This is a genomic window from Tenacibaculum todarodis, assembly GCF_001889045.1.
Taxonomy (GTDB): Bacteria; Bacteroidota; Bacteroidia; order Flavobacteriales; family Flavobacteriaceae; genus Polaribacter; species Polaribacter todarodis.
Genome location: NZ_CP018155.1, coordinates 2643431 through 2701101, shown reverse-complemented (window position 1 = coordinate 2701101; position 57671 = coordinate 2643431). Strand labels below are relative to the sequence as shown.

Here is a 57671-nt window from a genome sequence, read left to right as displayed (position 1 = left end):
TAACCGATAAAGCAATATTTCCTTTACAAACCTGCGTTATTAAATTACTTGTTGGACCTCCAGGACACGTTGCTAAAATTAGTAAACCAACTGCCATAGTTGGATTTAAACCAAAAACAATTGCCAACGTAAAACCAATTATTGGCAAAAATATAAGCTGATTGGTTAACCCAATTAAAACCGCTTTAGGATTTTTTGCTATTCTAGTAAAATCGGTTGGTATTAACGTCATTCCCATACCTAACATAATAATAGCAAGAGAAACTGGTAAAAAAATGGTACTTATAAGTTCGGCAGCAGACATACGTTTCTTAAATTAATTGATATTCTTATTTTACTTGTGAATATACAACTTTTAGGAAACGTTAACTATCCAACAGAAAGTTTAGCTGCATCTTTCCATAAATAATTTGGCATAGGTTCATTTAATTCCCAATTAATACTCATTGGTTTTGAACCGTAATAGTCTTTTATATTTCCTTCCCCTATAAAAACGTAACCTTTTGTATTACCAAATTCATCTTTTGCTTTTTCGCGAACAAAGAGTAAGATTCTTTTATTTTCTTCTTGATGTTTTATATAAGACAATCCTTTTCCTATATCTGGTCTTGCAGAGTTTTGAGTTTGCCAATGAAATAATAATTCATTTACCGCATAATCATCATACATTGTTGTAGGTGAAAAGTTTTCTTCTGATTTTATAAGATTGATAAATAGAATTTCAGTATTTAAATTTTTATTTAATGCTGTTCCCTCTCTATTAGATGATTTTTTTTCAAAACTACTAAATTTAAAAGCTGCTAAAATTTGGTCTCTCGTGTAACGACTATGCAATTTTAAAGGCTGCTCGTACGGAAGTTGGATAGGTAATTCTTTGAAATCTGTTTTATCAATTAAAAACTCCAAAATCTCCTTTATTTCTTCAATTAAAACAGGATTAACACCAATATGATGTATACTTTTTTCTAAAGAATCAAAATCTCCTTCTTTCTGCCAAACGTCATAATGCAACATTAATAGCATCGCTTTTTCATTTTCATTTAAATCTGAAATTGTTACTTTAAAATTCTGTTTTGCAATTTTTAGAATAAAAGAGAAATAACTTAATGAATTTGTAGATAACCATTTGTTTAAAATAGCGGAAACAATGGATTTTTCATTTTCAGAATTGAAATTTTCTATTTTTCCTGCTAATTGACATAACCGTTTCCAGCTACCTCTTTTGTAGATTGATTGAACAGGAATGTTGTAAAATTCAATAAAATTACTTAATGTTAATGGTAAATTAGTGTCGTTTTGAAATTGTTGTATTCTTTGAATTAATTTATTTTTATTTAAAGATGTTGCTGCTGATATATTTTTAAGAATTGTTTCTTTTGATTTTTTCTCTAAAATAATTGAGCAACCCAAAGGAAGATGTGGGAAATCGTCTTCGATTTCTTTTTTAACGGTTGTATTAGTTTTACCGATTAAAGCTCTAAACTTACTTTCAAAATTATATTCAGGTTTAGAATTTCCGACAAAATCTAAAACTGTTAAGCAGTCTTTATCTTCGTGAAGTCTCAGTCCTCTTCCAAGTTGTTGTAAAAAGACTGTCAAGCTTTCAGTTGGCCTTAAAAATAGAACAGTATCAATTTCAGGAATATCAATACCTTCGTTAAACATATCGACTACAAATAGATAATTAATTTCCTTTTTTTCAAGTTTCTGACGAATTTGAATTCTGTCTGTACTATTTATGCTTGTTAAATAATCGGCTTTTAATCCTGCTAATGTGAATTTTTTAGCCATAAATTTAGCATGTTCCATAGAAACACAGTAACCTAAAGACCTAACTTCATTTATATCTTTTGTGTATTTATCTAATGCGTCAATAATTTCTCTAACTCTTCTGTCATTTTCGGTATATAGACTAGTTAATTCACTTGCGACATATTTACCTCTAGCCCAACTTACATTTGTTAAATCTATACTATCTGTTATTCCGAAATATTGAAAAGGACAAAGTAATTTTCGATTCATTGCTTCAGGTAATCTAATTTCTGCAGCAATTTTATTATCAAAATCTTCTAAAATGTCTCCACCATCCATTCGTTCAGGTGTAGCAGTTAAGCCTAGCAAAATCTTTGGTTTAAAATAGTTAATTATTTCTCTATAACTATTAGCGGTTTGGTGATGACATTCATCGATTATTATATAATCATAATAATCAGGAGTTAAGTTATATTGTTCAAACTTGTTTTTGACAGATTGTACAGAAGCAAATACAAATTCAAAATTATCAGGAACCATTCCGTCAACCCATAATTCACCAATATTATTATTCCTTAAAACGCCTTGAAAAGTAGATAATGATTTTTGGATAATTTCTTTTCTATGTGCAAGGAATAGAAGTTTTGCAGACTTATTATTTTGTTTAAAACGTTTGTAATCAAACGCAGAAATAACTGTTTTTCCAGTTCCAGTTGCTGCAACTACAAGGTTTCTAAATCTATTGTGAACCGTTCTTTCTACTTCTAGTTTTTCTAATACCTCTTTTTGATAAGGAAAAGGTTTAATATCAAACAAAGCTGTAGCGTTTTCATAAGGTTTACTAAATTTACTTTGTTTTAAGGCATTTTGAAGTTTCTCTTTGTGTTTAGAATCATCAAATAATTCAAAATCATCACTCTTCCAATAAGAATCAAATGTCTTGTTGAATTTATCAATTATGTGACTTACTTCTTTGGTTGTAACTTTTAAATTCCACTCTAAACCATCTGTTAAAGCTGACCTAGAAAAGTTAGAAGAGCCAATATATGCAGTATGAAAGCCAGTATTTCTATAAAAAAGATATGCTTTTGCGTGTAACCTTTCATTACTTGTATTGTAAGATATTTTGACTTCTGTATTAGGAAGGTTAGAAAGTAGTTGAATAGCTTTATAATCTGTTGCTCCAATATATGTCGTGGTAATTACTTTTAGTTTTCCACCACGTTCTGTATATTCTCGTAACTCTTTTTCAAGAATAATAATCCCTTTAAATTTTATAAAAGAAACAAGAAGATATATTTCGTTTGAGGAAAGAATCTCTTTTTTTAGTTCACTTTCTAGAGATAAACCACCGTTTCCACCAGTAAATAACTCACTCTGTGTTAATCTTGTGTAAGGAGTTATTTCTTTTAATCTTAAATCTAAATTTGAAAAGTGCGCATCAGTTTTTGAAAATACTGCCTTTAAAATCTCACCTTCGATACTTACTAAATCATCATTAAATTCTTGTTTATTTAACTCGTCCTTTAGTAATTTAATTATTTTGTTAGCAATTTCAATTTGTAATTCAGCTTTACCTTTTATAAGTTGAAAAGCATGTTTTAAAGTTTTTGCTAAATGCTTAGATAAAACATTCGAAGCTTCTTCCTTATCAATTGAAGTTTTCTTTAGAAAGAATTTATCTTTATCAAGTTCATTTAATTTTTCAGATACTAATTGTGTAATTAATTCTTCGTAAATTCCTTGATTCATAATGCTAAAAATTCTTTTAAAATAGGTAAATCCGCTTCTGCCCAATCTAAATTAGTCAATTCTTCTTTATTAACTATAACAAAGTCAGAATGTTCTTTTAAAATTAACTCACCTGAAATATATTTAACTATAAAGGGAATCAGTTTAATTTTAAAATCAGAATATTGATGAATAACAGGTGTTAATTTCTCTTTTACTTCTATTTGAATATTTAATTCCTCAAATATTTCTCTTTTAGTACAATCAATTTCTGTTTCTCCTTTTTCAATTTTTCCTCCTGCAAATTCCCATTTCAAAGGAAGTTTCATTGTTTTACTTCTTTGAACAGCTAAAACTTTATCATCAAAATGAATGATTGCACAAGTAACGGGAATTGTTTTCATTTACCTAATTAACCACCAACGTATTCCAGATTAAATTTATCAATTTTTCACCTGAAGAGTTTTTTAAATCGTCCATTTTCATGGTCATTATTAAGACACCAGAATCTTTACCTCCAACGGAAGCTATTTCGTAAATATTAGTATCGCCATTATAAGTTAACACAGCTTTATTTACTTTAAGTTTTAATCCAGAAGCTAACGTTCTTTCATAATCTTCTCTCTTCAATTCAAAACCATAATTAACGCTTTCTTTTGTAACTTCACTAAGCATTAATTCATTAAGCATACTAGGATTAATGGTTGTGTACTTTTGAATCATAAAACCAGAACCTTCTGCTGTCATTAACATTAATTGCTCGATACCTTCAGCCAAATCAGATTTTACAACTTTATATTCTTTTGGGTATTTAAAGTTAAACGCCTTATCATAATACAATAACGTATCTTTCTGTTTTACATTAACTTTTAATACTTTATTATCTACTTTTAACTCATAATCTTTGTCTAATTTTATTTCGAATTTCTCTCCATTTATTACTATTTCAAAATTCTCTTGAGCATAAATAAAATTGGTTAAAAGTAAAAATAGAATAAATATTGCCTTTTTCATGTTGTGCATTTTTTAATGTATTAGTTTTTTAAAATTTGATTAATTATCTTCTTCTCCACGCTCTATCTCAGGAATATCCATTTCTCCATCTTCTTTAATGATAGAAGGAAAAATCATTGGAGCAATTTTTTTAACAGGTTTGTACAAAACAGATTCGTTTAAGGTTTCTTGTTTTACAAACGGAATAGTATCGTTCATTTTTCCGAAGAAAATAAAAACAACACTTAAAATTAATCCGATTTTTAAAGCGCCGAAAACGCCTCCTAATAATTTATTAAGAAAACCAAGCGAAGCAAAATCGGCTATTTTGGTTAGTAATTTTCCGGCTAAAGAAATTATAACCAAGATTACTACAAAAGTTCCTGCAAAGGCAGCTAACGAAATGTATTTTTCATCCCATTCTACACTGTCTTTTAACCAGTCTGAAATAAAATACGAAAAGTGAATTGCGCCATAAACTCCCGCAACCAAAGCTACTAAAGAAGCTACTTCTACAAACAAACCTTTCATTAATCCGCGTACAAATCCAAAAAGTAAGAGCGCGGCAATTATTATATCAAATGTATTCATGGTAATAAAAAGTGTTAAAAGTGAGATAACGCACTAAATATATTAATTATCTGTGCAGTTTCGGCATCAAATATAACGAACTCATTCGTATCTTTGAAGCCTTAAACTTTTTGTATGCAAAAAAATACCGACTTAAAAGAAAAATGGGATGTTGTTGTTACCAAACTTACGGAACAATTTTCTGAAGGCGACACTTTAAATTTAGACGGAATTATCTACTTAATTGGCGTACAAGAATTAGGACAAGGACAACGTGAGTTTAAAAAAGACGAAAAACTAAACCTAATGCACATTGCTATTTGCAAGTTGTTAGAACCTTATGGTTATTACGAATTCGATTTTTTTGATGAAGATGGTTGGCCGCATTATAAAACACTTACAGAGTTACCAAACCTAAAACCTGGAGAACAATCGGTTTTAATAAAAGAGGCAATTGTTAATTATTTTGAACCGTTGGGTTTCTTTTAATTGATTGAAATTGACAGTTTACAAAAAAGTAAACTTCGGAATGACAGAAACTTCATAAATACGCTTAGCCCCGATTGAAGCATTTGTTTGAGCTCTTTTTTGGTTGTTGAGCGTAGCCGAAATACCAAAAAAAGCGAGTGCGAAAAGCGGGAAATAGCTTCAAAAAAAACAGTGAAATGAGATTCTGAAACGAGTTCAGAATGACAAAATTAAGATTTTTTCAATGCAAACTGGAACTGCAACTGTCAACTGAACACTGAACACTGAATCCTAAGTAACCTTCCACTTTCTAATTAAACGCGAAACTAATTTTGGGTAATATCGTTTTACATAGACACTAAAACGCTCTTTTGCGCCACCAATATAGGCTTCTTCCTTTTTATTTTTAATGGCTTTTAACATCAGTTTTGCAAAACGATCTGGATGAATTCCGTTTGCGGTAGATTCGTCCATTTTATTCTGTTTACTTCCGTCTCCAGTTAGAGCATTTTTAGAAACATCGGTTGCAACAAAACCAGGACAAATAAGTGTTACAGAGATATTATCGTTATAATGTTCTGCTCTTAAAGCGTCAAAAAAACCATGCAAAGCGTGTTTACTTGCGGAGTAACTTGAGCGCATTGGCGTGGCAACTTTACCAACAATACTTGTGGTTACCACAAAATGTCCGCTTTTATTTTCTATAAAATGAGGCAATAAAGCTTTTGTAAGCGCAACGGTTCCAAGGTAATTTACATCCATCAGTTTTTTATCTACTGCAATTGACGTATCTTTTGCTAATGAACGCTGACTAACGCCGCCATTATTTACCAAAACGTCAATTTTTCCGAAGAAAGAAAGTGCTTCTGTTACTTTTGGCTGTAAATTTTCGTAATCTTCTAAATCGAGCGATAAAATTTGTACTTCGGACGGATTTTTACATGCTGCTTTAACAGCTTCCAAAGCCGTTGTATTTCTTGAAGATAAAATTAATTTAACTCCCTGATTTGCATATTCTAAAGCTAGTGATTTACCAATTCCGGAGGATGCTCCAGTTATCCAAACTACTTCTTTTTTTAAACTCATTTGTAAGAAAATTTGATGCAATGTACCTAATTTACGTAAGAAATAGTAATTTTGGTACGCTTCTTGAAAAAAGATTAGCGATTTACATTTTTTTGGTGTGACAAAAAGCTAAAAAAAGTGTCAAAATAATGAGATTAAAAAACAGTAAAAAAGAATATATTCTGATGAAAAAAATACTTCTATTATTAGTACTTATAACTTCTATAGCACAAGCGCAATACAGTGTAAAAGGTACAATGTTACCTCCAAACAATACCGATTGGGTTATTTTATATAAGGTAGAAGGCGCTAAGCAAAAATTTATTGCCAACACAAATACTAAAATTGAAACGCTAACTATTGAAGGAAAAGAGCAACAAGTTGGTACTTTTGAGTTTACTCTTCCTGCAGAAACCAAAACGGGTTCTTACAGATTAACGTATAGACAAGACGGAAGCGGATTTTTAGACTTCCTTTTTAATAAAGAGAATGTAGAACTATCTTTTCATCCAGATTATCCTGAGCAATCGGTAGTTTTTATGGAATCTAAGGAAAATCAGGTTTTTAACGAGTTTTTACAAGCAACACAAATAACACAAAAAACGGTAGATTCTTTACAAGTTGTGTATTTAAGAGATGCTTCAGAAAGCGTTGCTAAACAATTTCCAGAAGCAGTTAAAAAACTGCAAGATGTTTATACTATTTATGATGATAGATCTAAAGGTTTATTAGCAAATCATTTTATAAAAGCATTAAAAAGAGATGTAGATTCAAAACCAGTTGCAAGTCCGCAAGAATATTTTAGTTCTATAGTAGATAATTATTTTAATAATATAGATTTTAGTAGCAAAGAATTATACAATTCGTCTTTCTTAATAGATAGAGTTTCAGACTATATTTTCTACTTAAATTATTCTGCTGAACCAGAATTACAACAAAAACTTTTTAAAGAATCTATAGGAAATGTTATGTCTAAAATAACGGACGTAAAACTTAAAAAGGAAACTTTAGAATATTTAGTAACTCAGTTTGCGAAACAACAAAACGGAGAAACAGTAGATGTACTTTTTAACGATTATTACAGTAAATTACCAGCAAGTTTTCAAGACAACGCTTTTAAAGCTAAGAAATTAGCTTTAGTACAAGCTGCAATTGGACGAATTGCTCCAGATTTCTCTTGGAAAGAAGAAGGAAAAACTAAAAGATTATCAACTTTAAAAGGTGGTAAAAACTACTTACTTATTTTTTGGAGCACAAGCTGTTCTCACTGTGTAAAAGAGGTGCCAGAATTGTATAAATTTATGCAAACGCAAAAAGATACTGAAGTAGTTGCGTACGCTTTAGAAAAAGAAGATTTTGAGTGGAACGAATTCACAAAGCAACTATACGGTTGGCACCATGTAATTGGTTTAAATCCTAAAGATAAATGGGATAATAAATTGGTTACTGAAACGTACCAAGTACACGCAACGCCATCTTATTTTGTGTTAGACGCTAACAAAAAAATCATTTCGAAACCATACGATTTAAAAGAAATTAAAAAGGTAATTTCTGCAATTAACGCACCAAAAAAAGACGCTAAAAAAGCAACAACTCCAGAGAAAAAATAAACATGAAACGTCTCTTTTTACTTTTTTGTTTTCTTTGGTTATCAGTAACATTAGTTGCCCAAGAAGAGAACTTTAAAGTTGGCGATTCTATACCAAATTTTAAACTTTGGTTAACCGACGGAACGCGTCTAACACAAGAAGACATTAAAGACAAAGTAGTAGTTTTTAAGTTTTGGTTTACCTCTTGTTTACCTTGCGTTATTGATATTCCGCCATTAAACGAGTTGGTTGTAGAAATGGAAAACAGAAACGATATTTTATTCGTTGCGCCAGCTTTAGACCGTAAAGAACCAATTTTCGAATTCTTAAACAAGCATCCTTTTGTGTTTAAAATCGCCTATTCAGCAATGGATGTCAGCGAAGTTTTCAACAAAAAACAAGTGTATCCGTCTTATTTTGTCATTGATAAAAATGGCAAGTTTGCTTATGTGGACAGCGGTTCTAAACAATCGCATTTTATGCCACTTAAAAAAGCAATTTTAAAAGCGTTGGAAGAGTAGTTTTTTTTAGAAGCTATTTCCTGCTTTTCGCTATATCTTTTTATTTATGCTGAATTTATTTCAGCATCTGTTACAAGGAAAAAGAATTGATTTTAAAAAAAAGATACTGAAACGAGTTCAGCATAAAAAGGATGCCGCTGCAATCAGGGCTAAACTTGTTTGCTAACTTCTGTCATTCTGTACCGAAACTTCGGAATTTCAGAATCTCAATAAACATTCTGTCATTCCTGCGTAGGCAGGAATCCAAACAACCTTTTAGACACACTTTTAAATAACAAAAAAAGAAACCCTTCAGGTTTTTAAAACCTGAAAGGTTAAAACTATGTGCTCTATGTAACTATGTGGTGAAAAAATTAAAAATACAAAAAAGCATCTTCAATATGCTCAATTTTAAAGTCGTTTTGGTGTTTTATAACCGTAATAATATCAAACCTTACCTCAACATCTAAATCATATTCTTCCACATAATTATTCATTGCGGAAACCAATAATTTAATTTTCTTCGGATTTACAGCATCTTGCGGATTCTCAAAAAAAGTAGAAGAGCGTGTTTTAACCTCAACACAAATTAGCAGATTTCCTTTTTGAACAATAACATCAACTTCAGCTTTTAAGTAGCGATAATTCTGCTTGATTATTTTATAGTCTTTTTTTAGCAGGTATTTTACCGCTAACTCCTCACCTAATTTACCAAGTTCATTGTGTTGTGCCATTTTGTTAAATTACAATTTTATTCAGTATTTTTACTCTTATGACTGAGGAAACATTATTTAAATATTTAAATTTCTTAAAAGCAGAATGCTCAAGACATTCTTTTGATAAAATTATAAATGAAGATGAGGTTAATCAATTAGAAATTGAAATCCGAAAGTTTAAAGGCCTACTCAAAGAAAGCAAACTCTCCTATTATATTATAAACACTGTTTTTTCATTAAATTTTGATTTAAATGAGAACAATCATAATAAACCAAAGTTTTCCTGGTTAAAAATTTTTGGGGGATTTTATGGTAAAGAATATAGTGAACAAATAAACAGAAAAAACAGACTAGAAAAACTATCGAATGATATTGATAATTTAATTATTGATTTAAAGCTTAATTCTTAATTAAAAACTACTGAAGACTGCTTACTGCCAACTGCCAACTCAACATTTCTTCCCATAATCAATGCTCTATTATCAGGTTCGTGACCCGCAGGAAAATTAAACAAAACAGGAATATCATTAGGTACAACATCTAAAATAAGTTGCTCAATGGAACTTCCCCAAGGCGTCGAATTCTTCTTCACCTTTGTCATATCACCAACAATAATCCCTTTTACTTTGGTAAAATAATTGGCACGTTTTAAACTTTGCAACATTCTATCAATGGAGTATTTGTACTCACCAATTTCTTCAATAAATAAAATTTTTCCTTCCGTAGAAATTTCGCTTTCAGAACCTAACATAGAAGCCAAAATAGCAATATTTCCACCAACTAATTCACCTGAAACGGTTCCGTTTTGATTGTATTTAGAAGGTGTAATTTTATAATTTAATTCCTCTCCAAAAAGTGCTTTTCGTAAACTTTCAACGCTTTTTGCAATAACTTCTGGTGTGTCTTGAAAACTAGTTCCCATAATTCCGTGAACCGTTTCTACGCCTAAATTATGAACGTGATTGTGAAATGCCGTAATATCTGAATACCCAATTATCCACTTAGGATTTTCTTTAAAATTAGAAAAATCTAACATATCTAAAATCCTAACCGAACCATAACCGCCACGAGCTGCCCAAATTGCTTTAATATTCGGATTGTCTAACGCATCTTGAAAATCTTGACAACGTTCTTCATCCGTTCCAGCAAAATGATTATCAGTTTTAAACATGTTTTTACCAAAAACAACTTTTAAACCCCAAACCTCAGCTTGTTTTTTAGCTAAGTTAATAACTGCTTTTCGGTTTTTTAAAATTCCAGCAGGCGCAACAATAGCAATTGTATCTCCTTTTTGTAAAAATGGTGGAGTTATTAATTTCATAGGATTGGTTTGAGCGTTTGCTAAGGAATTCATCAGCAAAAAAATCAATAAAAAGTGAATTTTATTCTTCAAAATAATGTCTTTTTTTCTTAATTCAAATAGATTAAAAATCTATTGCAATGTAAATGTAACAAAATCAACCGTGTTTTGTACTTTTGTGGGGCAAAAATCAAAAGAAATGAAATCACCAAAAAGATATACCATAACCGCAGCTTTACCATATACAAATGGACCAATCCATATTGGGCATTTAGCTGGTGTTTATGTTCCAGGAGATATTTACGCACGTTACTTGCGTTTAACAGATAATGATGTAATATACATTTGTGGTTCAGATGAACACGGTGCAGCAATACCAATGCGTGCAAAAAAAGAAGGTATTTCTCCACAAGATATTATTGATAAATACCACGGAATTATCAAAAAATCGTTTGTAGATTTTGGTATTTCTTTTGATAATTACTCACGTACATCGGCAGAAATTCATCATGAAACAGCATCAGATTTTTTCACAAAACTGTATAACGATGGAGAGTTTATAGAAGAAGTTTCTGCGCAATTGTATGATGCAGAAGCAAATCAGTTTTTAGCAGATAGATTTGTAATTGGAACGTGTCCTAAATGCGGTTTCGAAGAAAGTTATGGAGATCAATGTGAAAACTGTGGAACTTCTCATAACGCAACAGATTTAATCAACCCAAAATCGGCAATTACAGGAAATGTACCAACCATAAAAGAAACAAAACACTGGTTTTTACCATTAGACAAACACGAAGCTTTTTTACGCAAGTGGATTTTAGAAGATCATAAAAAGGACTGGAAAACAAACGTTTTAGGGCAATGTAAATCTTGGTTAGACGATGGTTTACGTCCAAGAGCGGTAACTAGAGATTTAGATTGGGGAATTCCAGTTCCGTTAAAAGATGCCGAAGGAAAAGTATTGTATGTTTGGTTTGATGCGCCAATCGGTTATATTTCTGCTACCAAAGAATGGGCAGCACGTGAAGGTAAAAACTGGGAAGATTATTGGAAAAAAGATGACACCAAAATGGTTCACTTTATTGGGAAAGACAATATTGTTTTTCACTGTCTTATTTTTCCTGCAATGTTAAAAGCACACGGAGATTATATTCTACCTGAAAACGTACCAGCAAACGAGTTCTTAAATTTAGAAGGAAACAAATTATCTACTTCTAAAAACTGGGCAGTTTGGTTACACGAATATTTAGAAGAATTTCCAAATCAACAAGATGTATTGCGTTATACCTTAACAGCAAATGCACCAGAAAATAAAGACAACGATTTTACTTGGAAAGATTTTCAAGCAAAAAACAACAACGAATTGGTTGCCATTTTTGGGAACTTTATAAATCGTGTAGTTGTTTTAACTAACAAGTATTACAACGGAATTGTTCCAACTCCAAACGATTTTACAGAAATTGACGAAGAAACTTTAGAAAGTTTACAGCAATTTCCAGATGTTATTGCAAAATCTATTGAAAGATATAGATTTAGAGAAGCTTCTCAAGAATTAATGAATTTAGCAAGACTTGGAAACAAGTATTTAGCAGATGAAGAGCCTTGGAAAGTTATAAAAGTTGATGAAGAACGTGTTAAAACCATTATGTATGTTGCCTTACAAATTGCAACAGCATTATCGGTTTTAAGTGAACCTTTTTTACCGTTTACTTCAACTAAATTGAAATCTATGCTTAATGTCATTCAGAGCGAAAGCGAAGAATCTCTATCTTGGAAAGATGTTGCTAAAAAAGAAACGCTATTAGCAGCAAATCATCAAATTAATAAAGCGGAATTATTATTCTCTAAAATTGAAGACAAAACTATTGAAGCACAAGTTGAAAAACTACAAGCTACTAAATTAGCAAACGAACAAGAAAATAAAGTTGTGGAACCTCAAAAAGAAACGATAGATTTTGAAGATTTCACTAAATTAGATATTAGAATTGGTACTATATTAGAAGCTGAAAAAGTAGCGAAAACTAAAAAGCTTTTAAAATTAAAAGTAGATGTTGGTATTGATGTTAGAACTATCGTTTCTGGTATTGCTGAAACGTTTTCACCCGAAGATATTATTGGGCAACAAGTTTCTGTTTTATGCAACTTAGCGCCAAGAAAAATACGCGGTGTAGAAAGCCAAGGAATGATCTTAATGACGGATACTCAAGATGGTAAACTCGCATTTGTAGAACCACAACAAGAAGTGAAAAACGGAAATGAAGTTTGTTAATCAACTTTTATAAATCAATATTAAAAACCGCAATGACTTGCGGTTTTTTTATGCGTAAAAAACGCCTAATCAGCAGGTAAGCAAGTAATAAAATTTACCTATATTGCATAACACAAAAAGAATTTGAAAAGATTCTTTTTTTTATGTAGAATAAACACTGTTTAAAAGTAAAATAGCAAGCATGACAAAAAAAGTAATTAAAGATTTATTGGATGATGCTTTAGACAGCTCTATAAAACAAGTTACTGGGCAAGATGCTGCATTTTTATATGCAGAAAGCGCACTTAATCCAATGCATATTGGAACTTTAATTATTGTAGAAGATTCTTTAAAATTTGATGACTTTAAAGACACCATTGCTTCTAAATTACATTTAATGCCAAAGTTTAGACAACGGTTATTAAATGTTCCGTTCGATTTAGATTATCCATATTGGGTAGACGATCCAAATTTTGAGCTCGATTTACATTTAAACAGAATAAAATTACCCGATCCAGCAGATTGGAAAACATTAAGAGACACAACAGCAACCGTTTTTAGTGCTTCCTTAGATTTAAGAAGACCACTTTGGTCTATTACATTTATAGAAGGTTTGGATACTATTTCTCAAATCCCAAAAGGCTCTGTTGCTATACTTACAAAAGTACACCATGTTATGATTGATGGTGCCTCTGGAGTTGGATTAATGGGAATGTTGTTTGATAAAAACAAAGCCGACAGTACAAAACCAATTCCAAAACCAAAACCTTTTGAACCAGAACCGCTTCCAGAAGAATTAAGTTTATTATTAAAAAGCTCCTATAAGTTTTTTAAAGCCCCACTTAAAATACCAAAACTGGTAGGAGAAGCTGCTGTATCAGTTATGCAACAGAAAGCAAAAAAAGCAGTGGTTGGAAATAAGCCTTTTGATAAAAAATCCTTTTCAGTTCCAAAAACCATCTTTAATGGTTCAATTTCTCCAAAGAGAACTTGGGGAACCGCAATTTTATCTTTTGATAGAATAAACTCGCTTCGTAAAATTATGGGCGTAACCATTAACGATGTTATAGTAAATATTTGCGCCGGAGCTATTAGAAGATATTTAATTGAAAAAGATCAATTACCATCTTTACCATTGGTTGCAAATGTTCCTATTTCAATCCGAGTAAAAGGCGAAAAACAAAATTATGGAAATAAGATTTCTAATATGTTGGTTCAAATAGGAACACACATAGAAGACCCAATTGAGCGATTAGAATACATACAAGAACAAACAGAAGTGGGAAAATCTCGCCATAAAGCTGTTGGTGCAAAAAGTTTAATGAAAATGGCTGAAAGTGTTCCTTTTGGCTTGGCAAATTTAGCTTCAGGAATCTATAGCAAATACAATATTAAAGAATTACACAGACCACCTTTTAATGTAACAATTACTAATGTTCCTGGACCACAAACAGCCTTATATTTAAAAGGACATAAAACAGTTGGGGTTTTTGGTTTAACACCCGTTGTAGATGGTTTTGGTTTAATTATAGCTGCTTTTAGCTATAACGGAACTGTAAGTATAACAACAACTTCCGATGCTAAAACAATGCCTGATGCTGGTAAATTTTCTCGTTTCATTAGAGAAGAAGCCAATAAGTTAGAAAAAATTATTCAGAAAAGAGGAAAGCAAAAGGAGAAAGAAATTGCGAAAGCAACCTTAGCAAGTTCAGCATTTTTCTCTGCATTTAAACGCTTTATAAAAAATAATGCTGAAATTGTAAAAAAACACAAAGGTTTGTATCAATTTGAAGTAACTTCTAAAGAAGAATCTCATTTTTGGAGTTTAGATTTTACGCAAGATGAAGGTGTTTTAAAAAAGAAGAAAGAAAGAAAAGCAAAAGCATCATTTAGTATTGATGATACAAATTTAATTGCTTTACATCAGCAAAAATTCTTACTACAAGAATTAGTTATACAAGGAAGAATGAAGTTTGAAGGAGATAAAAAACACCAAGATAAATTGATTTCAATTTTATCAGAATTTTTAAATAGATAATGAGTTTTAGCACACATACATTTACTGCAAAAGACGGTGAAAAAATATTTTATTACCGCTGGAAAGTAGCTTATCCAAAAGGTATTGTGCAAATAGCACATGGAGTTGGTGAACATGCTGGAAGATATAAACGTATTGCAGAAATTTTACAACAACAAGGTTTTGATGTTTATGCAAATGATCATCGTATTCATGGAAATTCAACTAAATCAAAAGAATATTTAGGTGTTTATGAAGGTGAAAATTATTTTGAAGATGCAGTTAATGATATGTATGATTTAACTAAAATTATTCAGAAAGAATATCCGAAGGAAAAAATCATCCTTTTTGGCCACAGTATGGGTTCTTTATTAAGTAGACAATATATAACAGAACACGGTGACAATATAAAAGCGTTGATACTTTCTGGAACTGGAAGTTACATTAAAAGTTTAGGTTCTATTGGACTTGCTGGCGCTAATATGGTAAAGTTTTTTAAAGGTAGAAAAAGAAGCAGTAACACCTTAAAATCTGTCTTTTTCTCTGAATTTAATAAAAAATTTAAACCCAACAGAACACAAGTAGATTGGATTAGTAGAGATGAAAAAGAAGTAGATTTATTTGCAAAAGATCCTTTAAGAATTGAAGATTTTTCAATCAGTATGTTTATTGACATTTTAAAAGGAAGTAAAAAAATTAACGATTTAGAAACGTTTAAAGCTACTCCAAAAAATATTCCTATTTATATATTTTCGGGTGATAAAGATCCCGTTGGAGAAATGGGAAAAGGAGTGCAAAAAGTGGCAAGTCAATACATTAAAGCAGGTATTAACGACCTAACTTTAAAATTATATGAAGGTGGAAGACATGAAATGTTGAATGAAACCAACAAGAAAGAAGTAGAACAAGATTTTTTAAATTGGTTGAATTCCCACATTCAATCAAAAGAATACTCAGAATAACAAATGGAAAATAATAAAACCCTATATACTACATTTACTAAAATGGCAATTAAAGTTGCTATGATAAATGAGTATTCCCTTACAAAAGCGAAAGAACTAGTTACTAAAAAATTTGAAGACCATCCTTTTGAAAAATTCATCTTAAAATCTATTAAGAATGATGAATTTAATAAGGAAACATTAATAAAACTAACTAATAATTGCATAAATATTTGTGAGGAATTTGGGCCAGATAGAGATTATATAACACTTGTTTTAGTTTTAGAAAGCATTAATTTAGAAACGCTTCCGAAGAACTTAAAAAAAGATATTTCTTCTCCAATTGTTGCACATTTTAGAGAAGAAATTATAAAAATAAATAAAACAATTCCTGCTCCTCCACCTTTCAACATGTTTTTAGAAACACGTTCTTTAGTAGAATGGAGTACCATGTTTGGTTTGTACTATTTAATTCCCAAGAAAAAACAAGGAAACAACAAACCCGTTTTATTAATGCCTCCATATTTAGGAAACGATAGCTCTACTAAATTTGTTCGTAAATACTTAAAATCAGTAGGTTTTAAAACTTATAAATGGGAATTAGGTGTAAATATGATTAACTCTAAATACTTGCCAAAACTGGTAGAACGTTTAGATGAAATCTATGAAAAGCATGGAGAAAAGGTTAGTTTAGTAGGTTGGTCTGGCGGAGGAATATTTGCTAAAATAATTGCCAATCGTTACCCAGATAAAGTAGAGCAACTAGTTACAATTGGTTCTCCTGTTTGGGGAGTAAACAATATGCAAACTCCTTTAGTACGCGTATTAGAATTTTTACGAGGAAAAACTTTGCGTGAACGTAACGACAAGTTTTTAAAAGAACTAGAAGAAATACCCAAAGTACCAGTAACTTGTATTTACACTAAAACAGATGGATTAGTACCGTGGAAACATTGTTTAGAGGCAGAAACAATGCGAAAAAACATTAAAAACGTAGAGGTTTACGGAAGTCATATGGGAATGGGAGCAAATGCATCAGTTTTAGTAACTGTAGCAAATGCTTTAATTGAAAACACACAAGGAAGAAAACCAAAAGGTTTTATTACTAAATTAGAAAATATGTTTTTCCCAAAATTTTGGGAACGAAAAAAAGGTGATATCCTAAAAGATTTAATATCAATACCTAATTATAATTAGTCAAACAAACGTCTAAATGTCTATAGAAAAAATCTTTAACCAACCAAAGTTTCAAGACGAACTTAAAGGAATTGCTTTACAACGTAAACAATCTTTAGAAGAAGTTCAAAAAGAAGCAGAACTTTGTATTACGGAAATGTATGCAGAACAAAACCCAATAGCAAATATGGCTACCTTAAAGGGTTTTGAATATATGCTTTCTAAAGCTTATGAAGATAAAATTGATGTAGATCGTCAGGAAATTAAAAAGTTGATGAAATTAATGCGTAAAAATTCTGTCGCATTTATTTTGACTCATAAAACCTATTTAGACACTGTTGTTTTAGTAACAACCTTACACCGCTACGGAATGCCAATTCCCTACTTTTTTGGAGGTATAAATTTGGCAATGCCTGGTGTAAAGCAATTGGGGAAAAATTCTGGTTTAATCTTTTTACGCAGAAGTTTTAAAGATGATGCCGTTTACAAAGCGTCTTTACGCCATTATATTTCTTGTTTTATTGAAAACGGAGATCATTTAACGTGGAATATTGAAGGAACTCGCTCAAGAACAGGTAAAATCGTCTATCCACAAATGGGGATTTTAAAATACATTATGGAAGGAGAAAAAGCAAGTTCTCGTCCAATAAAATACGTTCCTGTTTCTATTGTGTATGACTTAATTCCCGACGTGAAAGAAATGACCGAAGAAGGAAAAGGAACAGACAAAAAATCTGAAAACCTTGCTTTGTTTGGAAAATATTTAAAAAATTTAGGACATCGTTACGGTAGAGCTTCCATTCGTTTTGGAGAACCTGTAGAAAATTCTCAACATACAAATGCTATTATTCCAGATATGGAAGAAGACAGTTATGCTGATAAAAACACGTTACCTCGTTTTGCTTTTGAATTAATTCACAAAGCAAATACAATTACACCAGTAACTACAGTTTCTTTAGTTTGTAACGCCCTTTTAAACAACTTTGCGCTCACTAAAAAAGAAATAGAAATCAACGTAATAAAGTTGATGAATTACATAGAACAACGCAAAGAAGATGTGTTGTTAGACCGAGGAAACAAAATAGATGTTACTGTACAAAAAGCACTGAATTTATTACTTGGCGCACATATAATTCAAAAAAGTAAAGCTGGGAGAAAAACACAATATAGTTTAGCTCCAAATGAATATTTGTCGGCAACCTATTATGCAAACATGTCGGCAAGTCATTTATATCACAGAGCCTTTATTGAAATGGCTTTGATAAAAATTAAAGACGATACATCAACAGATAGAATTCTTCATTTTTGGGAAGAAATTATGCACTTGCGTAACACATTTAAATTTGAATTTTTCTACACAAACAAACCTAAATTTTCAACAGAAATTGAAGACGAATTAAACTTATTCGATAAAAACTGGAGAAAGATAATTACGGACCCAAATGGAGATATAAATACACTTTTAAAGAAGCAAGAATTATTTGTTTCTAAAGGATTATTGTTAATTTATCTTGAAGCAAACAAAGTTGTTTGCCATACTTTAAATAGTTGGGATTTAGAAGATGATTTTATATATTCTGAATTCTTAGACTTGTGTTTATTTAAAGGAAAGGAGTTGCATTGGCAATCTCGTATCTCAAGATTAGATAGTGTTTCTAAACCGTTTTTAACAAACTCATTACGCTTTGCAAAAAATGCAAAGCTAATTCCTGTTGAAGGAAAAATAGATTATGATGGTTTAGAAAGTTGGATGCAAGAATTAGATGAATTCACTAATCATTTAAATGAACTTCAAAAACTTGAGGTAAAATCATTATTGAATATTACAGCAATAGAAACCGAAGAAGAAGTGGTTCCTGGCTCTGATTTGGATACGATATCTAATAGAATTCTAGAACAAGAAGAAGGTGCTCATATTGCAGCATTTTTCGATTTAGACAGAACATTAATCAATGATTTTTCTGCCAAAAAATTTGTACAATCTCGTTTATTAAGTGGTAAAACTACTACTAAAGAATTGCTGTCTCAATTTGCAACAATTTTACTTTACGGAGCAGGAAATAGAGATTTTGAAGTACTCACAAAACTATCGGCTCTTGGTGTAAAAGGAATCAAAGAAAAAGACTTTACAACACTAGGACAAGAAGTATATAAAAAACATTTAGTTGACACAATTTATCCAGAAGCACGTACTTTAATCGCTTCGCATTTAGAAAAAGGACATAAAATAGTAATTATCTCAGCAGCCACTGTTTATCAAATAAAACCAATTGCAGATGAGCTGGGTATTTCTGATATTTATTGTACAGAAATGGAAGTAAATCGTGGTAAATTTACAGGTCAAATTAAAGAAATGTGTTGGGGCGAAGGAAAAGCTAACGCTGGAAAAAAGTTTGCAAAACAAAACGATATAGATTTATCTAAAAGTTTCTTTTATACAGATAGTTTTGATGATTATCCGTTGTTAGAAATTGTTGGGAAACCACATGCTGTTAATCCAGATAGTCGTTTGTCTCAAGTTGCTTTTGAAAGCGGTTGGCCAATTTTACGCTTCGATGAAACAAACGGACAACCAATTGTAAATAGGTTTAGAACTGGTTTAGCAGCCGCAAGTTTATATCCTTCAGCAGTAAAAGGAATTATTCGTGGAGCTTTTACTTTATCTAAAAAAGAAGCTATAAACACAACCATTGCAAGCATTGGAGATTTGGGAACAAAATTTGCCGGATTGGATATTGCAGTTAAAGGAAAAAACAATTTAGAAGATTATAGACCAGCCGTTTTTTGTTTTAATCATCAATCTTCGGCAGACTTTTTTATCATATCAAAATTATTAAGAAAAGATGTGGCTGGAGTTGCAAAAAAAGAGTTAGAAATGACTCCTTTTGGACCTTTATTTAAAGCAATGGGTGCAATTTTTATTGATCGTTCAAATAAAAAAAATGCACTAAAATCTATGAAAGATGCTGCAGAAGTTATTAAAAATGGAACTTCCGTAGTTATTGCTCCTGAAGGTACAAGGAGCGGAAGTAAAGAGTTAGGGAAATTTAAAAAAGGTGCTTTTCATTTAGCAATGGCAGCAGGTGTTCCTATAATTCCTATTGTAATAAAAAACGCATATATGGCAATGCCAAAAGGGAGCTCAGTATTTAAACCAACACACATTGAAGTTGTAATTTTAGATCCTGTTGATACTTCTGAATGGAAAGTAAAACATATAGATACGTATGTAGAAGAAGTGAGAGATTTGTATAAAGTTGCGTTAGAAAACTAATCTTTTTTTATTTCGGTAAAAGTAAAAATCCATAAAAAACAGTACCTTTAATTCGATTTTTATATCGAAAACAATACATTAACACATTCTTTTGTGATAATTAATGTCTTTAAAAATATAACTTATGAAATTAAAAGTAGGCATACTTGGTGGCGGTTCTTGGGGAACAACAGTAGCATCTATTGTTGCAAAAAATGCGGAAGCAACTATTTGGGCGCGTAGAAAAGAAACGGTTGATGAAATAAACGAGCATCACACCAATCAACGGTATTTACCAAATGCAAAACTAACGCGTTCTTTAAAGGCGGTAAATACAATTAAAGAAGCCGTAGAAAATGCCGATGTAATTGTAATGGGAATTCCTTCTCAAAATCTTAGAGCAGTTTTAGAACAAGCAAAACCACATATAAGACCTTGGATTCCTATTGTTAATTTAGCAAAAGGTTTAGAGATTTCTTCAAAAATGCGAATGACAGAAATTATTGAAGAATTATTACCTGGACATCCTGCCGGTGTTTTAACAGGTCCAAATTTAGCAAAGGAAATTCATTCTGGAAAAGCTGCAGCGGCTGTAATTGCAATGGTTGATGACACTATTGCTAAAAATCTACAACCTATTTTTAGTTCAGGATTATTTCGTGTTTATACAAATTCTGATGTTATTGGTTGTGAATTGGGTGGTGCTTTAAAAAATATTATGGCAATTGCAACAGGAATGGGTGATGGCGCAAATGCTGGTGATAACACAAGAGCGGCATTAATTACTCGTGGTTTGGCAGAACTAACACGTTTAGGTGTTGCAATGGGCGGTAAAAAAAGCACGTTTGCTGGTTTGGCTGGAATGGGAGATTTGGTAGCAACATGTTCCAGCGATAAAAGTAGAAATCACCATGTAGGTTTTCAATTAGGAACGGGTAAAAGTTTAGCCCAAATTATTGAAGAAATGAACGAAGTTGCTGAAGGTGTGAAAACCGCAAAAGTGGTTATGGAATTAGCAAAAGATTATAACGTTCCAATGCCAATTTCTGAAGAAGTGTATAAGGTTTTATACGAAGGAAATACTATACAACAAGCTTTTAAAGGTTTATTACAAATTGAAATTGGCTCTGAAAAAGAACCAGGATAAGAATGATAATATACCTAATACTCTTTTTCATAATTTTTATTGGAATCCTAATTTCAATGTCTTTTTTAATTAATCGATATATCAAGAAAAAAGGATATAATTCAAAATGGAAGTTATTGTCTTTGACACCTTTTTTTATAGTTGGATATTTTATTTATATAGGAATTTATCCTTCGGATGAATTTTATCGAGAAGATTTTAAAGAAGTGACAACAATAGAATTACCAAGATATTCAAAAATTAAGTATAAGACGGCAAGTATTCCTGATCATTTTGGAGATTACACTTCTGTTTCAACAATAGAAGTAAGCAAATATTTCTATAAAAAATTACCTATTATTTTAAAAAGTAAAGGTTTTAAAAAAGATATAAAAGAAATTAGTTCAAGAGAACTCGATAAAGCTATTAAACTCTCTAAAGACAACAATCAGGTAATTATAAGCGAATACAACCTGCTTGAAGATAGCAAATCATTTTATGTTGGTTTTTTATCTGATGAAAGAACAATAATAGTTCAACGTTTAAGTTGGTAAATAAATAACATTATGGCAAAAAAACAAGATCAAAATGCGTCTTTTATGGTGCGTTTTAACCAACAGATATACAAAGAAAACGGCGATGCAAAAGTACAGTGGCGCGGTAAAATAAGTCATGTACAAGATGGTGATGAAAAACGATTTTCTGACTTTAATGATGCACTTGTTTTTATGCAAGAAAAATTAGCGTTGTTAACTAATGAAGCTACAAAAGATGAACCCAAAGAAGAACGTGAAAGTATTTTGCAAAAGAGTTTTTCTATGTTTAAAACAGTAAGAGATGTTGCTCCTCAGTTTTTAAAGGAAACTATAAAAAATCCGAAGAAGCAGTTTTCTAATATTCAGGAACAAATCCAAGATCAGATAGAAAATTTAGGGGAAGAAATTAGTGAGAAAGTACAATTTGACCAATGGAAAAAAGCTTCTAGAGCAGATTATCATGAACTTCAAACATCTATAGATTCCCTTTCTAAAGAAATTAAAAAACTGAATTCTAAAGTAGATAAAATCAGTAAAAAATAATTTTTTATGTCTGAATTATCCGACAAACTACAACAGCTCACAGAGTTTTATGAGCAAGCTCCCATCAAAATTAAAACGTTGGGGCAGTTTTCGGTATGGAGAAATGAAGAAAAAATTTCTTCTAAAGAATTTGGACGTGATAAAACAATTCAGCTTTTACAATACTTAATTTCCAACAGACATAGACACGCGCTTCATAAAGAAAAAATTATGGACAATCTTTGGGAAGATTGGAATGATCGTGATTTTAAAGTTGCTTTACACGGAATAAATAAAGCCTTAGAACCTAATAGACCTTCGCGTACGGAACCACAATTTATATTAAGACAAGGTGTAAGTTATCAATTAGCAACAGATAAAGTTTGGATAGATATTGATGCTTTAGAAAAATACATAATTATTGGAAACCAAGCGCTTTCCGAAGAAAAAGAAATTGCCAAAAAAGCCTACAAAAAAGCAATTGAATTGTACCAAGGTGTTTTTTTACCCAATAGAATTTACGAAGATTGGTCTTCTGAAGAACGGGAGAAAAGTCAGTTGTTAATTTTAGGCGCTTATATTACGTTGGCAGAAATTTTATTGGCAGAAAATCCGCTTGAAAGTATCCGTTTAGCACAAGCAGCTTTAGCAATAGACAATACTTGGGAAGATGCTTACAGATTACAAATGCGTGGTTATTTAGCAAAAGGAAATAGACCACAAGCTATTAAAACGTATATGAAGTGCGAAGTAATTTTGGAAGAAGAATATGGCATTTCACCTTTACCAGAAACTAAACAATTATTAAAAGAAATTGAAGCGATTGGGTAATTTATTTTAATTGTCAAAGAAATCTTTCGGGTAAACACCTAAAGCTTGCGTAATTTTTAAAAAACGAAACATATCTAAACGTGTTTTTCCTTTTTCAATTTTTTGATACGCGCTTTGCCCTAAACCAATTCGTTTAGCAAGCTCATATTGTGACAACCCAATTTTTTCTCTTTCTTCTTTAATTCTTTTTAATAAGTTACTTTCTAACTCTTCAGTAGTTTTAAATAAAAACATTAAATAGTAATTTTTGGAATAGTAATTTTTGGAATAGTAATTTTTGGAATAGTAATTTTTGGAATAGTAATTTTTGGAATAGTAATTTTTGGAATAGTAATTTTTTCTTTAAATCAAAGATACAAAAAAGAAGCTTAAATCCATATAGCTTTTTTGGCATCGTAAAAATACCACGCTAAATAAGAATTAAAAATATTTGGAAACTCCAAAATACTTTTTAAACTTTGGAGAACTTAATACTATAAAGATGAGATTGCTATGAAAAAGAAAAATCCTCTGCTTATAAATTTAAGAACAAAAATCTTGCAAATAAATGTTTAACTTAAAAATTAGTGCCAATGAATTGACAAAAAACAAACAGAGGAAAGTGTTGCAAAAGTAACACTTTTTCTACAAGTTTCTTAAGAATTGTAAACTTGTTTACTCAGAAACAATTCTAAAAATTAAATATCAACTAACCTTAAAAAAGGTTATAAATTTTAGAAATTATGAAAAAAATAATTTTAGTACTAGCATTTGTATTTGCTAGCGGGAGTTTAGTGAATGCAGAAACATTAATTAATAATACTAATTTAGAGAGCCCTCCAAAACTAAAAAAGTTTAGAATTAAAGTAGATTGTGATGGAGATGGAATATTCGATTATGACATGACTGGGAATTTCACAGAGGAAAATGCTAACGCAATGGCTGTGCAAATGCAAGAGTCTTGTTAAATAAACACTTTACTAACTATTAATATTAAAAGTTGAGTTTTAAATCTTTATTTTAGAACTCAACTTTACTTAAATTTCTATGATAAAAAAAGCTATAATTATATTTTTCTTATACTTCTCTATTACAATATTTTCTCAAGATAAAAAAGGAGTTGTGTTTTATGGACAAAAAGAAAGTATGGGAATGGGTTCAGATATAGGTATTGATTATACATCTGTTCTAGTATTTAACAAAGATGAATCAATTTATATAACTAGAAACGATTCATTAGAAAAAGGAAATATTCGTGAAGAACAAACCTTTAAGGATAAAAACAATGTTTATATGGTAACTAAAGCCACTAATAAATATGGGTTTAGGTATTATACAGATTTCAACAAAGACAGTTTATATAGTAGGGGTTTAGGTTTTACCTATGTAAAAGAAAAAAAACCTAAAATAAAATGGAAAATTACAAAAGAAACAAAAAAAATAGGAAACTATTTATGCATTAAAGCAATTACTAAGTTTAGAGGAAGAAATTATACTGCTTGGTACACACCAAAAATTGCAATAAAATATGGTCCTTGGAAACTACAAGGTTTACCTGGTTTAATTTTAGAAGCATACGACACAAAAAAAGAGATCTACTTTTATTTTAAAAATTTAAAATACCCAGCAATTACTAGTATTAATATAGCAAAACCTGTAAAACAGCCTAATCAAATTCATAAAAAATGGATTACTTTAAAAGAATATCGAAAATTTTTAATAGACGCTTATTTAAATTCTATTAATAGTGGTAGAGTTTTTGCTGAAAATTTTAATTCTGCAGACACAGAGTCAAATGTAAAACTTCAACTAAAAGATTCATTTATTGAAAACTTTGAAATAACTGAATTTTATGATAAAAAAAGGTAATTTTCTGTTACTATTATTTTTTGTTACACACTACATAATTTCTCAAAACATTAATATTAAAGGAAAGGTTATTGATAAAGAACACAATAACCTTTCTAATATTACAATAATGATTTACGGAAATGGCCAATTAATATCATACGGATATTCTAACGAAAAAGGGGAGTTTCAAATTTCTATAAATCAGAATAAATTAAAAACATTAACTATTGTTGCTAATGGTTTAGGTTTTGAAGAAGAAAAAAATATCATTAACATATTAAAAAGTACAATAAATACTAATTTCTTATTACAAGAGAAAAACGAAATATTAAAGGAAGTTGTGCTTGAAACTTGGGAAAAGATAAAAGTTAAAAAAGATACAATTGTTTACAAAGTATCGGCATTTAAAGATGGTTCAGAAAATGTTGTAGAAGACTTACTTAAAAATATACCCGGAATGGAAATTTCTTTAAATGGTACTATAAAAGTTAATGGTAAAGCTATTGACAAATTACTTGTTGAAGGCGATGATCTTTTTGATGATAAATACAAATTATTAACTAAAAACTTAGATGCAAGCACTATTAAAGAAGTAGAATTACTTACTAACTTTGAAGATAACCCTGTGTTAAAAAGTTTTCAGGAATCAGAAAAAATAGCTTTAAATTTAAAACTTAAAAATGATAAAAAAAATGTTTGGTTTGGAAATTTAGATTTGGGTTTTGGAACAAATAATAGCACTAATACAACTATAAATATTGGTTTACTGAAAAATAAAATAAAATTCTTTAATCTATCAAACATAAATAGTATTGGAAACTCAGCTGTTTCACAAGTGAAAAATGAAAAAACAATAAATTTTACTGGATTTAATGTTAATAAAAAAAATGAAAAAACTAATAACGAACTTATAACTATTGACAATCTATCATCTTCAAATTTCTCTAATGATGAAGATGTTTTTAATAATTCTTTTTTAAACTCACTAAGCTTTGTCACTAATCTCTCTAAGCAAACAAAATTAAGAAATCTGACCTATTTTACTTATGATGATATAGAAAAACAAAATAATAACATCACTAAATATTTTATTGAACCTGAAACAATTTCTTTTATAGAACAAAATAAAATTGAAATTAAGGATATATCATTTGCTACAGAATTTGAGTTAAAATATTTATCAAAGAATGATGAGTATTATACCTATAATTTCATATTTGAAAACAACCCAACTAAAAATAATGGAAATCTTATTTTTAATAATGAAAAAGTGGTTCAAAAATTAAAAGAAAAAAAACAGAATTTTTTCAATCACTTAAATTTCACAAAAAAAATTTCTAACAATACCTTATTGTTAGCATATGCTTATTTAGGCATAAATAACACCAAACAGAATTATAGCATTCTACCAAATACTTTTAGTGACGTTTTTAATAATGATGGAGCTTTAACAATTTATCAAAAAAACAACACACCTCTTACTTATTATGGTTTAAACTCTGAGTTAATTACAAAAAAAAATAAGGCTGAGTATGGATTAGAATTTTCAGCAACAGTAGATAAAGATAAGATTATTAGTAGTTTTAGATTTGACAATATCCATAAAATCGATTCATTATCTAACCATGTTAATTACAGAAATCAGAAAATCTCTTTAAAAGGAAAGTATAACTACAATATTTCAACACTATTCAAAGTAAGAAGCTCTCTATCTATAGAGAAAAATTATATAAATCTAAACAAAAAGAATAATCAATACTTTTTTGTAAACCCTAAGATAAGTTTGCATTCCAATAAAACCAAAATTGGTAATTTTGGTGTGAGTTATGGTTTTCAAAATAATTTACCAAATTCAAAATATTTAACTGAAAGTTATATATTAACAAATTATAGATCATTTAATAAAGGCTTCGATAACATTCAACAATCAAACAATCATAGTTTTGGTTTTTACTATACATTCAATAATTACAAAAAACAATTTTTAATTAATTCTTTTTTGTTACATAGTTTCTCTGATAAAAGTTATGGTGTAAAGAGTTTAATTTCCGACAACGTTAATTTTAACCAATATACTATAGTAAATGGAGGAAAACTAACTAATTACAATTTAAGTGCAACAAAATACTTAAAAGATGTATCTAGTAGCTTAAAGTTAAGTACTCAACAATCATGGTCAAATAATCCTGTAATAATAAACAATATAACAAGTAATGTGGAAAACTACACTTCAATATATAGAATGCAAGGAACCACATATTTTAGATTACCAATAAATTTTAAATTTGGTTTTCAACTTAACTATTCTAAAGGAAAATTTAATGAACAGTTTTCTACTAACAGTTATTTAGAAAGTAGTTTAGACACAAGTATAAAAATATCTAATAATTGGTTGTGTAAGTTTGAAAACAATTATTACTCTATAAATTCTAAAGATTATTTGTTTTCAAATATAAACTTAAATTATAATCCTAAAAAGAGTAAATTATCTTACCGATTTAAAATTAACAACCTCTCTAATATAACAAAATTTAACGATGTATTTCTGTCTGATTTCCAGAGAAATGAAACAAGTTTTAAAATAGTTCCAAGATATTTTTTGTTAAACATTAAGTATGTTTTTTAATAACACACCTTTTATTTTCTACCAAAATCCGCAGGAATTTCTCCCCACGCTTTGGTTTCCCATTTTAAAATAGGGTTTTTATAGGTGTTTTCTTTCAGCCATTTTTCGGCACGCTTTATCAACTCTAATACATCTTTATTAGACGAATCGAAGACAACATTAGTTCTACATTGTTTCCTTTTAACCCAAGACATTGCAATTTTAGAATCAGAATAAATTGGTAAATCGTCCATTTTTTTGCTCTTTAAAAGCGCAATTCCATGAACAAGCGCTAAAAACTCTCCAATATTATTGGTTCCTTTTTTAAAAGGACCTTGAATAAAAACTTGCTTTTTAGACTTGGTTAATACGCCTCTATATTCCATTTTTCCAGGATTTCCAGCACAAGCAGCATCAACAGCTAAACTTTCTAAAATTGGAGAACCGTAGGTTGCTTTTTCAGCAGTTGAAAGTGTTGGTTTTTTTGTGTTTTTCCCTTTGTAATCTTCATACCTTCCTTTGAAAGCCTTTTCGGCTTCGTTCAAATTAGCAAAAGCTTTGTATTGCGCACCTTCAAAACCATCAATTTGTGTTTTACAAACTTTCCAAGAAGTAAAAACACCCGTTTTTTTTCCCTTCCAAACAACGTAGTATTTTTTTTTCTTACTCATGCTGTAAAATAACACTTTCTATAACCTTCGGAAAATGTATTTGTTCTAGTTTATGAATATTATTTGCAATATCTTCTGGAGAATCTTCTCTTGAAACTGACGTTTTTGCCTGAAAAATGATCGCTCCTTCGTCGTAATTTTCGTTTACATAGTGAATTGTGATGCCAGTTTCTGTCTCATTATTCATTTTTACAGCTTTATGAACATTCATTCCGTACATTCCTTTTCCACCATATTTTGGCAATAATGCAGGGTGAATATTTATAATTTTATTTGGAAATGCTTTAACAATCTCTGAAGGAATTCTCCAAAGAAATCCGGCTAAAATGATAAAATCTGCTTCTTGCAATAAAAAATTAAGTACAGTTTTATCTTTTCTAAAGGCATCTTTATCGAACAGGGAAGCCATTATACCAAGGCGTTCAGCCCTTTCAAAGACTTTGGCATGTTCATTGTTAGACAGCACATGAGTAACTTCCGCAGTTTTGTTCAACTGAAAATAATTAATAATATTTTCTGCATTAGTACCAGACCCAGAGGCAAAAATAACGATACGTTTCATTTATTTATAAGATTGTGATGTTACTGCAAAAAAAAGAATAAATATTAACAAATGTGATTTCTATTGGATAAGATTATAATTTTATTTACTTTAGAACTCATTTTTCGAGCAAAAATTAGATTGAATTAATAAAAATAGTATTTTTGCCTCGATTTTAAATTTAAAAAATTAGAACATTATGTCAGACATTGCATCAAGAGTAAAAGCTATTATCGTAGACAAATTAGGAGTAGACGATAACGAAGTAACAACAGAAGCTAGCTTTACTAACGATTTAGGAGCAGATTCTTTAGATACTGTAGAATTAATTATGGAATTCGAAAAAGAATTTGATATTCAAATACCAGACGATCAGGCTGAGAACATCGGTACGGTTGGTCAAGCAGTAAGTTATATAGAAGAAGCAAAAAAGTAATTTTTATATGCAATTAAAACGAGTTGTAGTAACTGGACTTGGCGCATTAACGCCTATTGGTAATAATATTGAAGAATATTGGAACGCATTAGTTAACGGAGTTAGCGGTGCAGCGCCTATCACAAGATTTGATGCTGCCAAGTTCAAAACTCGTTTTGCATGTGAAATTAAAAACTTTGAAGTAACGGACTTTATTAACAGAAAGGACGCACGTAAAATGGATCCATTTACGCAATATGCAATGGTAGCTTCAGACGAAGCAATTGCAGATGCAAATTTTGATCTAGAAAAATTAAACAAATTACGCGTAGGTGTAATTTGGGGAGCAGGAATTGGTGGCTTAGAAACATTTCAAAACGAAGCTATGAATTTTGGTGCTGGAGACGGTACACCAAGATTTAATCCGTTCTTTATTCCAAAAATGATTGCAGATATTGCTCCTGGAAATATTTCCATTAAAAATGGATTTATGGGACCAAATTATACTACAGTTTCTGCATGTGCATCTTCTGCTAACGCAATGATAGATGCTTTAAACTACATTCGCTTAGGCACTTGTGATGTTATTGTAACTGGTGGCTCTGAAGCTGCGGTTGTAATTTCTGGTGTTGGTGGTTTTAACGCCATGCACGCATTATCTACAAGAAACGAAAGTCCAGAAACGGCATCTAGACCTTTTGATGGAACCAGAGATGGTTTTGTTTTAGGTGAAGGAGCTGGCGCACTTGTTTTAGAAGAGTACGAACATGCTAAAGCACGTGGCGCAACTATTTATGCAGAAGTTATTGGAGGCGGAATGTCTTCTGATGCACATCACATGACGGCACCACATCCTGAAGGAATTGGTGTAATTGCTGTGATGAAAAACTGTTTAGAAAATTCAGGAATTAAACCTGAAGATGTAGATCACATTAATACACATGGAACTTCTACTCCACTTGGAGATGTTGCTGAGTTAAAAGCAATTTCTGAAGTGTTTGGAGAGCATGCTAAGAATATTAATATCAATTCTACCAAATCAATGACAGGTCATTTATTAGGAGCTGCAGGTGCTGTTGAATCTATTGCTTCAATTTTAGCAATGAAACACGGTATTGTTCCTCCAACAATAAATCATACAACTGTTGATGAGAACATTAACCCAGAATTAAATCTTACTTTAAACAAATCTCAAAAAAGAGATATAAAAATTGCTTTAAGTAATACTTTTGGTTTTGGAGGTCATAATGCATGTGTTGCGTTTAAAAAATTAGATTAATTATATGAATAACTTCCTTCGTAGAATAGTAAAACCTCAAAACAAAGAAGATGAGGACTTTTATTATGAAATGAAAGAATTACTCAATTTTAAACCAATAAAGCTTTCGCATTATAAAAAAGCATTTACACATCGTTCCATAAAAGAAACGGATAGTAAAGGAAATCCAATTAATTACGAACGCTTGGAGTTTTTAGGTGATTCTATGTTGGGTTCTGTAATTGCTTCTTATTTATACAAAAAAGTTCCGTCTGGAGACGAAGGTTACCTTACACAAATGCGCTCTAAAATTGTAAGTAGAGAGCATTTAAATGAGTTGGGTAAAGACCTAGAACTTATTAATTTTGTAAAAAGCAACATTTCTAACGATCATATAGGAGATAATATTCACGGTAATATCTTTGAAGCATTAATTGGCGCTATTTATTTAGATAGAGGTTACAATTATTGCAATCAATTTATTTACGATAAAGTTATAGAGCCTTATGTAGATATTGAGCGTTTAGAGGGAAAGATTACAAGTTACAAAGGGCTAATTATAGAATGGTGCCAAAAACAAAAGAAAAAGTATTCTTTTGACACCTACGAAGATACTGGCAACCAAAACATAAAGCACTTTAGTGTAAAAATTAGCATTGATGGTAATTTTGTAGCAAAAGGAAGAGCCACTTCTAAAAAGAAAGCAGAAGAGCAAGCTTCAAAAAGAGTATACTACGCTATGCAAGACTTAATTACGGGTTAAACAAGTTACCTATAACGTTTTCGTAAGTTTTACTATAAGCTAACATTACAATGCTTAACTTTGTTTTATGCAAGTACACGCGTTAAATTTTGATGATTTTTGCGAAGATAATTACACGTTAATAGGAATTCATACTACTTTAGAAGATTATAAGTTAGCATATTTGCTTAATAAAGAACTTAAAACTACTTTTTCTAGAGCAGCTTACGATTTAGATTTTGAAGGAAAAAACAGCAACGCTTCTTTTCCTGTTTACAAATTTACAGATTCTAAATACGACTTTGATTGGTTTTTAATTTCCAATATCTTTTCTAACAACACCAATACATCTTCAGAAAACGTATTATTTACAAGTGAAACTAAAAATTATTTAATACCAGAAAAGAAAAAAGTAGATTTTTTCTTAAAAATAACTGGAGATATCAATTATGCTGATGTACAAGACGCATTAACAAAAATAAAAACTATACCAGAAGTTATAACTTCTTACATAATAGATCAAACAACATTAAAATCTAAAGATTCTTTAATTTTTTAACTATGCCACATAATAAAAAAACCAAAATAGTTGCAACACTAGGACCTGCAACCAATACAAAAGAAATAATTGCAGAAATGGCAGCCAAAGGTGTAAATGTTTTTAGAATAAATTTTTCGCATGCACAATATGACGTTGTAAAAGAGCGAATCAAGATGATTCGTGAAATAAATGAAGAACGAGGTTATAACGTAGCCATTTTAGCCGATTTACAAGGTCCAAAACTTCGTGTAGGAGTTATGGAAGAAGGCGTTATGTTAGAAGACGGAGATACCTTTACTTTTACCACAGAAGAATGTATTGGAACCAAAGAAAAAGCTTTTATGACTTATGGACGTTTTCCAAAAGACGTAAAAGTTGGTGAAAAAATCTTAGTAGACGATGGGAAATTATTATTTGAAGTTACAGCTACTGATAAAAAAACTGCAGTAACTACCAAAGTAATTGTAGGAGGTCCTTTAAACTCTAAAAAAGGGGTAAACTTACCAAATACAGCAATTTCACTTCCTGCGTTAACAGAAAAAGATAAAAAAGATGCAATTTTTGCATTAAAATTAGAAGTAGATTGGATTGCATTATCATTTGTTAGAAATCCAGAAGATTTAAGAATGTTACGCGATTTAATTAAGCATAATTCCGACTTTAGAGTTCCCGTAATTGCAAAAATTGAAAAACCAGAAGCTGTAGAAAATATAGACGCTTTAATTCCGTATTGTGACGGATTGATGGTTGCGCGTGGAGATTTAGGTGTAGAAATACCAATGCAAGATGTACCTATTATTCAAAAGAACTTGGTATGTAGAGCAAAATTAGCACGTATTCCAGTAATCATTGCGACACAAATGATGGAAACTATGATTGAAAACGCTGTACCAACACGTGCAGAAGTTAACGATGTTGCTAATTCTATTATGGATGGAGCCGATGCTGTAATGCTTTCTGGAGAAACCTCTGTAGGTAAACACCCAATTAAGGTAATTCAAAAAATGACTGAAATTATTGGAAGTGTAGAGTATTCAGATTTAATTCAAGTTCCCTCTGCGCCACCACATATTAGAACCAACAGATTTATCACAAAATCAGTTTGTCATCATGCCGCATTAATGGCAAATGATATTGAAGCCAAAGCAATTTCAACCTTAACAAATAGTGGTTATACAGCCTTTCAAATTTCAGCTTGGAGGCCAAAATCGCACGTGTTAGTATTTTCATCAGAAAAAAGGATTTTAGCCCGCTTAAACTTACTTTGGGGCGTTAGAGCATTCTTTTATGACAAAAACGGAAGTACAGACGACACTGTAGAAGACATCAACAAAATTTCAAAAGCAAAAGGCTTTGTAAAACAAGGCGATTATATGATTAACTTAACCTCTATGCCAGTTGAAGCTAAAGGAATGGTAAATACCTTACGTGTTTCGGAAATTGAGTAGAAAGCTGTAAAGCTGAACTTGTTTCAGCTTCTCATTTTCTTTACTTTGGGCGTTACCAAAACAAAAAAGTGCAACTATTTCTAGTTGCACTTTTTTGTTTTGGTCGGGCTTTACACTATATCTTTTTTTGGTGAGATTCCTGCCTTCGCAGGAATCTCACCAAAAAAAGGATGCCGTTTCGATCCCTAACGCGGGCTTGTTTATAAAGGTATTTTCTTACTTAAAACTAGTTAATTATCCATTAATGCTGACGCAGGTACATCTAAAGCTTCCGCTATTTTAAAAAAACGAAACATATCTAAACGTGTTTTACCTTTCTCAATTTTATGGTACGCACTTTGCCCTAAACCAATTTTTATGGCAAAATCCCATTGTGATAAACCTGTTTTTTCTCTTTCTTCTCTAATACGTTGTAACAACTTAGTATTTAAAATTTCTGCCTTAGCATCATAACTCATAAATAATATTTTTTAAGGGGGAGTAATTTTTGGAATAGTAATTTTTGGAATAGTAATTTTTGGAATAGTAATTTTTGGAATAGTAATTTTTGGAATAGTAATTTTTGGAATAGTAATTTTTGGAATAGTAATTTTTTTCTTTCAAAACAAAGATACAAAAATTAAAAAAGAACTTCTACGGCTTTTTTAGCTCCGTATTTCTACGAAGGTAGCTTCGTAGAAATACGGAGCCAAATAAGAATTAAAAATATTAGGAAACTCCAAAATACTTTTTAAACTTTGAGGAACTTAAAACAATAAGAATGAGATTGCTATGAAAAAGAAAAATCCTCTGCTTATAAATTTAAGAACACAAATTGACTAAAATAAATGTTTAACTTAAAATTATTGCCAATGAATTGACAAAACACAAACAGAGGAAAGTATTGCAAAAGTAATACACCTCGTAGAAATTAAAAAACATTTTAACAAGTCTTTATAGGAAAGGCTTTAATTAACAATTTAAATTTTTATAGTATGAAAAAAATAATATTAGTACTAGCATTTGTATTTGCTAGTAGCAGTTTAGTGAATGCGGAAAATCTAGAAACAAAAGAAGAAGTGGTAACTGTTAAAAAAGACTGTTTTGATTTCGCAATAGATTTTTTAATAGTTTACGAATTATTAAATGGCCCTACAGATGATGTTACTGGAGCAGAAGTAATGAACAATGGCTTAGGAATTTGTTGGTTAATAGGAGGAGAAATATAATTTAAATTAATAGCCTCTCTTAAATTTCACAAGAGAGGCATAAAAATAAATAAATGAAAATTAAAATATTAATATTAATTTATGTTTTTTATAGTTCTATTGTTTTTTCTCAAAAAAAAGGAGTTGTAATATATAATGTTAAAATAGATACAACAGGTTTTGATAAAAAAACTAAAGATCAAAATAAACAAGCTGTAAAGCTTATTAAAAGTATTACTAATAATTCTAAAAACTACAAATTAAAATTATCTTTTAAAGATGATAATTCTTATTATTCTTTAATTAATAAAGGTCTAAATACGGATTCTGAATCTAACTATAAATTGAATTTGAGTAAAATAATGTTTAAAATAAGAAGCAAATTTTATTATAAAATTAAAGATAATTACATTTTAGAAGAAAAAGAATTTTTGGGAGATATTTTTTTGGTTAAAAAAAATAAAAAAATATCTGATTGGAAGTTATTAAATGTAAAAAAGAAAATAGGAAAATATATCTGTTATAAAGCAGAAAGAGATTATGTTTATGAATCTAGAAAAGGAAAAGTAACTCAAAAGCAAATTGTCTGGTACACGACTGAAATACCACTTCCTTTTGGTCCAAAGGAATTTGTTGGATTTCCTGGATTAGTTCTTAAAGTTCAAGCAGGTAAAATTATTTATACAGCAGAAAAAATCACTTTAAATCCAAAAGGCAAAATTACAATAAAGAAACCTTTGAAAGGAAAAATGATTACAGAAAAAGAATTACAAAACCTTGGAAAAAAAGCTATGGGAGAATTTACTCGTAATTAATTCTCTTGAGGTAAACTAATTTCTATGAAACACTTAAAAATAATACTATTCTTTAGTCTTGTTACTAATTACGTAACAACGTTTTCTCAAGTTAACTTTTCTGGAATTGTACATTATGAATCTACAATAAACAAAAACACACTTACAAATTACTTAAAAAACAGAAGAGATACTATTGATGAGAATTTAGTAAAAACGTTAGACAAAGTATATTTACAATTAAAACCTATACAATCAAAACTTACGTTTAATAATGGTTCAGGTCTTTTTAAAGTACTTGACCAAATGAGTACCAAAGACAATGATCTAGGAATGAATATAGCAAAAGTAAGCGCTGGTGGTTCTAAAGAATATTTTTATGATGATCCAAATAAAAAATACTTAATAAAAGATTGTGAAACTTTAGGAGAATGTTTTGTATACCCAAATAAATATTTAGAGTGGCAACTAACTCAAGAATCTAAAATAGTTAATGGCTATAGAGTTTTTAAAGCAACCCGAAGCAACCGAAAAGTTATTGCTTGGTATACTACTAAAATTCCTGTAAATTTTGGGCCAAAAGGTGAATATGGTTTACCTGGTTTAATTCTTGAAATAGAAATTGGTAAAACTATTTTTAAAGCAAAAAAAATAATTCTAAATCCTAAAGAAAAAATAAAAGTAAAAAAACCAAAGGGAAATTTAGTAACCTTAGAAGAATATTCTAAAATGATAAAAAAAGGAACACAAAGTATTTTTGGTAAAAAATAAAACAATTCTATTTTCTATCAAAACTCACAAACTAGCATGTGAAAATTACAATTACATTCACTTTTATAACTAAAAAATTAGTTTAAACTAATTTTTTAGTTATATTTAAACTTTCAATATTATTGACAAACTAATTTCTTAAAAAAAACACTATGTTTAGCCGTATATTAATCTTTCTATTTACTTTTTCAACAATAGTAATAAACGCACAAATTACTAAAGGGAAAGTACATTATACTATATCAATAGAACCTTTTGATAGTAAAAAAATTGATTCTTTAGCAAATAGTCCTTCAATTAAAAAAGCTAACATGCGTAAATGGATGAAAGACTTCTTAAAAAATAATGAAGATGTTACAAGTATCTTATCTTTTACAAATAATGAAGCTTTATATATGCTTGAAGAAAAAATGCAACTAGATGAAAAGAAAGTTAATTTATCAAGAATAATAGCAGGTGGTAAAAATAAATTTTACACAAATACAACTACAAAAGAATATTTTAAGCAAGTAGAAATTGGAGAACTATTACGAGTAGAAATGAAACCATTTGATTGGAAAATTACACAAGAAACTAAAACAATTGGTAAGTATATTTGTTACAAAGCAACTGCTACTAAAGAAACAGAAAACAGTAGAGGTTTACATAAAAAAACAACTACTGCTTGGTTTACACCAACAATCCCCGTTAATTTTGGACCAAAAGAATACTTTGGGTTACCTGGTTTAATCTTAGAAATTATAGAAGATAAAAAAAGTATAAAAGCTACTAAAATAACTTTAAATACAACAGAAAAAATTACCATAAAAAGACCCACTAAAGGAAAAAAAATGACGCAAGAAGAATATGATGAAATGGGACGTGATTTTTTCAAAAATTTAGACAGAAGAAGAAACTAATTATAATCTATGTTACAAAAATCACTATTTGTAATTGCCTTAATTTTTAGTCTTTTTACAAATGCTCAAAACATTAAATTAAAAGGCAGTGTAAAAGATAGTTTACAAAATCCATTGTCTTTTGCTAATGTAATTGCAAAACCTAAAGATGTAAACCAAAACCTATCTTTTGCCATTACTGATGAAGAAGGTAACTATGCCCTGACTTTAAAAAAAGACAATAGTTATACCATTAGCATTAGTTTTATGGGTTACGAGCCCTTAAACCAAACAATAACACCAACTAAAAACACAACCAAAAACTTTATTTTAAAAGAAGCTAAAAACCAATTAGATGAAGTGGTTATAGAATTGCCAGTTTCTGTAAAAGGAGATACAACCACTTATAATACCGAGCATTTTGTAACAGGAGAAGAACGCAAACTAAAAAACGTACTTAAAAAACTACCTGGTGTAGAAGTCACCAAAGATGGAAGCGTTACAGTACAGGGTAAAAAAGTAACCACTATGTTGGTAGATGGTAAAAAGTTTTTTGGTGGTGGTACAAAATTAGCGGTAGATAATATACCCGCAGATGCCATAGACAAGGTACAAGTTTTAGACAATTACAACGAAGTTGCTTTTTTAAAAAATGTTTCAGATTCTGATGAAATGGCAATGAATATTCAACTAAAAGAAGATAAAAAGCGTTTTCTTTTTGGTGATATAGAAGCAGGAAAAGGCAATAAAGAGTATTATAAAACACACGCAAACTTATTTTATTATTCACCTAAAACCAATGTTAATTTTATTGGAAACCTAAATAATACTGGCGAAAAAACGTTTACGTTTAAAGATTATTTAAGTTTTTCGGGCGGTATAAATGCAGTATTTAGCGGTAATTTTAATTTTAGAGGTGGAGATTTTAGTCAGTTTTTAGAAAGTAACGATTTGGTGAGCAGTAGCCAACGATTTGGTGCTTTAAATATTACCAAAACAACCTCAGATAAATTAGATGTTTCTGGTTATGTTCTTTTTTCGCACACCAATACACAGAATTTTATAGAAACGTTAAATGAATATTCTTCATTTACAGAACAAAAAACACAAGAAAACAGTCAGAAAAACGTGTTAGGTATTGGTAAGTTATCTTTGGAATATGCGCCAAATGATACGGAACAATGGTATGCAAGAACACAGGTTAAAAAAACAAACAATTATAAGAACAATAGTATTGTTTCTTTAATAAATGAAAATAATAACAGCATTTTAACAGACAATACAAATGGCGCTTGGTATGTAAACCAAAATATAGAATGGCATAAAAAGCAATCAGAAAAACACACATTTTCTGCCACAGCAAATTATACTTTTGATGCTAACAATCCAACCACTTTTTGGAATACAACAAACCCTATTTTACAAGGTTTAATTCCGTTTGATGATTCGCAAAACGAAAACAGACTTCAACAACTTAAAGAAAACAAAAAACATCATTTACACACCGTTTTTAAAGACTTTTGGGTGTTAAATAATAGCAATCATATTTATACAACGGTTGGTAACACGCATCAGCAAGAAAAATTTGTGAGTTCTAGTAGTCAAATTTTAGATAATGGTTCTCAGAACAACTTTACTTCCGCAGGTTTTAACAATACAACAGTTTTTAAACACAATGATTTTTTTGCAGGAGTTCATTATAAATTTAAAACAGGAATTTTTACTTTTAAACAAGGTGCATACTTGCATAATTACAATTGGCAAGTAAACCAACAAACACAAATTGACAAAAATAAATGGGTTGTTTTACCTGATTTTTTGATGAAGATTGAATTCAACAAGTCTAAGAAAATTCAAGTAAACTATAATTTAAAATCCAATTTTACAGACGCTTCAAAATTGGCAAATCGATTTTATTTGCAATCGTATAATTCGGTTTTTAGAGGAAGTGAGAATTTAGAAAACGAATTATTTCATTCCGCAAGAATTAGATATAGTCGTTTTAGTTTGTATCGAGGTTTAATGTTTAATGCAAGTATTAATTATAATAAAAAACTTAACGGATTTAGAAATGCTGTGGAGTTTGATGGTGTTAATCGGTTTTTAACAATTCAATTATTGGAAAATCCGTCAGAAAATTGGGGTTTCAATTCTTCGATTAGAAAACGAATCAAGAAAATTAGATATAAATTATCAAGTAATTATAGCAATGCTTCATATCTGCAAAATATAGACAATATGTTTTCAACTAATAAAAATGAAAACTATTCTTTTGATGTTGGTGCTGAAACATTATTTGATGATTTCCCAACAATTGAAGTCGGTTTTAAAAGAAGTATCGGTAATTTCACTTCCAATAATTCAACTTCAAAATTCACAACAGATGAACCTTATATAAACGTAGATTACGACTTTTTAAAAGGCTTTATTTTTAATTTTGATTATACACATTATAACTATCAAAATAAAGCGCAAAGAGTTGAAAATAGTTATGAAATTGCAAACACAACATTATCTTATAAAAATGATGATAGCGCTTGGAGTTATAAGGTTACAGCACAAAACTTATTCAATACCACTTTTAAACAAGACAATCGATTTTCAGACTATTTAATTTCAGATACAAAAACGCATATTTTACCTAGAATCATTATGTTTTCTATTGGTTACAACTTATAAACTTAATTTCTTAGACGTAATTATAGCATCATTAGTAACAAAAGGCATTGGCATCATTATAGAATCTCTTGGCGTAATTTTAAATGCTGAGTTACTTAATAAATCGTTAGAAACTTCATTTAAAATAAACTCTAAGTTCTGCCCCTCTTCAACTTGAAATTTTAAGTTCAATTCTTTGTCTTGGTTTGCAAAATAATAGATTAAAAAAGTACCGTTTTTTGCTTTCGCTTTATCTCTATCTTTTGTCAATACATTATTAACAAACAAGCTATCAATTATACTTCCGTTTGTAGATGAAATTTCTATTTTAGTTATGTTTCTTTGCGGTTTTATGGTGAAATCTACGTTTCTTTTTCCATTGAAAATAGTATCCGAATTCATACTAATTTTGGAAGATTTTATTTGTTTATTATCAGTTCTTGTATGGTATTTAAAAGTAGATCCATATTTACTTGACGTAATTGAGTTTTTTATGTTTCCTTCGGAATAATTATCTCCTAATTTCTGTGAAATATAGTTATCAAAAGTGGTATTGTAAGTTCCAAAATAGGCCATTTTTGTTTCTTCATTCTGAAAATACACCAAACTGTTTGGGCGCTTATTATCTACTGAAAAAGCACTATTAAACGTTGCAACTCCAAAGAATAAAATTGCTAAGAATCCAAAAGAACGTTGTAAATTATTTTTCTTTTTCTGCTGATAAAAAACTGGCACCATTAATCCGAATAACAACACAATAAAGAGTGCAGAAATAAACAACATTTTCAACCCTAAACCTACCGGAAACATTTTTACCAAAGGCGCAAACATATAAATTGTTGGTATTGACAAAAGTGCAAATAAAACAGGTTTAGATTTCTTACGAACATCCATAAATACTAAAGCAGCAAGTATTAATAAGGCAATAAAAACAGGAATTATAAAAAATGCTGCACCTTGTAAATATTGATATACAAGTCCGTTAATTAGTAACCAAAAAGTAATTGGAGCAATTAACAAATCGGCTTGAGAAATATCTTTAAAAAAGTAGTTGTAAATTTTAAAAAGTATCCAAAAAGTTAACATTGCAAATGCTATAATATATTGATATCCGTTGTAGGTAAAACCGTGCAACATATCTTTATAATGCGGATGAATTAGTAGTAATAATTTCCACAAACTAAAAGCAATTAAAGGAGCAACTACCAATGAAGATAAAAATGGAATAAATCCTTTAAAAATCCCTTTTGAAGTTAGTTTTCCATAAGAAATTCCGAAGAAAATTAAAATAATAAAAATACCTAAAGCAATACATAACATTGGTAAAACCCATGAAAACGGATAGGTTAATAAGGTTAAAAACGGAAAATTCACATACACTAAATCTTTATCTGAATCTAAATTAGACAAATCGGAATTTGCAAAATATGGCAACGTTGCCATTAAATAATCGGCTTGTTGTATTAACGATTCTCTGTCTAATCGTTCGTAATTATCTTGCGCTGTGTGGTAATCGAAATGATCTCCAATAAAAGCAAAATTGAATCCGTTTATATTGGCATCTTCTCTAAAAACGGTTAAGTCTGTATCATTTGGTAACATTTTATAAATGCTGTACATTAAAGAATTTGCAGCTGTAAAATTGGGTTTTGCTTTTTTAAATTCTGTAAGTAATTTACTGTTTTTTCCGTTGGTTTCCATTAGCATATAACTTGGACCACCACTTCCTCTTGCTTCAAAATTTAAAACCAAACCAATGTTTTTTGTCCACGGATGAAAATCTACAAATGCCTGTGCGCCTAATAAACCAATTTCTTCTGCATCAGAAAGTAAAATTATAATGTCGTTTTTAGGTTGCTTATTTTTAGCTAAAAAAGCACGTACAGCTTCTAAAATTGTAACTACACCAGAACCAGCATCACTAGAACCAATTGCGGAATGTGGATTGCTATCGTAATGCGATAATAACAACAAGGCTTTTCCTTCTTCAGTTCCTTTAATTTTTGCAATTACGTTTTCTGTTGTTGTTCCTACAAACCACTTTGCTCTAAATGCTACTTGTGTTTGAATTTCTGTTTGCAAACCTAATTTTTTAAGTTCACTAGCAAGATAATTCTGCACTTCTTTATGTGCTTTTGTTCCTGGAAAATGACTTTCTTTCGAAATCTCTTTTAAATGACTAAGTGCATTTTCGATAGAAAAACCTGTAGTTTTTTCTAATTTTTGAGCAGTAGAAATGTTTGGTTTTAAGGCTGAAAAAGACCAGTAAATTGTTCCTACAATTAGTAGAATGTATAATAGTTTACTTATTGCGTTCATCTAAAAATATTTTCTCTAAAGGTAAAGAATAAAATTTTTAACTACTAAACACCTATAACTAATTAAAAATCAGTATTTTTAGTTTTAAAACTAACTAATATGGGTATAATTAACTTTCAAGGAAAAAGGAGTAATGAGCAAAACGAACAAAATGAACCTATTTTGGTGCGTGATTATATGACAAAAAAACTCATCACTTTTAAAGCAGATGATTCTTTAGATCATGTAATTAATTTACTAATTACCAATAAAATTTCTGGAGGGCCAGTTGTAAATGATCAGAATGAGTTAATTGGTATTATTTCTGAAACAGATTGTATAAAGCATATATCTGAAAGCAAATATTATAACATGCCAACAGACAGTAATAATACAGTTGGTAATAACATGGTAACGGATGTTGATACAATTGACAAAAATATGAATATTTTTGATGCTGCTTTTAAGTTTCTTAGTTCACGTAGAAGAAGATTTCCTGTAGTAGAAAACGGAAAATTAATTGGGCAATTAAGCCAAAAAGATGTTCTAAAAGCTGCTTTAAAAATACAGGGAAATACTTGGAATGGTTAATCTTGTTTCACCAACAAATACATTTCATTTTCTAGTTCTAAATAACCTTGATCATACACATAAAAATATACATTGCCTGTTTTTGTGGTGTATATTGATGTGAACAACCTAAAATCAAAACCTCTATCAAATAACTTTCTTCTTGTAGCTTTTGTTTTTCCAGATACATTTAATTCCGTAAGAATTTTGTAATTTTTTCGTAATCTATTATTGGTATTTCTAATGAGGTTTTTACTCTCTTTGTTCACTTTATTATTGAAGGTATTCCTGCAATAATCGGAGCAGAATTTTTTATCAATTCTACCCACAACTTTTTCGCCACATTCTAAACAATTTTTAGTTTCCATAGTTTTCTTTTTTTAATTCATACCAATTGGCTTTTACATTTTCATAATCAAATTGATTTACTAACTGTAATCCTATTTTAGTTAAAATTCTATTTGAACCAATATTTTCTTCTAAAGCTGCTGCGCATATTTTGTTATACTTCATTTCTGAAAAACCAAATTCTAAACAAGCTTTTGCACTTTCTAATCCATATCCTTTTTTCCAATACTTCGGAATAAAACGATATCCAATATCAATAAAATTTTGAATTCCATTAACAGCTTCTTTTTTATCTTGATTGAATTTTAAACCGCTCCACCCAATAAAATCTCCCGAAGTTTTTTCTATACAAGTAAACCTTCCAATTCCTCTTTCTTTGTATTGTTTTTGAATAAATTGAATGTTTTCTAAGGCTTCTCTTTTACTTGAAATAGGTCTGTTTCCTAAATACAAATGTACTTTTGGATTAGCATCTAACTCAAACATTCCATCTAAATCGGTTTCTTTTATTTCTCTTAAAATTAATCTTTCTGTTTCTAAATAAAATTTCATTTATTATAAATTGCTGATTACAAATATATTAAATAAAATTTAATCGACAACATTCATTTACTATCGAAAACAAACGTTTAATAATCGTTTTTAATTTGCATACTGTTTCATATTTGCAGTGTCAAAACGAATTGACAAAAAAACAAATTATAAATATGCACTAAAATATAGGTGCAATAAAACTTATCTTATGAATACGTTAAGAAACAAAGTACAGTTAATTGGAAGATTGGGTCAAGATCCAGAAATTATTAATTTTAATGACGGTAACAAAATGGCTAAATTTTCTTTGGCTACAGATGAAAGTTACAAGGACAATAATGGAGAGAAAGTAGAACGTACTTTTTGGCACAACATTGTTGTAAAAAACGGCTTGGTAAAAGTTATAGAAGAATATGTAACCAAAGGACAAGAAATTGCTTTAGAAGGTAAATTAAGCTACCGCAATTGGGAAGATAAAGAAGGAAACAAGCGCTACACAACAGAAATTGTTTGTAATGAATTGTTAATGTTGGGTGGGAAATAAGTTTAATTAAAAAAAGGATATTGTTAAATAACAATATCCTTTTTTCTTATATCTTTTTTGAATTATTAATTTCCACTTGCTGGTGTGGAGTCTGTATCTGTTTGATTAGACTGTGTTATTTCTGCTTTATTGATTATAGTTCCAGCTCCAGTTATTGTTGCCGTAATCTGTAATGTTATGGATTGGTTTACATTAAGGTTATCAATATTCCACACATTACCTGTAAATGTTGTACTTGTTGTTGATGAATTGTCTGAAACATAGGTTAAACCCGTTGGTAAAACATCGGATACTTGTACTCCTGATGCACTTGCAACTCCATTATTAGTTACAGTTAATGTATACACTATATTACTACCTATTTTAGGTAATGCATTATCTACAATTTTTGTTAAACTTAAATCTACTATACAGGCATTAATTGTAAGATCTGTTAAAGCTGGTGTTGTTTCTTGCGGCAAACTTGTTGATACCACTAAGCCATTAGCATCTTGAATTGGGACACCATACGTATTACTAGTTGGTGTGTTATCTACTGTTGTTCCAAAATTCAACAAACTACTACCTGTTCCTGTACTACCTCCTACTAATGTTGTTAATTGTGTAGTAATAAAACTTCCGTCTGCTTCTATTGCATCTGGACAACCATCATCGTCTGAATCTGTATCTCTATAACTTGGTGAAGAATCTCCATCTGATTGGCATGACGTTCTATGTAAAAACAAGACATCATCAAAACGAACCGTATAATTGTCTGAATAAGTATTGGTTTCATTATAAACATAAAAACGATAGTAATACTTAGTTCCTGCAATAAGATCTAAATCATACTCATACCCTAAAGTTACATATACACCAACGTCTGTATTTTCTACAAAACCATCATAATACAGAACTGTTGGACTTGTAAATGCTGCATCTGTTGACATTTCTAACGTAACAAAATATTTTCCCAAATTCTCTAAACCAGAATTTGGTGTTGAGAATCCAAGACGAACAAAACCTAGGTTCATATCAATACTTGGTGTATATGCCACCTGAACATAGTCATTATCTGCTTTTGCATCTTCATAGGTAAGTTTATCTACACCACTAAATATATAGGTTGAAGATTCATTATAAGAAGCCTCATCAATTCCTGATCCAAATACAATATCATCTGCATCTGTAAAGTTAGGGCTAGTAAAGCTTGAATATCCATTAGGCCTCCAGCTGCCCGTATTTTCAAATGTAGCATAGTCTGATTGAGCATCATAACCTGTATCATTTGTATCATTATTATGAAACCATTCAACTTGTGTCTGTGTACATTCTCCAGGAATATCTGTTGTCATTTCATATTGAAAGTCTTTTCCTCCATCTATAATACCGTCATTATCATCATCTTCATCACAGATATTACCAACTCCATCTCCGTCAAAATCTTGGAATTTAGGATTCCCTGCATTACATGGATTACAAATCGGAGATTGTATATTTTCGTCTACAGAAGTACCTGCTCCTTGAGATGTACCACCTGGCACTCCGCTAGAATTAACTGTTGCTGTTAATCTACTGTAACGTGTATCAATACTTGAATACGTAAAATTACCATCCCCTTCAATAGCATCTGGACAACCATCATTATCTGAGTCATTATCTAAATGATCTGGTACACCATCTCCATCTGTATCACAAATATCCGTACTAAACACAAAATTATCTATACCATGAGGGTCATTTGCTGTTGATTGAATAGAACCAGAAGTTACTTTATAAACTAAGGACATATTAGATATTGGTGTATTTGTTACAAACCCAAAAGTATCTTCGGTATTTTGTCCAGAATTAATAGTTCCTGTTAAATTACCACTAGAATCATATACAGATAATGTACCATTAACATCATCACCCGTGGTTGCTCCTTCAATATATGCTAGTAAAGTTCCTTCTACTCTAATCTCATATCTTAAAACAGGGTTGTTAGTAGTAAATGTATCAAATATATCTACCCAATCAAAACTAAAAGCTGTTACTGGTATTGTAAAGTTAATATTTACTGCGTATTCATCTCCAACTGTTAAGCCTAATTCTGGCCTAACATGAATACCGTGAGCAATTTCTCCTGAGGTAAAATGAGTTGGTGTAGCTATTGTAAATTCCGCAAAATCATTAGTTGCTAAATTAGAAGTATAAGTAAGTGTTCCATTACTAAATGTACCTGTACTTGCAGTTGCTGTACCTTGACCAGTGTTACCAGTACCATCTCCTGAGTTTCCAGTAAATGTAAAATCTGAAGTGGTATTTAACACAGTTAATGTTTTACCTGTTTGATATGCATACTGCTGATAACCTGACTCTTGATACCCTAAAGCATTTGTATTTCCTCCGACAACAAAAACACTATACCCACCTGATGTCCATGAAAGTGCATCACTTTGTGGCGCAACTGATCCAGGTATTTCTGGGCAATTTTCACTAGTATCTAAAATACCATCGTTATCATCATCTAAATCGCAAACATCAGATATATTATCTCCATCTGTATCCATGTTTCCTGAAGCTGCAGCATCACAAGGGTTTACTACAGGACAAGCATTAGCTGTATTTATATCTTTTGTCATTGTTTCGCTAATACAACTTCCTAATGTAACCGTTAAGCTATATGTACCATAATCTGTTGCTTGCAAAGGAAACGGAACAATTACTTCTTCCCCATTAACTGTTGAACCATCAGGTAATAACCATACATAAGTTGCTCCAACAACTCTATCAGAAAAAACACGAAGCTCATTTATAGAGCAACTTGTTTTAATATCTAGACTTAAACCTGGCTCTACAGTTACCTCAAATACATCTGCATTTCCACAATCATCTACTACACGTACTGCATAAGTTGCACTTGTGTCTGTAAGTCCAGGGAAGTTAAAATCTGACACATCACTAACCGATTGTAAAGGCGTTGATAAACTTGGATCATTTGTTTTATTGAAAACTGTAAAATCATAGGGTGCAATTCCGTTCATTCCTTCTCCTGAAATTTGAACATCTCCACTTGAACAAGTAACTGCATTAAAATTTGTAATTGAAGGGAAAACATAATCTTCTATTGTTACTGTTCCAAAATCTTGTGTATTACCACATGAATTTGAACCTGTTCCCCAACTAACATTATAATCTCCAGGAACTAAATCTGTAATAGATCCTGTTGTGCTTAACCCTCTTAACTCTTTAACTTTAACACCATTAGAATCTGTAATAACTAAACTTCCGTACAAACTAGTATTTCCTTGTAAATTATTATTATAAATATAATTAATTGCCCCCACATTACCTACTGTTGGACAACTTGAAACCCCTTCTAATGAAAGACTCATTGTACTAACCTCATCAATAGTAAATGGTTGAGAAGATTTATTTCCACAAGCATCTGTAAGTTCAACTATATAATCTCCTAAAATTAAAGCTCTTATTCCTGGTCCATTAGTAGCATTGTTAATAGAACCTGTTAAAGTTGCTTCTGGATCGGAAGCATATGCCGGAGGATATGTTGTTAACTCCCAAGTTTGAGGTAAATTATCAAAAACATTATTTCTAACAAATGTTGCTTTCCCATACCCTAAACATGTACTGGGAGCCGTATCTACTCTTAATAAATTTACAACTCTTGCTGCAAAAGAAGTAGTACCAGTTTTTGTGTCTCCACAAGCATTAGTAGCAACCCAAGTATAAGAACCATATGGTAAGGTAATTGCATAATCTCTACCGCTATTAACTGTATAAACATCTAATGTTAATGTATTTTTATACACAATATTAATACCTAATCCATCTGGACTCCAAGTATTTGAAGCTATAAACAAAGCTTCAAACCCTGCACAGCCTGCTGTTCTTGTAAATATTGATGATTGATCTCTCCAATTTCCTATTACGGTTGCTTCTTCCCCACATTTATCTGTAACTTTAAATGTATAAGGTTGGCCAGCAGTTGGTAAATCAAATTGCGCAGAAAGACTACTTGTAGGCCCTTGTGTGGATACTAAATTATTTCCACTATCAAAAGCTTCAAATGTATATGGTGGTGCTCCAGTAAAATTTGCACTATTTCCCGTAAAAACGTTATAAATTGCATTATCACAAGAACTCAGAATAGGTTGTCTAGATGAAGCAAAGAACAATCCTAATGGTTGCGTGTTGTTTTCAACAGTTAAAGGAGTTCTTGTCTGTATTACCCCACAGTTATCTGTTATTTCTAAAGAATAATCACCAGCACCTAAACCTGTAAAACTTTCGATTCCTGCTGAAGCCGTCATAGTAACTGAACTAGTTAATGTACCTCCACTAAGCGTAAAACTATAAGGTGCTTTTCCTGCTGAAGTACTTACGTCTATTATACCGTCTTCGACACATATTTCATCAGTAATATCTATTACAATATTAGTTGCATTAAATTCAACATAATTATCAGTAACAGTTACAACTTTTGTTACAGAACTTGTAGAATCTGTTACTTCTACGGTATAATTACCTGGACACAAACTATTAAAAACACTTACTGTTCCGTTTATTACTGGATAATTTAAACCCGAACAAACAACTGATGGTTCAATTAATCTATAATTTACGGAACCTGTCTGCCCAGAAACATTTACTTGTATTCTTCCATTATTTGGACAATCTGCATCTGTAACTGTAGTGGTAAAAGAAAGCTGAGCATAAACATTACCTTTAGAAAACAAAAATACAAGTAACAGAAAAGTAAAAAATGTTTTTGAATTAATGAATGATCTACTTAGCTTTATATAAAAATTAGGACCTGTTAATTTCATGAACAATTTTTTATTTAAATTTATTTGAAGAAGCGAAAGTAATTAATTTTAAAGGTATTATATAATTTTCAATCTATCTAAAATAATTTTGTAAACTTTATTAAAAATAAACCCCCGAAATCGTAAGATTTCGGGGGTTTCTGTTAACTAATTTCAAATTATTATGAACAAATCACTTTTTAAATAGCAATTAAATGTTTATTTCTTTACCCAGTTTTTAACTGCATCCATATCACCAGTTAAAGCTAATTTAGATTGTGCTTTCCAACCAGAAATATCATAGATTTTGGTATTTACCTCTGCATCAGCTAATAACTTTGTAATGTCTTTAATAGTCATTTTAGCTAATTGCTCATAAGCAGTAAAACCAATTTCGTTTAAAGTTTCCTCTAATTTTGGCCCAATACCTTTAATTACTTTTAAATCATCTTTCTTATCAGACTTTAAAACAGTAACAACTTTAGCAACTACTTTTTTAGCAACTGGTTTTTTAGCTTCAACAGTTTTAGTTACTTTCTTAGCAACCTTTTTGGTAGCTTTTTTAGCAGTTTTCTTAGTTACTTTCTTCGCTTTCTTCCCATCAACAAGGTCTTCTACTTTTTCTACAACATCTTCTACTCTATCCTTAACCTCGTCAACTAAATCTTCCGTATAATCTTCAATTTTTTCTTTAACGTCTTCAATAGTATCAGTAAGTTTTTGACTTAATTTAGCAGACATTTTTTCTGCTTTCTTAACTATTTTGTTATTAGAAACTTCTTTCTCTATACGGTTTTTTACTTCTTCAGCTTTTTCAACTAAAGGGTGTTCAGTTACCATTTTTTTAGCAGCTTCAACCATTTTTGGATCGTAACCAACTAATGTTTTTAAACGATCTGTACCAGTTTCTAACTGTCCTTTAATAGTTTCAGCAGTTTCTAAAACCATTTCTTTTTGTTTTTTAGAAATTGGCTCTGCTTTCTTAACTAACTTCTCAGCTAATTTTTGCCATTTCTTTCCAGTTTTTACTGTGTTTTCTAAAGCGTCAAAAGATGCGTCAATTAAATCTGCATTTATTCTTTTCACTATTTTTCTAGCCTTACTAATCTTATTTGCTTTCTTAGATGCCATTTTATCTTTTTTAATATTAATTCAAATTTTGTTCTACAAACTTACAATCAAGCAGTTACAAATGAGTTGCAATTTACTTTTTGCTAAATCTCTTAGTTACTTTACTTACGTTTTTCACTAATACAACTTTACCAGAATCTAAAGCATCAAAAATTACTTCTTGTTTTTGTGCGTTAAATGCTAATCCGTTTTTAATAGCCTTATCAAGTGTGTTTTGCCATTCAGAAACTGTATTAATTCCTTTAACTGCAACATTTTCTGTTGTTGCTAATGCAAAGTTGTTTACTGTAGAAAAAGTTTCACTTACGTTTTCTAAAGTGAATAATTCTTTAATTTTGTTAATGTTTTTAGTAATCATAATTATATTTTTTATCGTTAATAAACAGTTTTTTAATATTTACGATGCAAACGTACGATTACGGAGTTACAAATGAGTTACAAATTTGGTTTGTAGTATTTTAGCAATTATTTTGAGAAGCTATTTCCTGCTTTCGGCAGTCGCTTTTTTTAGCTATTTCGCTACGCTTATAGTAAAAAAGAGCTTCAACAAACGCCTCAATCAGGGCTAAGCTTATTTATGAAGTAAATTTAATACGTGTAACTTTACACTTTTTTAATTACGCTGGTAACAATTCCCCAGATAACAAAATTATTATCTTCCGTAATTTTTATAATAGGATAATTCGGATTTTCTGGTTGTAACCAAACCTCTTCTCCTTGAACACGTAAACGTTTTACTGTAAACTCACCATCTAAAAAGCAAACAGCAATTTTATTATTAGTTGGCTCAATACTTCTATCAATAACCAACAAATCTTTATCATCTAAACCAGCGCCAATCATAGATTGTCCGCTAACTTTTGCAAAAAAAGTAGCTTCTCTATTGCTAATTAACTCATCATCTAAAGAAATTCGTGTTTCTCTAAAATCGTCTGCAGGAGATGGAAAACCAGCAGAAATACCTGTATCAATAAAAATAGTTCCTTCATTTTTTGAAAATTCAGGAGTGAAAAAAGTTAAATTCTTCGGAGTCTCTACAGTCATTTTACAGTAATTACGTCGTTAATATTTGTGGTGTATTTAGGCGATAAGCGTTCTTGACGCATTTTCCAAGTTCTTTTTAAATCTTGATTTGCCAATTTAATTTTATCCGCTTTAAAAGTACGATTTAATTTATCAATAGCTTGCATTAACGGTTTGTGTTTTGGGTTTTCAGTAGAAAATAAATCTAATTGATAATTATCTTCTGCCACAATACCCGTAACAATAACACCTGCACGTTTGTATTTAATTCCGCTTTTAAAAATAGTAGAAACCGCTTTAACAGCCGCACTACTTAATGTTAATGTAGAATTTGTAGGATTCGAAAAAACCACTGTTTTACTAACGCTATGTTGCGCTTCATCTTTTTTATGACGATCGCTACGCAACATAACAATTAGCATATAACAACTAGAGTTTTGTTTGCGTAACTTCTCCGCACAACTTGTTGCAAAGGTAGAAACACGTTCTTTTATATCGTGAATATTAGAAAAAGTACGCTCAAAGCTACGCGTAGTTGCAATCATTTTTTTTGAAGAAGTTGTATCTTCTAATAAAATTTTAGAAATGCCTTGTAAATCTTTCTGCAAACGCCATTCTACAATAGAGAATTCTTTTAAAACCAAACTACTTGCTAATTGTGTAAAATCGAATGCAGTTATAATTCCTTTCGTTTCTAATCGTGTTTTTAAACGTCTTCCAATTCCCCAAACTTTACCAATTTTAGTCCATTTTAAAGCTAAAACTCTTTTCTCTTCAGAATCTATAATGCAAATTCCTTTTGACTGCTTAATATTAGATCGTGCAATTTTATTAGCAACTTTACTCAGCGCTTTAGTTGGCGCAATACCAACACAAACCGGAATTCCTGTCCACTGTAAAATTCTACTTCTTATTTTAGTTGCGTAGGCTTCTAAGTTGATGTTATCAAATCCTTTTAACTCTAAAAAAGACTCATCTACAGAATAGACTTCTATATCTGGAGAAAATTGTGCAAGAATTTTCATAACACGTTCGCTCATATCTCCGTACAACGGATAATTAGATGATAAAACCGAAATATTTTGTTGCTTACAAAACTCTTCCCACTTAAAAATTGGCGCACCAAATGGCAATCCTATTTTTTTGGCTTCGTCACTCATAGAAATAACACAACCGTCATTATTGCTAAGAATAGCAACAGGTTTCCCTTGCAAATTCGGATTAAAAACCCGCTCACAAGACGCATAAAAGTTGTTACAATCTACCAGTGCAAACATGCCATAAAAGTACTATTTTTGCATCAATAATTGGTGTTAAAATTTTTAAGAATGGCTAAAAAATCTTTAGAATATATTTCTGATGTTGAATTAAAAAAAGCATACAAACGCGCTAAAATATTGACTATAGTTCAAACTGTTTTAGTTTGTGTTATGCTAGTTTATGCGGTATTAATGACTATGGACAACGGTATAAATCCGTTTACTTTTTTACCATTAGTTTTTACTCCAATGATTATTGCAGGCGCATTACAAATGAGGCATTTTAAGAAGGAAATAATTAGGAGAACTAATCTTCTTTAAATTCTAAAATATCTGCTGGTTGGCAATCTAATGCTTTACAAATTGCTTCCAACGTAGAAAACCTAACCGCTTTTGCTTTACCAGATTTTAGGATAGATAGATTTGCTGTAGTTATTCCTATAATTGCTGCCAATTCCTTGCTCTTCATTTTACGCTTGGCAAGCATTACATCTAAATTTATAATAATTGCCATTGTTATATTGTTAAGTCGTTTTCTTGTTTTAATTGATTTCCTTTATTTAATATTTTTCCTTGAATTAAAAAGAACAATCCAATTGCTATAATAAATAATGCAAAAATAAACTCTGTACTATAAGCTAATCGCAAAGAATAATTAGTTAATCTTGAGACAAACTGAATCAAGAAAACTAAAATCATTAAACAGCCAGAAACAATAAACATTTTACCTGTTCTTATTGAATTTTGAATTACATAATTGGAAAAATATTTTTCCTTTAAAAGTTCTTTAGAAAGTTTTTTTAGATAGAAAACTCCAACAATAAATAGCACATAAGAAAATACATATATAAAAGCTAATATCCAAAGTAAAAAAGGCCATTTTATAACTGATACATTTTCAAAATTTATTGAAGTCAAATACATTGTCGGAATTGCAACTATCAAGGTTAAAAAACCTACAATTTGCAATATAAAAATGCTATCAACTAACGTTTTAAATAATTTTTCTGCTTTCATAATTATATTGTTAGTTCGTTTTCTTGTTTTATAATACTTCCTTTAACAACGATAAAAGAGATAAACTGAACAAATAATGCTACTAAGAATAATGGAAGTCTTTCTCTTATTACAATTCCCAGAACTTTTCCAACATTGTATCCTGAACCATACGCTGTTTCATTAGGTAGTTGAATAACATTTGAAAAACCTAATACCAATTCAAAAATCACATGAATAGTAGCATAAATAATGAGTCCTTTTCCAATTTTTCGTAACCTTTCACTATTTTCTTTTGTAAATACCTCTTCATTTGAAAATTTAAAAAAGACTTTTCTAAATTCTATCGCTAAATAAATAAGGTAACCAACTAATATCAATACAACAACTGATAATAAATAATAAATTCCTTCACTCCAATTTTTAGGAAAATTAAAACTGAAAATTTTCAACTTATTTCCACCGTAAATAAAATAGTGAATAATTTTATACAATTCCTTGAAAAATTTATACGAAGTACTTATTACCAATAAAGTACAAAATAATTTTAATGAACTTAATACTCTTTTCATACTTATATTGTTAAATCATTTTCTTGTTTTGCTGTTTTTGCAACTATAAATATTTCACCTAAAACCATAAAAAATAGTCCAAGACATACAATTACTATATATGGATTTAAACCAAACTCTAAACTCATTTTTTGTTCAAAATACAGTTTACTTAAGAAAGATAGAACTAAAGTAACTACTCCAGAAATGGTAAGTAAATAACCAATTTTATTAAATAATTGAATTACTTTATTATCAAAAACTTTTACTAATAAAAAAAAATATAAAACTCTTCTGAATAAATATAAAGCATAAATTATCAATAAATAATTTAGTGCGTTTAATGCAAGTAATAACTTTAACGGCATGCTGCTATCAACAGAATTAAAATTAATTGAGTTAATTGTTATGTTTAAGTCGCCAAAATCATAAAAGAAAATAGCAGGAATAAAAGCTATAATTACCATAACTAAAGGAATAGCAAAAATCCAAGTAAAATCTACAATCGCTTTTAAAATGTGTAATTTTCTCATAGTTCATTCATTTTCTTACCACAAATATATAAAAATTATTGTTTATCAATAATTTTTTATTCTTTTTTAATAATTTTATTCGATAATCGAAATTTAGATGTTTAGATACTTCCCTCTAATTTTAATATTGTTTTCTTCCAAATATTTCAGGCTTTCCTTAAGGTAGTTTACTTTCCTTATTTTTGCTGTATGAATAAAAATAACATCATAAAAAATACCATAAAATTCGTAAAAGAAACACTAAAAGGTGCAGAAGGCGGTCACGATTGGTTTCATATAGAACGTGTCTATAAAAACGCTTTATTAATTGCAAAAGACGAAAATGTGGACGAATTTATTGTTTCACTTGGCGCTTTATTACACGACATTGCCGATGCAAAATTTTATGATGGAGATGAAACTGTTGGACCTAAAATGGCGCGTGAATTTTTAGAAAATGAAAACGTTTCCGAAGAAATTATTATTCATATTGAAAACATCATCAACTTTATTTCTTTTAAAACTAGTTTGTCTTCTGGTAAAAAATTTACTTCACCCGAGTTAGAAGTTGTACAAGATGCAGACAGGTTAGATGCAATTGGCGCCATTGGTATTGCACGTTGTTTTAATTATGGTGGATTTAAAAACAGAACCTTATACAATCCAGAAATTGCTCCAAATTTAACGATGAGCAAAGACGAATATAAAAAATCTACAGCACCAACAATTAATCATTTTTACGAGAAATTATTACTCTTAAAAGATAAAATGAATACTACTTCTGGAAAACGAATAGCTACAGATAGACACAACTATATGGAAGGTTTTTTACAACAATTCTATGATGAATGGAACGGTAAGAAATAATAAGTTATTGTACTATCGATTTTATTTCATTTCTATATTTTGAAGCACTTTTACCAATTACGTCATTAAAGACTTTATTAAAGTGCGAAAAATTATTAAACCCGCATTCAAAACAAATATCGGTAACACTACTTTGGCTTTCAGTTAATAATTTTGAGGCATAAAACACACGATATTCATTTACAAACTGTGTAAATGTTTTTCCTGTAACTTTTTTAAAGTAACGGCAAAAAGCAGGCACAGTCATATTTGCAACGTCTGCAATTTGGTCTAAAGTAATTTGACTTTGAAAATTCTTATTAACGTATTTAAAAATCTTATCTATTTTGTCTGTGTCTTGTGGTTGTATTTCAAAAACATAACCATTTTCATTCAATAAAGTATAATTGTCCGTTAAAGCTAAGAGCTCTAATATTTCTAATAATTTTGTTAACCTTTTTATTCCTTCATATTTGGGTAATTTTTCAATTTTAGGCCCAACAACTTTTTTAATTTCAGATTTAAATAAAATACCGTTTTTTGCGCGCTCTAAAAGCTGCAATATATTTTTCATTTCTGGTATAGAATTTAAAGCGTTTCCTAAAAGCTCTGGATGAAATTGTACTAAAGTCTCTTTTCCTTTAGAAGTTAAACGATCTATAAAACCATTATGGGGTAAATTAGAGCCTATTAAAATTAATTGACTATTATTAAAGTAAGATAAATGATTACCAATATGTCTACGTCCTTTTCCTTTATTAACGTAAACCATTTCTACTTCTGGATGAAAATGCCAAAATGCTTCACTCCTTTTGCGCTTCTTTGTTTCTTGTATAGCTACTATAGAACTACCAAAGGTTAGCTTTATTTTTTTTAATGTTGGTTTTGTATTCAAAATAATTAAAACTTTAATTAAATATACATATTTAATATATTTGGTTTGTATGGTAATTTACCTTAAATATATGCTAAATTAACTTATTAAAGACTAACTAAATTCAACTCGGTTAATATAGTATATAAACCTGCAAAAATTCTTGTTTTCCTAACTATACTTCTGGCGTAACTTTGTCCCCATAATCATTAAAACTATTAGATTATGAAAAACTTTATGAAAAACATTTTAGTCTTAGCAATGGTATTTGCTACACTAAGCAGCAACGCAACAGAAAAAACTTCATTAAATAATGAAGAAAATGGAAAAACAACTTTAATTTTAAAAGATGTTGTCCAAGGTGAAAAGCTTATAATTAAAGATAATTTTGGAGTTGTTCTTTACAATGAAATACTTTTAAAAAGCGGAGAATATACTAAAACTTTTGACTTAACAACTTTACCTGATGGTAATTATATATTTGAATTAGATAAACAAGCACAAATAAAAGTGTATCCTTTTACAGTAGCTTCTAATACAGTTAAATTTGATAAAGAAAATTTAAAAGTAATTTTTAAGCCAAAAGTTGAATACAAAAATAATGCTATAATTGTTAGAGCTTTAAATGCTGACATGTCTCCTTCTAAAGTAGAATTACTTTACAATGTTACTGATTCAACTTTTGAAACAATTTACTCTGAAAACATTAGTAATACTTCTTTAATAGCAAAGGAATTTAAAATATTAGAAAAAGAAAAAGAGGAGTACAAAGTAAAGGTTACGCTTAACGGAAGAACTTTTACTACTTCTATTAATATTTAATAAAAAATATTAGTTTTAAACAAGAAAAGACGCTTTATAGCGTCTTTTTTTGCTATAACAAAAGTTGTTTTTTTAATTGGCTACCTGTATTAACTTATCTAATTCTTTAGCAATTACTTTTACAAATGACTTAGGCATTGTAAATGTTAGCTCATCAAAATTGGCTTTTGTTTTAATATCAAAACTACCCGTTGTTTCATGCTGAAAACTTAATTTGCAGAAAATTCCAAAATATTGGTAATGTGTATCCTGAATTACTAGGTTTATATCATCAATATTCACATTTTTATAAGAATTATCTCTTCCATAAATTCCTATTATTCTTAATAAAGCTATTTCTGTTTCTCTTTCTTTACCTTTAGAAATTAGTCTTTGGTAACGTTTTCTATCAGAAAAAAAAGTTCCTGTTTTTGAAGGTATTGTAGTTGCTAAAAATATACCGAATGAAGTAAAACCTGCCATGAACATAAATAATTCTCCAGAAAAATTAAAAAAACACGTAAAAATAAGGCAAATAATAGACAAAACTAACGATGATAAAGGGCCTGCTAAAATTACATTTGCAAACTTTTTAATGTTTTTAGGATTATCATCAACAGGTAAAACCGCAGCTACACCTCCATAATAGGCTAAATTCTTATTAAGATAAACCTTAATTTTATTATCTTCTCTTTTAATTCCAAGAGGTCCAACAACAAATAATTCAAATTGAAATCCTTGTATTAGACCAGTTACTAAGTGACCGAGTTCATGTATACCTAACACAAACTGTATTGTAAAGATAATGCCTATAAATTCTATAATTTTGCTTCCCATAATTACTTAAGTTGTAATCTAATCCTCAACAAAAACATTTGAAAGGATTTAATTTGATTCCCTTTTTTTAATTAAAAAATTAATGCT

Annotated in this window: 58 protein-coding genes and 1 pseudogene (1 of these 59 cut by a window edge); 33 read left to right on the top strand and 26 right to left on the bottom strand. The window is 30.0% G+C overall.

Annotated elements, in window-relative coordinates:
• The 5 genes from LPB136_RS12355 to LPB136_RS12335 all read right to left on the bottom strand — a co-directional run.
• On the bottom strand, nt 1-304 hold the 5' portion of the coding sequence (locus LPB136_RS12355) for a bile acid:sodium symporter family protein (RefSeq protein ID WP_072556626.1). The gene continues 575 nt to the left of window position 1, outside the view; 304 of the gene's 879 nt are visible here — the first part of the coding sequence; the start codon lies at nt 302-304; the stop codon falls past the left edge of the window.
• Nucleotides 305-369: 65 nt separating this feature from the next.
• Nucleotides 370-3504, bottom strand: coding sequence for a DUF3427 domain-containing protein (locus LPB136_RS12350; protein ID WP_072556625.1), 3135 nt, complete (start codon nt 3502-3504; stop codon nt 370-372).
• A complete protein-coding gene (locus LPB136_RS12345) occupies nt 3501-3887 on the bottom strand; it encodes a (deoxy)nucleoside triphosphate pyrophosphohydrolase (RefSeq protein ID WP_072556624.1) in 387 nt (128 codons plus the stop codon). The genes LPB136_RS12350 and LPB136_RS12345 overlap by 4 nt, the downstream gene beginning before the upstream one ends.
• A 4-nt stretch (nt 3888-3891) precedes the next feature.
• Entirely contained in the window at nt 3892-4497 is a 606-nt protein-coding gene (locus tag LPB136_RS12340; protein WP_072556623.1) for a hypothetical protein, read from the bottom strand.
• A 39-nt stretch (nt 4498-4536) separates the two neighbouring features.
• Nucleotides 4537-5067, bottom strand: coding sequence for a CvpA family protein (locus LPB136_RS12335; protein ID WP_072556622.1), 531 nt, complete (start codon nt 5065-5067; stop codon nt 4537-4539).
• 114 nt (nt 5068-5181) lie between these two features.
• Between LPB136_RS12335 and LPB136_RS12330 the strand changes: the two genes are divergently transcribed.
• Nucleotides 5182-5535, top strand: coding sequence for a hypothetical protein (locus LPB136_RS12330; RefSeq protein ID WP_072556621.1), 354 nt, complete (start codon nt 5182-5184; stop codon nt 5533-5535).
• Between the two features lie 270 nt (nt 5536-5805).
• Here LPB136_RS12330 and LPB136_RS12325 read toward each other — a convergent pair whose 3' ends face one another.
• A complete protein-coding gene (locus LPB136_RS12325; RefSeq protein ID WP_072556620.1) occupies nt 5806-6600 on the bottom strand; it encodes an SDR family oxidoreductase in 795 nt (264 codons plus the stop codon).
• 164 nt (nt 6601-6764) lie between these two features.
• On the opposite strand from LPB136_RS12325, the gene LPB136_RS12320 reads away from it, so the two are divergent.
• Both LPB136_RS12320 and LPB136_RS12315 read left to right on the top strand, forming a co-directional pair.
• Nucleotides 6765-8189, top strand: coding sequence for a TlpA family protein disulfide reductase (locus tag LPB136_RS12320; protein WP_158009639.1), 1425 nt, complete (start codon nt 6765-6767; stop codon nt 8187-8189).
• A gap of 2 nt (nt 8190-8191) precedes the next feature.
• Nucleotides 8192-8689, top strand: coding sequence for a TlpA family protein disulfide reductase (locus LPB136_RS12315; RefSeq protein ID WP_072556618.1), 498 nt, complete (start codon nt 8192-8194; stop codon nt 8687-8689).
• Nucleotides 8690-9042: 353 nt separating this feature from the next.
• Here LPB136_RS12315 and LPB136_RS12310 read toward each other — a convergent pair whose 3' ends face one another.
• Nucleotides 9043-9402, bottom strand: coding sequence for a YraN family protein (locus tag LPB136_RS12310; protein WP_072556617.1), 360 nt, complete (start codon nt 9400-9402; stop codon nt 9043-9045).
• Between the two features lie 38 nt (nt 9403-9440).
• Here LPB136_RS12310 and LPB136_RS12305 point away from each other — a divergent pair, with 38 nt between their 5' ends.
• Complete coding sequence (locus tag LPB136_RS12305) at nt 9441-9794, top strand: hypothetical protein (RefSeq protein ID WP_072556616.1); 354 nt, start codon at nt 9441-9443, stop codon at nt 9792-9794.
• On the opposite strand, the gene LPB136_RS12300 is transcribed toward LPB136_RS12305, so the two are convergent.
• The gene (locus LPB136_RS12300; protein WP_237267393.1) at nt 9791-10705 is read right to left on the bottom strand and encodes a S66 peptidase family protein; all 915 of its coding nucleotides are present in this window, start codon (nt 10703-10705) and stop codon (nt 9791-9793) included. The two genes, LPB136_RS12305 and LPB136_RS12300, sit on opposite strands and share 4 nt — an antisense overlap.
• 178 nt (nt 10706-10883) lie before the next feature.
• On the opposite strand from LPB136_RS12300, the gene metG reads away from it, so the two are divergent.
• The 9 genes from metG (at nt 10884) to LPB136_RS12255 (ending at nt 23334) form a co-directional block, all read left to right on the top strand.
• Nucleotides 10884-12953 carry a methionine--tRNA ligase gene (metG, locus tag LPB136_RS12295; RefSeq protein WP_072556614.1) on the top strand — a complete coding sequence of 690 codons (2070 nt, stop codon included), beginning with the start codon at nt 10884-10886 and terminating at the stop codon, nt 12951-12953.
• 181 nt (nt 12954-13134) lie between these two features.
• Nucleotides 13135-14970 carry a wax ester/triacylglycerol synthase family O-acyltransferase gene (locus tag LPB136_RS12290; RefSeq protein ID WP_072556613.1) on the top strand — a complete coding sequence of 612 codons (1836 nt, stop codon included), beginning with the start codon at nt 13135-13137 and terminating at the stop codon, nt 14968-14970.
• A complete protein-coding gene (locus LPB136_RS12285; protein WP_072556612.1) occupies nt 14970-15911 on the top strand; it encodes an alpha/beta hydrolase in 942 nt (313 codons plus the stop codon). The genes LPB136_RS12290 and LPB136_RS12285 overlap by 1 nt, the downstream gene beginning before the upstream one ends.
• 3 nt (nt 15912-15914) lie before the next feature.
• A complete protein-coding gene (locus tag LPB136_RS12280) occupies nt 15915-17087 on the top strand; it encodes an alpha/beta fold hydrolase (protein ID WP_072556611.1) in 1173 nt (390 codons plus the stop codon).
• Nucleotides 17088-17103: 16 nt separating this feature from the next.
• Nucleotides 17104-20340 (top strand): HAD-IB family hydrolase, encoded by a 3237-nt coding sequence (locus LPB136_RS12275; protein WP_072556610.1) that lies wholly within the window; start codon nt 17104-17106, stop codon nt 20338-20340.
• A gap of 124 nt (nt 20341-20464) precedes the next feature.
• Nucleotides 20465-21466 carry an NAD(P)H-dependent glycerol-3-phosphate dehydrogenase gene (locus LPB136_RS12270; protein ID WP_072556609.1) on the top strand — a complete coding sequence of 334 codons (1002 nt, stop codon included), beginning with the start codon at nt 20465-20467 and terminating at the stop codon, nt 21464-21466.
• A 56-nt stretch (nt 21467-21522) separates the two neighbouring features.
• Complete coding sequence (locus LPB136_RS12265) at nt 21523-21999, top strand: hypothetical protein (RefSeq protein ID WP_072556608.1); 477 nt, start codon at nt 21523-21525, stop codon at nt 21997-21999.
• A gap of 12 nt (nt 22000-22011) precedes the next feature.
• A complete protein-coding gene (locus LPB136_RS12260; RefSeq protein ID WP_072556607.1) occupies nt 22012-22524 on the top strand; it encodes a hypothetical protein in 513 nt (170 codons plus the stop codon).
• Between the two features lie 6 nt (nt 22525-22530).
• The gene (locus tag LPB136_RS12255; RefSeq protein WP_072556606.1) at nt 22531-23334 is read left to right on the top strand and encodes an AfsR/SARP family transcriptional regulator; all 804 of its coding nucleotides are present in this window, start codon (nt 22531-22533) and stop codon (nt 23332-23334) included.
• Nucleotides 23335-23340: 6 nt separating this feature from the next.
• Here the strand turns inward: LPB136_RS12255 and LPB136_RS12250 are convergent, their stop codons facing one another.
• Nucleotides 23341-23568: a helix-turn-helix domain-containing protein gene (locus LPB136_RS12250; RefSeq protein WP_072556605.1), complete on the bottom strand. Its 228-nt coding sequence runs from the start codon at nt 23566-23568 to the stop codon at nt 23341-23343.
• Here LPB136_RS12250 and LPB136_RS14225 point away from each other — a divergent pair.
• The 4 genes from LPB136_RS14225 (at nt 23559) to LPB136_RS12235 (ending at nt 27790) form a co-directional block, all read left to right on the top strand.
• On the top strand, nt 23559-23747 hold the full coding sequence (locus LPB136_RS14225) for a pentapeptide repeat-containing protein (protein ID WP_158009658.1): 189 nt from the start codon (nt 23559-23561) through the stop codon (nt 23745-23747). The genes LPB136_RS12250 and LPB136_RS14225 overlap by 10 nt on opposite strands.
• A gap of 309 nt (nt 23748-24056) precedes the next feature.
• A complete protein-coding gene (locus LPB136_RS12245; RefSeq protein ID WP_072556604.1) occupies nt 24057-24281 on the top strand; it encodes a hypothetical protein in 225 nt (74 codons plus the stop codon).
• Nucleotides 24282-24360: 79 nt separating this feature from the next.
• Nucleotides 24361-25182 carry a GLPGLI family protein gene (locus LPB136_RS12240; RefSeq protein ID WP_072556603.1) on the top strand — a complete coding sequence of 274 codons (822 nt, stop codon included), beginning with the start codon at nt 24361-24363 and terminating at the stop codon, nt 25180-25182.
• Nucleotides 25166-27790 carry a carboxypeptidase-like regulatory domain-containing protein gene (locus LPB136_RS12235; RefSeq protein WP_072556602.1) on the top strand — a complete coding sequence of 875 codons (2625 nt, stop codon included), beginning with the start codon at nt 25166-25168 and terminating at the stop codon, nt 27788-27790. The genes LPB136_RS12240 and LPB136_RS12235 overlap by 17 nt, the downstream gene beginning before the upstream one ends.
• Before the next feature lie 11 nt (nt 27791-27801).
• On the opposite strand, the gene LPB136_RS12230 is transcribed toward LPB136_RS12235, so the two are convergent.
• Together LPB136_RS12230 and purN are read right to left on the bottom strand one after the other, a co-directional pair.
• Nucleotides 27802-28440 carry a ribonuclease H1 domain-containing protein gene (locus tag LPB136_RS12230; protein WP_072556601.1) on the bottom strand — a complete coding sequence of 213 codons (639 nt, stop codon included), beginning with the start codon at nt 28438-28440 and terminating at the stop codon, nt 27802-27804.
• Nucleotides 28433-29002 (bottom strand): phosphoribosylglycinamide formyltransferase, encoded by a 570-nt coding sequence (gene purN / locus LPB136_RS12225; RefSeq protein WP_072556600.1) that lies wholly within the window; start codon nt 29000-29002, stop codon nt 28433-28435. Before purN ends, LPB136_RS12230 begins: the two co-directional genes overlap by 8 nt.
• Nucleotides 29003-29180: 178 nt before the next feature.
• Between purN and LPB136_RS12220 the strand changes: the two genes are divergently transcribed.
• From LPB136_RS12220 to pyk, 5 genes are all read left to right on the top strand, one after another.
• A complete protein-coding gene (locus tag LPB136_RS12220; protein ID WP_004569249.1) occupies nt 29181-29417 on the top strand; it encodes an acyl carrier protein in 237 nt (78 codons plus the stop codon).
• Nucleotides 29418-29424: 7 nt separating this feature from the next.
• Complete coding sequence (fabF, locus tag LPB136_RS12215) at nt 29425-30675, top strand: beta-ketoacyl-ACP synthase II (RefSeq protein WP_072556599.1); 1251 nt, start codon at nt 29425-29427, stop codon at nt 30673-30675.
• Nucleotides 30676-30679: 4 nt separating this feature from the next.
• Entirely contained in the window at nt 30680-31417 is a 738-nt protein-coding gene (rnc, locus tag LPB136_RS12210; protein ID WP_072556598.1) for a ribonuclease III, read from the top strand.
• Nucleotides 31418-31484: 67 nt separating this feature from the next.
• Nucleotides 31485-31955 carry an IPExxxVDY family protein gene (locus LPB136_RS12205; RefSeq protein ID WP_072556597.1) on the top strand — a complete coding sequence of 157 codons (471 nt, stop codon included), beginning with the start codon at nt 31485-31487 and terminating at the stop codon, nt 31953-31955.
• 2 nt (nt 31956-31957) lie between these two features.
• Entirely contained in the window at nt 31958-33385 is a 1428-nt protein-coding gene (gene pyk, locus LPB136_RS12200) for a pyruvate kinase (RefSeq protein WP_072556596.1), read from the top strand.
• Between the two features lie 230 nt (nt 33386-33615).
• Here pyk and LPB136_RS12195 read toward each other — a convergent pair whose 3' ends face one another.
• Nucleotides 33616-33843 (bottom strand): helix-turn-helix domain-containing protein, encoded by a 228-nt coding sequence (locus LPB136_RS12195; protein WP_072556595.1) that lies wholly within the window; start codon nt 33841-33843, stop codon nt 33616-33618.
• Nucleotides 33844-33867: 24 nt separating this feature from the next.
• On the opposite strand from LPB136_RS12195, the pseudogene LPB136_RS14220 reads away from it, so the two are divergent.
• The 6 genes and pseudogenes from LPB136_RS14220 to LPB136_RS12165 form a co-directional block, all read left to right on the top strand.
• Nucleotides 33868-34008, top strand: a pseudogene (locus LPB136_RS14220) (pentapeptide repeat-containing protein); the annotation flags it as partial.
• Nucleotides 34009-34359: 351 nt separating this feature from the next.
• On the top strand, nt 34360-34593 hold the full coding sequence (locus tag LPB136_RS12185; protein ID WP_072556594.1) for a hypothetical protein: 234 nt from the start codon (nt 34360-34362) through the stop codon (nt 34591-34593).
• A 53-nt stretch (nt 34594-34646) separates the two neighbouring features.
• On the top strand, nt 34647-35387 hold the full coding sequence (locus LPB136_RS12180; protein WP_072556593.1) for a GLPGLI family protein: 741 nt from the start codon (nt 34647-34649) through the stop codon (nt 35385-35387).
• 24 nt (nt 35388-35411) lie between these two features.
• Nucleotides 35412-36137 carry a GLPGLI family protein gene (locus tag LPB136_RS12175; RefSeq protein ID WP_204218336.1) on the top strand — a complete coding sequence of 242 codons (726 nt, stop codon included), beginning with the start codon at nt 35412-35414 and terminating at the stop codon, nt 36135-36137.
• Nucleotides 36138-36289: 152 nt separating this feature from the next.
• Nucleotides 36290-37036: a GLPGLI family protein gene (locus LPB136_RS12170; protein ID WP_072556591.1), complete on the top strand. Its 747-nt coding sequence runs from the start codon at nt 36290-36292 to the stop codon at nt 37034-37036.
• Nucleotides 37037-37045: 9 nt separating this feature from the next.
• Nucleotides 37046-39694, top strand: coding sequence for a carboxypeptidase-like regulatory domain-containing protein (locus LPB136_RS12165; protein WP_072556590.1), 2649 nt, complete (start codon nt 37046-37048; stop codon nt 39692-39694).
• On the opposite strand, the gene LPB136_RS12160 is transcribed toward LPB136_RS12165, so the two are convergent.
• Nucleotides 39689-41992: a M20/M25/M40 family metallo-hydrolase gene (locus LPB136_RS12160; RefSeq protein WP_072556589.1), complete on the bottom strand. Its 2304-nt coding sequence runs from the start codon at nt 41990-41992 to the stop codon at nt 39689-39691. The genes LPB136_RS12165 and LPB136_RS12160 overlap by 6 nt on opposite strands.
• A gap of 99 nt (nt 41993-42091) precedes the next feature.
• Between LPB136_RS12160 and LPB136_RS12155 the strand changes: the two genes are divergently transcribed.
• Nucleotides 42092-42562, top strand: a complete 471-nt coding sequence (locus tag LPB136_RS12155) for a CBS domain-containing protein (protein ID WP_072556588.1) — start codon at nt 42092-42094, stop codon at nt 42560-42562.
• Here LPB136_RS12155 and LPB136_RS12150 read toward each other — a convergent pair.
• Entirely contained in the window at nt 42559-42909 is a 351-nt protein-coding gene (locus tag LPB136_RS12150; RefSeq protein WP_072556587.1) for a hypothetical protein, read from the bottom strand. The genes LPB136_RS12155 and LPB136_RS12150 overlap by 4 nt on opposite strands.
• The gene (locus tag LPB136_RS12145) at nt 42899-43441 is read right to left on the bottom strand and encodes a GNAT family N-acetyltransferase (RefSeq protein ID WP_072556586.1); all 543 of its coding nucleotides are present in this window, start codon (nt 43439-43441) and stop codon (nt 42899-42901) included. The genes LPB136_RS12150 and LPB136_RS12145 overlap by 11 nt, the downstream gene beginning before the upstream one ends.
• A 190-nt stretch (nt 43442-43631) precedes the next feature.
• Between LPB136_RS12145 and LPB136_RS12140 the strand changes: the two genes are divergently transcribed.
• On the top strand, nt 43632-43967 hold the full coding sequence (locus LPB136_RS12140; RefSeq protein WP_072556585.1) for a single-stranded DNA-binding protein: 336 nt from the start codon (nt 43632-43634) through the stop codon (nt 43965-43967).
• Between the two features lie 65 nt (nt 43968-44032).
• On the opposite strand, the gene LPB136_RS12135 is transcribed toward LPB136_RS12140, so the two are convergent.
• From LPB136_RS12135 to LPB136_RS12115, 5 genes are all read right to left on the bottom strand, one after another.
• Complete coding sequence (locus LPB136_RS12135) at nt 44033-48775, bottom strand: DUF11 domain-containing protein (RefSeq protein ID WP_072556584.1); 4743 nt, start codon at nt 48773-48775, stop codon at nt 44033-44035.
• A gap of 198 nt (nt 48776-48973) precedes the next feature.
• Nucleotides 48974-49885 (bottom strand): DUF3631 domain-containing protein, encoded by a 912-nt coding sequence (locus LPB136_RS12130; protein WP_072556583.1) that lies wholly within the window; start codon nt 49883-49885, stop codon nt 48974-48976.
• A 73-nt stretch (nt 49886-49958) separates the two neighbouring features.
• Complete coding sequence (locus tag LPB136_RS12125) at nt 49959-50243, bottom strand: hypothetical protein (protein ID WP_072556582.1); 285 nt, start codon at nt 50241-50243, stop codon at nt 49959-49961.
• Between the two features lie 245 nt (nt 50244-50488).
• Nucleotides 50489-50929: a LexA family protein gene (locus tag LPB136_RS12120; RefSeq protein WP_072556581.1), complete on the bottom strand. Its 441-nt coding sequence runs from the start codon at nt 50927-50929 to the stop codon at nt 50489-50491.
• The gene (locus LPB136_RS12115) at nt 50926-52185 is read right to left on the bottom strand and encodes a Y-family DNA polymerase (RefSeq protein ID WP_072556580.1); all 1260 of its coding nucleotides are present in this window, start codon (nt 52183-52185) and stop codon (nt 50926-50928) included. Before LPB136_RS12115 ends, LPB136_RS12120 begins: the two co-directional genes overlap by 4 nt.
• Nucleotides 52186-52236: 51 nt before the next feature.
• Between LPB136_RS12115 and LPB136_RS12110 the strand changes: the two genes are divergently transcribed.
• Nucleotides 52237-52488: a hypothetical protein gene (locus LPB136_RS12110; RefSeq protein ID WP_072556579.1), complete on the top strand. Its 252-nt coding sequence runs from the start codon at nt 52237-52239 to the stop codon at nt 52486-52488.
• On the opposite strand, the gene LPB136_RS12105 is transcribed toward LPB136_RS12110, so the two are convergent.
• The 4 genes from LPB136_RS12105 to LPB136_RS12090 are packed head-to-tail and all read right to left on the bottom strand — an operon-like array spanning nt 52475 to nt 54247.
• Entirely contained in the window at nt 52475-52681 is a 207-nt protein-coding gene (locus LPB136_RS12105; protein ID WP_072556578.1) for a helix-turn-helix domain-containing protein, read from the bottom strand. The two genes, LPB136_RS12110 and LPB136_RS12105, sit on opposite strands and share 14 nt — an antisense overlap.
• Nucleotides 52682-52683: 2 nt before the next feature.
• On the bottom strand, nt 52684-53184 hold the full coding sequence (locus LPB136_RS12100; protein WP_072556577.1) for a DUF2975 domain-containing protein: 501 nt from the start codon (nt 53182-53184) through the stop codon (nt 52684-52686).
• A gap of 2 nt (nt 53185-53186) precedes the next feature.
• On the bottom strand, nt 53187-53735 hold the full coding sequence (locus LPB136_RS12095) for a DUF2975 domain-containing protein (RefSeq protein ID WP_072556576.1): 549 nt from the start codon (nt 53733-53735) through the stop codon (nt 53187-53189).
• A 2-nt stretch (nt 53736-53737) separates the two neighbouring features.
• On the bottom strand, nt 53738-54247 hold the full coding sequence (locus LPB136_RS12090) for a DUF2975 domain-containing protein (RefSeq protein WP_072556575.1): 510 nt from the start codon (nt 54245-54247) through the stop codon (nt 53738-53740).
• 189 nt (nt 54248-54436) lie between these two features.
• Between LPB136_RS12090 and LPB136_RS12085 the strand changes: the two genes are divergently transcribed.
• Nucleotides 54437-55093, top strand: a complete 657-nt coding sequence (locus LPB136_RS12085) for an HD domain-containing protein (RefSeq protein WP_072556574.1) — start codon at nt 54437-54439, stop codon at nt 55091-55093.
• A 4-nt stretch (nt 55094-55097) separates the two neighbouring features.
• On the opposite strand, the gene LPB136_RS12080 is transcribed toward LPB136_RS12085, so the two are convergent.
• The gene (locus LPB136_RS12080) at nt 55098-55970 is read right to left on the bottom strand and encodes an AraC family transcriptional regulator (RefSeq protein ID WP_072556573.1); all 873 of its coding nucleotides are present in this window, start codon (nt 55968-55970) and stop codon (nt 55098-55100) included.
• A gap of 201 nt (nt 55971-56171) precedes the next feature.
• Here LPB136_RS12080 and LPB136_RS12075 point away from each other — a divergent pair, with 201 nt between their 5' ends.
• Complete coding sequence (locus LPB136_RS12075; RefSeq protein WP_072556572.1) at nt 56172-56768, top strand: hypothetical protein; 597 nt, start codon at nt 56172-56174, stop codon at nt 56766-56768.
• A gap of 72 nt (nt 56769-56840) precedes the next feature.
• Here the strand turns inward: LPB136_RS12075 and LPB136_RS12070 are convergent, their stop codons facing one another.
• Nucleotides 56841-57584 (bottom strand): M50 family metallopeptidase, encoded by a 744-nt coding sequence (locus LPB136_RS12070; RefSeq protein ID WP_072556571.1) that lies wholly within the window; start codon nt 57582-57584, stop codon nt 56841-56843.
• Between the last annotated feature and the right edge of the window lie 87 nt (nt 57585-57671).

Excerpts from the sequence above, each read along its gene's own strand:
- LPB136_RS12350 (WP_072556625.1), bottom strand. The coding sequence starts at position 3,504 with ATGAATCAAGGAATTTACGAAGAATTAATTACACAATTAGTATCTGAA.
- LPB136_RS12345 (WP_072556624.1), bottom strand. The coding sequence starts at position 3,887 with ATGAAAACAATTCCCGTTACTTGTGCAATCATTCATTTTGATGATAAA.
- LPB136_RS12340 (WP_072556623.1), bottom strand. The coding sequence starts at position 4,497 with ATGAAAAAGGCAATATTTATTCTATTTTTACTTTTAACCAATTTTATT.
- LPB136_RS12335 (WP_072556622.1), bottom strand. The coding sequence starts at position 5,067 with ATGAATACATTTGATATAATAATTGCCGCGCTCTTACTTTTTGGATTT.
- LPB136_RS12330 (WP_072556621.1), top strand. The coding sequence starts at position 5,182 with ATGCAAAAAAATACCGACTTAAAAGAAAAATGGGATGTTGTTGTTACC.
- LPB136_RS12325 (WP_072556620.1), bottom strand. The coding sequence starts at position 6,600 with ATGAGTTTAAAAAAAGAAGTAGTTTGGATAACTGGAGCATCCTCCGGA.
- LPB136_RS12320 (WP_158009639.1), top strand. The coding sequence starts at position 6,765 with ATGAAAAAAATACTTCTATTATTAGTACTTATAACTTCTATAGCACAA.
- LPB136_RS12315 (WP_072556618.1), top strand. The coding sequence starts at position 8,192 with ATGAAACGTCTCTTTTTACTTTTTTGTTTTCTTTGGTTATCAGTAACA.
- LPB136_RS12310 (WP_072556617.1), bottom strand. The coding sequence starts at position 9,402 with ATGGCACAACACAATGAACTTGGTAAATTAGGTGAGGAGTTAGCGGTA.
- LPB136_RS12305 (WP_072556616.1), top strand. The coding sequence starts at position 9,441 with ATGACTGAGGAAACATTATTTAAATATTTAAATTTCTTAAAAGCAGAA.
- LPB136_RS12300 (WP_237267393.1), bottom strand. The coding sequence starts at position 10,705 with ATGAAATTAATAACTCCACCATTTTTACAAAAAGGAGATACAATTGCT.
- metG (WP_072556614.1), top strand. The coding sequence starts at position 10,884 with ATGAAATCACCAAAAAGATATACCATAACCGCAGCTTTACCATATACA.
- LPB136_RS12290 (WP_072556613.1), top strand. The coding sequence starts at position 13,135 with ATGACAAAAAAAGTAATTAAAGATTTATTGGATGATGCTTTAGACAGC.
- LPB136_RS12285 (WP_072556612.1), top strand. The coding sequence starts at position 14,970 with ATGAGTTTTAGCACACATACATTTACTGCAAAAGACGGTGAAAAAATA.
- LPB136_RS12280 (WP_072556611.1), top strand. The coding sequence starts at position 15,915 with ATGGAAAATAATAAAACCCTATATACTACATTTACTAAAATGGCAATT.
- LPB136_RS12275 (WP_072556610.1), top strand. The coding sequence starts at position 17,104 with ATGTCTATAGAAAAAATCTTTAACCAACCAAAGTTTCAAGACGAACTT.
- LPB136_RS12270 (WP_072556609.1), top strand. The coding sequence starts at position 20,465 with ATGAAATTAAAAGTAGGCATACTTGGTGGCGGTTCTTGGGGAACAACA.
- LPB136_RS12265 (WP_072556608.1), top strand. The coding sequence starts at position 21,523 with ATGTCTTTTTTAATTAATCGATATATCAAGAAAAAAGGATATAATTCA.
- LPB136_RS12260 (WP_072556607.1), top strand. The coding sequence starts at position 22,012 with ATGGCAAAAAAACAAGATCAAAATGCGTCTTTTATGGTGCGTTTTAAC.
- LPB136_RS12255 (WP_072556606.1), top strand. The coding sequence starts at position 22,531 with ATGTCTGAATTATCCGACAAACTACAACAGCTCACAGAGTTTTATGAG.
- LPB136_RS12250 (WP_072556605.1), bottom strand. The coding sequence starts at position 23,568 with ATGTTTTTATTTAAAACTACTGAAGAGTTAGAAAGTAACTTATTAAAA.
- LPB136_RS12245 (WP_072556604.1), top strand. The coding sequence starts at position 24,057 with ATGAAAAAAATAATTTTAGTACTAGCATTTGTATTTGCTAGCGGGAGT.
- LPB136_RS12240 (WP_072556603.1), top strand. The coding sequence starts at position 24,361 with ATGATAAAAAAAGCTATAATTATATTTTTCTTATACTTCTCTATTACA.
- LPB136_RS12235 (WP_072556602.1), top strand. The coding sequence starts at position 25,166 with ATGATAAAAAAAGGTAATTTTCTGTTACTATTATTTTTTGTTACACAC.
- LPB136_RS12230 (WP_072556601.1), bottom strand. The coding sequence starts at position 28,440 with ATGAGTAAGAAAAAAAAATACTACGTTGTTTGGAAGGGAAAAAAAACG.
- purN (WP_072556600.1), bottom strand. The coding sequence starts at position 29,002 with ATGAAACGTATCGTTATTTTTGCCTCTGGGTCTGGTACTAATGCAGAA.
- LPB136_RS12220 (WP_004569249.1), top strand. The coding sequence starts at position 29,181 with ATGTCAGACATTGCATCAAGAGTAAAAGCTATTATCGTAGACAAATTA.
- fabF (WP_072556599.1), top strand. The coding sequence starts at position 29,425 with ATGCAATTAAAACGAGTTGTAGTAACTGGACTTGGCGCATTAACGCCT.
- rnc (WP_072556598.1), top strand. The coding sequence starts at position 30,680 with ATGAATAACTTCCTTCGTAGAATAGTAAAACCTCAAAACAAAGAAGAT.
- LPB136_RS12205 (WP_072556597.1), top strand. The coding sequence starts at position 31,485 with ATGCAAGTACACGCGTTAAATTTTGATGATTTTTGCGAAGATAATTAC.
- pyk (WP_072556596.1), top strand. The coding sequence starts at position 31,958 with ATGCCACATAATAAAAAAACCAAAATAGTTGCAACACTAGGACCTGCA.
- LPB136_RS12195 (WP_072556595.1), bottom strand. The coding sequence starts at position 33,843 with ATGAGTTATGATGCTAAGGCAGAAATTTTAAATACTAAGTTGTTACAA.
- LPB136_RS12185 (WP_072556594.1), top strand. The coding sequence starts at position 34,360 with ATGAAAAAAATAATATTAGTACTAGCATTTGTATTTGCTAGTAGCAGT.
- LPB136_RS12180 (WP_072556593.1), top strand. The coding sequence starts at position 34,647 with ATGAAAATTAAAATATTAATATTAATTTATGTTTTTTATAGTTCTATT.
- LPB136_RS12175 (WP_204218336.1), top strand. The coding sequence starts at position 35,412 with ATGAAACACTTAAAAATAATACTATTCTTTAGTCTTGTTACTAATTAC.
- LPB136_RS12170 (WP_072556591.1), top strand. The coding sequence starts at position 36,290 with ATGTTTAGCCGTATATTAATCTTTCTATTTACTTTTTCAACAATAGTA.
- LPB136_RS12165 (WP_072556590.1), top strand. The coding sequence starts at position 37,046 with ATGTTACAAAAATCACTATTTGTAATTGCCTTAATTTTTAGTCTTTTT.
- LPB136_RS12160 (WP_072556589.1), bottom strand. The coding sequence starts at position 41,992 with ATGAACGCAATAAGTAAACTATTATACATTCTACTAATTGTAGGAACA.
- LPB136_RS12155 (WP_072556588.1), top strand. The coding sequence starts at position 42,092 with ATGGGTATAATTAACTTTCAAGGAAAAAGGAGTAATGAGCAAAACGAA.
- LPB136_RS12150 (WP_072556587.1), bottom strand. The coding sequence starts at position 42,909 with ATGGAAACTAAAAATTGTTTAGAATGTGGCGAAAAAGTTGTGGGTAGA.
- LPB136_RS12145 (WP_072556586.1), bottom strand. The coding sequence starts at position 43,441 with ATGAAATTTTATTTAGAAACAGAAAGATTAATTTTAAGAGAAATAAAA.
- LPB136_RS12140 (WP_072556585.1), top strand. The coding sequence starts at position 43,632 with ATGAATACGTTAAGAAACAAAGTACAGTTAATTGGAAGATTGGGTCAA.
- LPB136_RS12135 (WP_072556584.1), bottom strand. The coding sequence starts at position 48,775 with ATGAAATTAACAGGTCCTAATTTTTATATAAAGCTAAGTAGATCATTC.
- LPB136_RS12130 (WP_072556583.1), bottom strand. The coding sequence starts at position 49,885 with ATGGCATCTAAGAAAGCAAATAAGATTAGTAAGGCTAGAAAAATAGTG.
- LPB136_RS12125 (WP_072556582.1), bottom strand. The coding sequence starts at position 50,243 with ATGATTACTAAAAACATTAACAAAATTAAAGAATTATTCACTTTAGAA.
- LPB136_RS12120 (WP_072556581.1), bottom strand. The coding sequence starts at position 50,929 with ATGACTGTAGAGACTCCGAAGAATTTAACTTTTTTCACTCCTGAATTT.
- LPB136_RS12115 (WP_072556580.1), bottom strand. The coding sequence starts at position 52,185 with ATGTTTGCACTGGTAGATTGTAACAACTTTTATGCGTCTTGTGAGCGG.
- LPB136_RS12110 (WP_072556579.1), top strand. The coding sequence starts at position 52,237 with ATGGCTAAAAAATCTTTAGAATATATTTCTGATGTTGAATTAAAAAAA.
- LPB136_RS12105 (WP_072556578.1), bottom strand. The coding sequence starts at position 52,681 with ATGGCAATTATTATAAATTTAGATGTAATGCTTGCCAAGCGTAAAATG.
- LPB136_RS12100 (WP_072556577.1), bottom strand. The coding sequence starts at position 53,184 with ATGAAAGCAGAAAAATTATTTAAAACGTTAGTTGATAGCATTTTTATA.
- LPB136_RS12095 (WP_072556576.1), bottom strand. The coding sequence starts at position 53,735 with ATGAAAAGAGTATTAAGTTCATTAAAATTATTTTGTACTTTATTGGTA.
- LPB136_RS12090 (WP_072556575.1), bottom strand. The coding sequence starts at position 54,247 with ATGAGAAAATTACACATTTTAAAAGCGATTGTAGATTTTACTTGGATT.
- LPB136_RS12085 (WP_072556574.1), top strand. The coding sequence starts at position 54,437 with ATGAATAAAAATAACATCATAAAAAATACCATAAAATTCGTAAAAGAA.
- LPB136_RS12075 (WP_072556572.1), top strand. The coding sequence starts at position 56,172 with ATGAAAAACTTTATGAAAAACATTTTAGTCTTAGCAATGGTATTTGCT.
- LPB136_RS12070 (WP_072556571.1), bottom strand. The coding sequence starts at position 57,584 with ATGGGAAGCAAAATTATAGAATTTATAGGCATTATCTTTACAATACAG.